This window comes from Galbibacter mesophilus (genome assembly GCF_023721415.1).
GTDB classification, from domain to species: Bacteria; Bacteroidota; Bacteroidia; order Flavobacteriales; family Flavobacteriaceae; genus Galbibacter; species Galbibacter mesophilus.
Window position 1 is genome coordinate 288,356 of sequence record NZ_JAMQVC010000002.1, and the last position, 57,671, is coordinate 346,026.

General features: G+C 37.0%; 47 protein-coding genes and 1 other RNA gene (2 of these 48 running past the window's edge). 21 read left to right on the forward strand and 27 right to left on the reverse strand.

Annotated features, from left to right (window positions below; genetic code table 11):
- The 3 genes from NDQ75_RS08235 to NDQ75_RS08245 form a co-directional block, all read right to left on the reverse strand.
- Positions 1-263, reverse strand: partial view of a transglycosylase domain-containing protein gene (locus NDQ75_RS08235; protein WP_202026998.1) — the 5' end (the start) only. It extends 1,999 nt beyond the left edge of the window; the window shows 263 of its 2,262 coding nt (coding positions 1-263); it begins with the start codon at positions 261-263; the stop codon falls past the left edge of the window.
- A 117-nt stretch (positions 264-380) separates the two neighbouring features.
- Positions 381-1,244, reverse strand: a complete 864-nt coding sequence (locus NDQ75_RS08240) for a sigma-70 family RNA polymerase sigma factor (RefSeq protein ID WP_202026999.1) — start codon at positions 1,242-1,244, stop codon at positions 381-383.
- 219 nt (positions 1,245-1,463) lie between these two features.
- Positions 1,464-1,892, reverse strand: a complete 429-nt coding sequence (locus tag NDQ75_RS08245) for an FKBP-type peptidyl-prolyl cis-trans isomerase (protein WP_202027000.1) — start codon at positions 1,890-1,892, stop codon at positions 1,464-1,466.
- A 292-nt stretch (positions 1,893-2,184) separates the two neighbouring features.
- On the opposite strand from NDQ75_RS08245, the gene NDQ75_RS08250 reads away from it, so the two are divergent.
- Complete coding sequence (locus NDQ75_RS08250) at positions 2,185-3,690, forward strand: DEAD/DEAH box helicase (protein WP_202027001.1); 1,506 nt, start codon at positions 2,185-2,187, stop codon at positions 3,688-3,690.
- Positions 3,691-3,744: 54 nt separating this feature from the next.
- On the opposite strand, the gene NDQ75_RS08255 is transcribed toward NDQ75_RS08250, so the two are convergent.
- From NDQ75_RS08255 to NDQ75_RS08310, 12 genes are all read right to left on the reverse strand, one after another.
- A complete protein-coding gene (locus NDQ75_RS08255; protein ID WP_202027002.1) occupies positions 3,745-4,800 on the reverse strand; it encodes a VWA domain-containing protein in 1,056 nt (351 codons plus the stop codon).
- 227 nt (positions 4,801-5,027) lie between these two features.
- Entirely contained in the window at positions 5,028-6,188 is a 1,161-nt protein-coding gene (locus tag NDQ75_RS08260) for a glycoside hydrolase family 130 protein (protein ID WP_242513606.1), read from the reverse strand.
- A gap of 369 nt (positions 6,189-6,557) precedes the next feature.
- Positions 6,558-7,217, reverse strand: a complete 660-nt coding sequence (locus NDQ75_RS08265; RefSeq protein ID WP_202027003.1) for an alpha/beta hydrolase — start codon at positions 7,215-7,217, stop codon at positions 6,558-6,560.
- A gap of 132 nt (positions 7,218-7,349) precedes the next feature.
- The gene (locus NDQ75_RS08270; RefSeq protein ID WP_202027004.1) at positions 7,350-7,679 is read right to left on the reverse strand and encodes a hypothetical protein; all 330 of its coding nucleotides are present in this window, start codon (positions 7,677-7,679) and stop codon (positions 7,350-7,352) included.
- Positions 7,679-8,935 (reverse strand): dihydroorotase, encoded by a 1,257-nt coding sequence (locus NDQ75_RS08275; RefSeq protein WP_202027005.1) that lies wholly within the window; start codon positions 8,933-8,935, stop codon positions 7,679-7,681. The genes NDQ75_RS08270 and NDQ75_RS08275 overlap by 1 nt, the downstream gene beginning before the upstream one ends.
- The gene (locus tag NDQ75_RS08280) at positions 8,932-10,848 is read right to left on the reverse strand and encodes a BatA domain-containing protein (protein WP_202027006.1); all 1,917 of its coding nucleotides are present in this window, start codon (positions 10,846-10,848) and stop codon (positions 8,932-8,934) included. Before NDQ75_RS08280 ends, NDQ75_RS08275 begins: the two co-directional genes overlap by 4 nt.
- A 125-nt stretch (positions 10,849-10,973) precedes the next feature.
- A complete protein-coding gene (locus tag NDQ75_RS08285) occupies positions 10,974-12,023 on the reverse strand; it encodes a nuclease-related domain-containing protein (RefSeq protein WP_202027007.1) in 1,050 nt (349 codons plus the stop codon).
- 104 nt (positions 12,024-12,127) lie between these two features.
- Complete coding sequence (locus tag NDQ75_RS08290; protein WP_202027008.1) at positions 12,128-13,612, reverse strand: S10 family peptidase; 1,485 nt, start codon at positions 13,610-13,612, stop codon at positions 12,128-12,130.
- A 70-nt stretch (positions 13,613-13,682) separates the two neighbouring features.
- Positions 13,683-15,485 carry a cytochrome c peroxidase gene (locus tag NDQ75_RS08295; RefSeq protein ID WP_202027009.1) on the reverse strand — a complete coding sequence of 601 codons (1,803 nt, stop codon included), beginning with the start codon at positions 15,483-15,485 and terminating at the stop codon, positions 13,683-13,685.
- Between the two features lie 93 nt (positions 15,486-15,578).
- Positions 15,579-17,045 carry a PhoX family protein gene (locus NDQ75_RS08300; protein ID WP_202027010.1) on the reverse strand — a complete coding sequence of 489 codons (1,467 nt, stop codon included), beginning with the start codon at positions 17,043-17,045 and terminating at the stop codon, positions 15,579-15,581.
- Positions 17,046-17,257: 212 nt separating this feature from the next.
- Entirely contained in the window at positions 17,258-18,022 is a 765-nt protein-coding gene (locus tag NDQ75_RS08305; RefSeq protein ID WP_202027011.1) for a TIGR02757 family protein, read from the reverse strand.
- Positions 18,023-18,051: 29 nt separating this feature from the next.
- Complete coding sequence (locus NDQ75_RS08310; RefSeq protein ID WP_202027012.1) at positions 18,052-18,714, reverse strand: ABC transporter ATP-binding protein; 663 nt, start codon at positions 18,712-18,714, stop codon at positions 18,052-18,054.
- A gap of 415 nt (positions 18,715-19,129) precedes the next feature.
- Between NDQ75_RS08310 and NDQ75_RS08315 the strand changes: the two genes are divergently transcribed.
- From NDQ75_RS08315 to NDQ75_RS08355, 9 genes are all read left to right on the forward strand, one after another.
- Positions 19,130-20,770, forward strand: a complete 1,641-nt coding sequence (locus tag NDQ75_RS08315) for a TldD/PmbA family protein (protein ID WP_202027013.1) — start codon at positions 19,130-19,132, stop codon at positions 20,768-20,770.
- Between the two features lie 33 nt (positions 20,771-20,803).
- Positions 20,804-22,117: a TldD/PmbA family protein gene (locus NDQ75_RS08320; protein WP_202027014.1), complete on the forward strand. Its 1,314-nt coding sequence runs from the start codon at positions 20,804-20,806 to the stop codon at positions 22,115-22,117.
- A gap of 168 nt (positions 22,118-22,285) precedes the next feature.
- Entirely contained in the window at positions 22,286-22,912 is a 627-nt protein-coding gene (locus NDQ75_RS08325) for a DUF4159 domain-containing protein (RefSeq protein ID WP_202027716.1), read from the forward strand.
- 19 nt (positions 22,913-22,931) lie between these two features.
- Positions 22,932-23,936 carry an AAA family ATPase gene (locus tag NDQ75_RS08330; protein WP_202027015.1) on the forward strand — a complete coding sequence of 335 codons (1,005 nt, stop codon included), beginning with the start codon at positions 22,932-22,934 and terminating at the stop codon, positions 23,934-23,936.
- An 8-nt stretch (positions 23,937-23,944) separates the two neighbouring features.
- Positions 23,945-24,841, forward strand: coding sequence for a DUF58 domain-containing protein (locus NDQ75_RS08335; RefSeq protein WP_202027016.1), 897 nt, complete (start codon positions 23,945-23,947; stop codon positions 24,839-24,841).
- Positions 24,842-26,125 carry a BatA domain-containing protein gene (locus NDQ75_RS08340; RefSeq protein WP_202027017.1) on the forward strand — a complete coding sequence of 428 codons (1,284 nt, stop codon included), beginning with the start codon at positions 24,842-24,844 and terminating at the stop codon, positions 26,123-26,125.
- On the forward strand, positions 26,126-28,381 hold the full coding sequence (locus NDQ75_RS08345) for a tryptophan-rich sensory protein (protein WP_202027018.1): 2,256 nt from the start codon (positions 26,126-26,128) through the stop codon (positions 28,379-28,381). It begins immediately after the preceding gene.
- The gene (locus NDQ75_RS08350) at positions 28,381-30,120 is read left to right on the forward strand and encodes a hypothetical protein (protein WP_202027019.1); all 1,740 of its coding nucleotides are present in this window, start codon (positions 28,381-28,383) and stop codon (positions 30,118-30,120) included. Before NDQ75_RS08345 ends, NDQ75_RS08350 begins: the two co-directional genes overlap by 1 nt.
- Positions 30,121-30,355: 235 nt before the next feature.
- The gene (locus NDQ75_RS08355; RefSeq protein ID WP_202027020.1) at positions 30,356-32,188 is read left to right on the forward strand and encodes an Ig-like domain-containing protein; all 1,833 of its coding nucleotides are present in this window, start codon (positions 30,356-30,358) and stop codon (positions 32,186-32,188) included.
- 59 nt (positions 32,189-32,247) lie between these two features.
- Here NDQ75_RS08355 and NDQ75_RS08360 read toward each other — a convergent pair whose 3' ends face one another.
- The 4 genes from NDQ75_RS08360 to NDQ75_RS08375 all read right to left on the reverse strand — a co-directional run bounded on the left by NDQ75_RS08360 (position 32,248) and on the right by NDQ75_RS08375 (position 35,926).
- Positions 32,248-33,672, reverse strand: a complete 1,425-nt coding sequence (locus tag NDQ75_RS08360) for an L-serine ammonia-lyase (protein WP_202027021.1) — start codon at positions 33,670-33,672, stop codon at positions 32,248-32,250.
- A gap of 113 nt (positions 33,673-33,785) precedes the next feature.
- Positions 33,786-34,481 carry an SDR family NAD(P)-dependent oxidoreductase gene (locus NDQ75_RS08365; protein WP_202027022.1) on the reverse strand — a complete coding sequence of 232 codons (696 nt, stop codon included), beginning with the start codon at positions 34,479-34,481 and terminating at the stop codon, positions 33,786-33,788.
- Positions 34,482-34,933: 452 nt separating this feature from the next.
- Positions 34,934-35,548, reverse strand: coding sequence for an alpha-ketoglutarate-dependent dioxygenase AlkB family protein (locus NDQ75_RS08370; protein ID WP_202027023.1), 615 nt, complete (start codon positions 35,546-35,548; stop codon positions 34,934-34,936).
- Positions 35,549-35,629: 81 nt separating this feature from the next.
- Positions 35,630-35,926, reverse strand: a complete 297-nt coding sequence (locus NDQ75_RS08375) for a cupin domain-containing protein (RefSeq protein ID WP_202027024.1) — start codon at positions 35,924-35,926, stop codon at positions 35,630-35,632.
- A 241-nt stretch (positions 35,927-36,167) separates the two neighbouring features.
- On the opposite strand from NDQ75_RS08375, the gene NDQ75_RS08380 reads away from it, so the two are divergent.
- The 5 genes from NDQ75_RS08380 to NDQ75_RS08400 all read left to right on the forward strand — a co-directional run bounded on the left by NDQ75_RS08380 (position 36,168) and on the right by NDQ75_RS08400 (position 41,873).
- Positions 36,168-37,820 carry a sodium/sugar symporter gene (locus tag NDQ75_RS08380; RefSeq protein WP_202027025.1) on the forward strand — a complete coding sequence of 551 codons (1,653 nt, stop codon included), beginning with the start codon at positions 36,168-36,170 and terminating at the stop codon, positions 37,818-37,820.
- Positions 37,821-37,930: 110 nt separating this feature from the next.
- Positions 37,931-39,466 carry a YifB family Mg chelatase-like AAA ATPase gene (locus NDQ75_RS08385; RefSeq protein WP_202027026.1) on the forward strand — a complete coding sequence of 512 codons (1,536 nt, stop codon included), beginning with the start codon at positions 37,931-37,933 and terminating at the stop codon, positions 39,464-39,466.
- Positions 39,467-39,591: 125 nt separating this feature from the next.
- Positions 39,592-40,320, forward strand: coding sequence for a 5-oxoprolinase subunit PxpA (gene pxpA / locus NDQ75_RS08390; RefSeq protein ID WP_202027027.1), 729 nt, complete (start codon positions 39,592-39,594; stop codon positions 40,318-40,320).
- A complete protein-coding gene (pxpB, locus tag NDQ75_RS08395) occupies positions 40,313-41,047 on the forward strand; it encodes a 5-oxoprolinase subunit PxpB (RefSeq protein WP_202027028.1) in 735 nt (244 codons plus the stop codon). Before pxpA ends, pxpB begins: the two co-directional genes overlap by 8 nt.
- Positions 41,031-41,873: a 5-oxoprolinase subunit C family protein gene (locus tag NDQ75_RS08400; protein ID WP_202027029.1), complete on the forward strand. Its 843-nt coding sequence runs from the start codon at positions 41,031-41,033 to the stop codon at positions 41,871-41,873. The genes pxpB and NDQ75_RS08400 overlap by 17 nt, the downstream gene beginning before the upstream one ends.
- A 22-nt stretch (positions 41,874-41,895) precedes the next feature.
- Here NDQ75_RS08400 and NDQ75_RS08405 read toward each other — a convergent pair whose 3' ends face one another.
- Together NDQ75_RS08405 and NDQ75_RS08410 are read right to left on the reverse strand one after the other, a co-directional pair.
- Positions 41,896-42,456, reverse strand: coding sequence for a hypothetical protein (locus NDQ75_RS08405; RefSeq protein WP_202027030.1), 561 nt, complete (start codon positions 42,454-42,456; stop codon positions 41,896-41,898).
- Positions 42,457-42,628: 172 nt separating this feature from the next.
- Complete coding sequence (locus tag NDQ75_RS08410; RefSeq protein ID WP_202027031.1) at positions 42,629-43,459, reverse strand: N-acetylmuramidase domain-containing protein; 831 nt, start codon at positions 43,457-43,459, stop codon at positions 42,629-42,631.
- 214 nt (positions 43,460-43,673) lie between these two features.
- Between NDQ75_RS08410 and NDQ75_RS08415 the strand changes: the two genes are divergently transcribed.
- Together NDQ75_RS08415 and NDQ75_RS08420 are read left to right on the forward strand one after the other, a co-directional pair.
- On the forward strand, positions 43,674-44,309 hold the full coding sequence (locus NDQ75_RS08415; protein WP_202027032.1) for a hypothetical protein: 636 nt from the start codon (positions 43,674-43,676) through the stop codon (positions 44,307-44,309).
- Between the two features lie 419 nt (positions 44,310-44,728).
- The gene (locus NDQ75_RS08420; protein WP_202027033.1) at positions 44,729-45,040 is read left to right on the forward strand and encodes a hypothetical protein; all 312 of its coding nucleotides are present in this window, start codon (positions 44,729-44,731) and stop codon (positions 45,038-45,040) included.
- Between the two features lie 171 nt (positions 45,041-45,211).
- Here the strand turns inward: NDQ75_RS08420 and NDQ75_RS08425 are convergent, their stop codons facing one another.
- The 6 genes from NDQ75_RS08425 to NDQ75_RS08450 all read right to left on the reverse strand — a co-directional run bounded on the left by NDQ75_RS08425 (position 45,212) and on the right by NDQ75_RS08450 (position 55,400).
- Entirely contained in the window at positions 45,212-46,360 is a 1,149-nt protein-coding gene (locus NDQ75_RS08425) for a hypothetical protein (RefSeq protein ID WP_207190412.1), read from the reverse strand.
- A gap of 524 nt (positions 46,361-46,884) precedes the next feature.
- Complete coding sequence (locus tag NDQ75_RS08430; protein ID WP_202027034.1) at positions 46,885-47,529, reverse strand: peroxiredoxin-like family protein; 645 nt, start codon at positions 47,527-47,529, stop codon at positions 46,885-46,887.
- A 144-nt stretch (positions 47,530-47,673) separates the two neighbouring features.
- Complete coding sequence (gene uvrA / locus NDQ75_RS08435) at positions 47,674-50,451, reverse strand: excinuclease ABC subunit UvrA (RefSeq protein WP_202027035.1); 2,778 nt, start codon at positions 50,449-50,451, stop codon at positions 47,674-47,676.
- Positions 50,452-50,638: 187 nt separating this feature from the next.
- Positions 50,639-51,271, reverse strand: a complete 633-nt coding sequence (locus NDQ75_RS08440) for a hypothetical protein (RefSeq protein WP_202027036.1) — start codon at positions 51,269-51,271, stop codon at positions 50,639-50,641.
- A gap of 3 nt (positions 51,272-51,274) precedes the next feature.
- On the reverse strand, positions 51,275-53,704 hold the full coding sequence (locus NDQ75_RS08445) for a TonB-dependent receptor (protein ID WP_202027037.1): 2,430 nt from the start codon (positions 53,702-53,704) through the stop codon (positions 51,275-51,277).
- Positions 53,705-53,714: 10 nt separating this feature from the next.
- Complete coding sequence (locus tag NDQ75_RS08450) at positions 53,715-55,400, reverse strand: M23 family metallopeptidase (protein WP_202027038.1); 1,686 nt, start codon at positions 55,398-55,400, stop codon at positions 53,715-53,717.
- A 280-nt stretch (positions 55,401-55,680) separates the two neighbouring features.
- Here NDQ75_RS08450 and NDQ75_RS08455 point away from each other — a divergent pair, with 280 nt between their 5' ends.
- The 4 genes from NDQ75_RS08455 to rny form a co-directional block, all read left to right on the forward strand.
- A complete protein-coding gene (locus NDQ75_RS08455; protein ID WP_202027039.1) occupies positions 55,681-55,971 on the forward strand; it encodes a hypothetical protein in 291 nt (96 codons plus the stop codon).
- A 17-nt stretch (positions 55,972-55,988) separates the two neighbouring features.
- Positions 55,989-56,279, forward strand: a complete 291-nt coding sequence (locus NDQ75_RS08460) for a cell division protein ZapA (protein WP_202027040.1) — start codon at positions 55,989-55,991, stop codon at positions 56,277-56,279.
- A 67-nt stretch (positions 56,280-56,346) separates the two neighbouring features.
- A non-coding RNA gene (ssrS, locus tag NDQ75_RS08465) (6S RNA) lies at positions 56,347-56,476 on the forward strand.
- Between the two features lie 51 nt (positions 56,477-56,527).
- Positions 56,528-57,671: the 5' portion of a ribonuclease Y gene (rny, locus tag NDQ75_RS08470; RefSeq protein WP_202027041.1), read on the forward strand. 419 nt of this gene lie beyond the right edge of the window; only the first 1,144 of its 1,563 coding nucleotides appear in the window; the start codon lies at positions 56,528-56,530; its stop codon lies off the right edge, out of view.

Genomic DNA, 57,671 nt, shown 5'->3' on the forward strand with positions numbered 1-57,671 from the left:
AAAGCATGTATTAAATTTTCGGGAATACTGTCAAACGGAATCGGTTGTCTATCGTTTATGTAAAGTTTACCAAGCAATCGGCCGTCATCGGCAAGAATTTCAGTAGCTTGGTCCAAATCTAAATTTTCAAGTTCTTCTTCGGAAGGAATTGGTCCCCATGCACCGAGATAAACGCTGGCAATAAAAATAATAAAAAGCCCAAAAAGGCTTCCCAACAGTATTAAAATGTGTCTTTTATATTTTTTTAAGAAGGTTGTTATCATAGCATACAAACAAACAAAATATTTGATTTGGATAGGGTTAAATAAGTATTAAAGTTCGTTATGGTTTAGGCAAAAAAAATCCTGCTAAATAGCAGGATTGAGTTTTATAAAGCTTGCTTACCCAAGATACATTTTCAAAATCTTGCTTCGGGAGTTATGGCGCAATCTTCTAATTCCTTTTTCGCGGATCTGTCGCACACGCTCTCTTGTCAAATCAAAAACATCGCCTATTTCTTCTAAAGTCATAGGTTGTTGGTCCCCAATTCCATAGTTGAGACGAATTACATCTGCCTCTCTATTGGTTAAAGTTTCCAACGCTCTGTTTATTTCAATATTCAAAGAATCGTGCAACAAGTCTTTATCAGGATTTGGGGATTCCCCAGAACGTACAACGTCATATAAATTAGAAGTTTCACCCTCTTTCAAAGGAGCATCCATGGAAAGATGTCTTCCGGAGTTTCGCATAGATTGCTTTACGTCTTTCACGGTCATGTCCAATTCTTTCGCAATTTCTTCAGCAGAAGGAGCACGCTCGTGTTCTTGCTCTAAGAAGGAATAGGCTTTATTTATTTTGTTTATAGAACCGATTTTGTTGAGAGGCAACCGTACAATTCGGGATTGTTCCGCCAACGCTTGTAGAATAGATTGACGAATCCACCAAACGGCATAGGATATGAATTTAAAACCACGGGTTTCATCAAATCTTTTGGCAGCTTTTACCAAACCTAAATTTCCTTCATTAATTAAATCGGGTAATTTAAGTCCTTGATTTTGATACTGTTTGGCAACTGAAACTACAAAGCGCAAATTAGCTTTCGTTAATTTTTCCAAAGCAATTTGGTCACCTTCCCGTATCCGTTGTGCCAGCTCCACCTCCTCATCGGCGGTAATCATATCGATTTTACTGATGTCTTGTAAATACTTATCTAAAGACTTGGATTCTCGGTTGGTTACCTGCTTTATAATTTTTAGTTGTCTCATATATTTTTTTCTATAATTTAATTGTAACCTCGCATTAATAACCAATTTTTATCACAAAAGCAAGTAAAGTGGCCTTTTAATTGTGTTTTACATGATTATTTAGGAAATAATTAAGAAAAACAACCCAAATTGAAATTTAATTAAGATTTATTTATAAAAAAATGCCCGAGTAAATAATAAGATTTCTCAGGCATTCTTGATGTTATATTCAGCTTGGAATTACTTTATTTCCAACACTTCAATATCAAATGTTAAGTCTTTTCCAGCCAATGGATGATTGGCATCTACCACAATTGATTCATTTTTTACATCGGCTACAACCAATTGAATTTCTCTTCCTTCAGGAGTGCGGGAAACTAGTCCCATTCCTTTTTGAGGTTCAATATTTTCTGGTAATTCGCTTTTTGGAATTTCTTGAAATAACTCTTCCCTTACGTCTCCATAAGCTTCAGAAGATGGAATATTAATAGTCTTTTTTTCGTTCACCGACATATTTAAAATTCCGTTTTCAAATCCAGGAATTAATTGACCTTGGCCAAGAGTAAATTCCAATGGCTCTCTTTCCAAAGAGCTATCAAATACTTGTCCGTCTTCTAATTTTCCTGTGTAATGAACTTTAACTGTGTCGTTTTCCTTTACTTGACTCATACAAAAATTTTAATTGCGTTTGCTACTTTACAAACGATTAATTTTACTTAAAGTGCGAAACTACAGTAAATTAATGGAAAGACCATAGCATTAATGTTAAGTATTCCTAAAAGCCCTTACGCAAAGGTTTTCATAGACATTTAACTTCTCAATATGTATTAAATATATTGCTAAGAAAGAATGAAAAGGGAAGCCTCATTTGTTAATCTTGTGTTTAACACCCTATAAAATTTCATTCTAACCATAAAACTAGCTAAATTTGCACGTTTAACCATTTAGCTAAAGAAGAAGCATGTTTGTGATTGACGAAGAAGAAAAAAAGGAGCTGTACGATTACCAAAAAGGGGCCATAGACCAAATTTTTGACCGTATTCATAACCAGCCTCCTAATTATCATTTACTCTACCAACTGCCTACAGGAGGGGGTAAAACGGTTATTTTTTCTGAAATCGTACGTCGGTATATTCAGCAGTACAATAAAAAGGTGGTCGTTTTAACCCACCGAATTGAGCTGAGTAAGCAAACTTCTAAAATGCTTCGTGGTTTTAATGTAAAGAACAAGGTTATAAATAGTAAGGTTAAAGAGCTTCCCGACCAAAAGGAGTACATGTGTTTTGTGGCCATGGTGGAAACACTTAAAAACCGACTGAATGATAATAAACTAGAAATAGATGATGTTGGTCTGGTTATTATTGATGAGGCGCACTACAATTCCTTTAGAAAGTTACTCTCTTACTTTAAAAACAGTTTTATCCTGGGTGTAACGGCAACGCCGTTGAGTTCGAATATAAAACTCCCTATGAAGGATAATTACAACGAACTTATAATCGGGGAAGCTATAAAAACGCTTATTGAAAAAGGATTTCTGGCGAAAGCCGAAACCTATTCTTATGATGTTGGATTGGGTGCATTAAAAATTGGTATCAATGGCGATTATACCGTAAAATCTTCCGAAGCGTTGTATTCTAATTTGGAGATGCAAGAGAAGCTTTTGTTTGCTTACGAAGAGAAGTCCAAGGGAAAGAAAACGCTTATCTTTAATAATGGTATCAATACTTCCTGGTATGTTTACGAAATGTTTAGGGAGGCGGGTTACCCGGTTCGCCATTTAGATAACACGCATAGCAATAAAGAGCGTAAAGAAATCTTGAAATGGTTTAAAAATACACCGGATGCTATTTTAAGTTCTGTGAGTATTCTAACCACCGGTTTTGATGAACCTTCCGTAGAAACCATTATTCTTAACCGTGCTACGCGTTCCCTCACGCTTTATTTCCAGATGATTGGTCGTGGTTCACGAGTGTTGGAAAACAAAAGTAAATTTACCGTCATTGATTTGGGGAATAATGTTGCCCGTTTTGGTCTTTGGAGCGAGCCTGTAGATTGGCAACATATCTTTAAATATCCTGACTTTTACTTGGAGAATATTAAAGATGATGAAGAGATTGAGAGCAATTTTGTGTATGAAATGCCAGCTCAATTACGTAAAAAGTTTGATAAGACGGATGATGTGTCCTTTGATATTGAAACACTTTACGATGATGTGATTAAAAAAGGACTGCGCTCTAAAATTATTTTGGAAAAGTCTTTAAAGCAACACACGGAAATGTGTGTGGAAAATAGTGAAGATGCCTACGAGGCACGTATGCTTGCCATGGAACTTAAAGAAGATATCGATAGCCGTATTAAACGCTATTCGTATTGTATTAGTAAAAGCACTAAAAATTATAGAGATTGGTTGGCGGAAGATTATTTTAGGAAACTCAGAATGAACATTGTAAAAGAATATCAATCATAAATAAAAAAAAGAGCCGATTTCGGCTCTTTTTTATTTGTATTGTTTAGTATTTAATTATTTGCAACCACCTGTAAAGCCAGTAGCATCAAATGAAGTTTTTACGGAACCTTGCTTTTCTCCTTGTACCGCTTGTATAATTAAATCGTTTACACCGCTTCTTTTCGGACTGCAATATTCGAATAAGTAATAACTTTTTGCTTGTCCAGCTACGTTTTCAGAAATGTCTTCAAAAGTGTCCACCAACTCATCTTTGTTGCTGGCAACAGCCGTTCCTGTTTTTCCAATTCTCTCCAATACCTCGGCATCAATTTCATTTCCTAAACCAATAGTGAAGAAAGAAATATTTTCATCCGCGTTTTCCACTGTACTAATGGCGGTACTTTCACTTACACGAGCAGCTTGGTCGGTACCGTCGGTAAAAATAACAACGGAAGAAGCCGCTAAAATATCCTTTTCTTCGTTTTCCTTTAAAATATCATCTGCAATTTTGGTGGATTGTACCACGGCACCATAAAGGTTGGTAGAGGCATCAGTACTAATGTCTTCCGTAATTCCTTCCACGGCCATTTTTAAAGAATCTTTGTCTGTTGTGAGCGGATTTAATTCGTGCAGCATTTCTTCGCCGTCAAACCAATAAATTGCCATTTTAAACTGTTCGCTTGCCGCAGTAGGCATTACTTCGTCTATAAAACTTATGGAAGCTACTTTCAATTCTTCCAAGCTAGAACTTAAAACACTGTTACTAAGGTCTAAAACCAGAATGGTATTGGTGTTGAAAATCTGTTCGTTTGGTGAAATTCTGCTGAAGGCTTCGGAAGCTGAAATACTTCGCGGGCAATTATCGTTACTTCCTTGTTCAAAAATGTTGAAGTTACTCGCCTGAAGATTAGGCACTGCATTTCCTTCTGTATCATTTACTTTAAAAAATACTGAAACTTTACCGGGCAAAGTGGTAAATTCATCTTGAATAGTCAATTTTAAAGTAGCCTTTTCAAACCCAAGGCAATCTGGAATCCCTCCATCACTATTAAAATCATCATCTGATGACCCACAAGCTATAAGCAGTGAGGTAATTGCCAAGATACTGAATATTGATTTGATTATTTTCATATAAAATTTGCGTTTTTGATGTTGCTATTAAAACGTATCAAAAAGATTAAAATTATGTTACACTGCCAAATGTTTAACTTTTTATAAAGATTTAGCTACTAATTCTGGAATACGTATTTAAGTTGATACGCTTTAATATTTTAATTGTAAATAGTTGATAAAACAGTGTTTTGGTGTGAGAATCTAGTTTTGGATAATTTATTTACTCCCAATATTTTATTACACATCTATAATTCATCAAACGATGCTACCCCAATATTTGAATCTGCCATTCCGTAATAAAGAAACCATTTGTCTTTAAATTTTACCAATCCTTCCAAAAAAGTAACATTTGACATTTGTCCTTTTTGTTCCGAAGACTTTTCAGCATAAAAGAAAGGTTCTTTACATCTTTTAATTAAACATGTTGGGTCATTCTTGTCAAATAGGGCATAGCCACCACTATATGCATTCTCTGGGTATTTTGGATCTCCAGTTTTTGCATTATTTGCTCCGTTGTATATCAACAAAATACCCTCGTCTGTTATAATTGCCGGAGGACCTGGCTCAACAAGCTTGCTGTCAAAATTATGAAGTCTAGGTGTTAATGCGGTGGTTAAAACTGTTTGGGATTTTGGTATACTTACATCGTACTTCCCTTTTGAAATGTGTCGTAGCCTTTTTTCAACTATCTGGGTGTTAGTTACTGGCTCCCAATCTATAAGGTTTTCAGAGGTCGCCAGATATATATCCGATTCGCCCCAATACATCCAATATTTTCCATTTATTTTAGTTGCAACAAGTTCTCCGTCAATCTCTTTTGTAACAATAGCACCGGCCTTAGACCATAAATCACCGAATTCTCCGCTTTCTGCTTTTCCAAATGCCGGGCCGTGCTTTTGCCAGCTCATCAAATCTTTTGAAGTCGCTATGCATAAACGAGCAACATTGCCGTCAAAAGCAGTATAGCACATAATATAAACTCCATTGTTAGACTTTACTATACGCGGGTCTTCACAACCACCTTCCCATTCAAACCTCTTAAATTCATCATTGTCTGGGTAAAAAACAGGTTCTTCCTTTCTTTCAAAATTTATACCATCGTAGCTCCATGCTAGTCCTAAGCGAGAAGTTCCAGCATGAACACCTACAGTATCTTCTGCTCTGTACAGTAGATAAATCTTATTGTCCTTAACAATTGCTGCTGGATTAAAAACGTCTTTTTGTTCCCATAATATTTCTTGTTTCTGTATGGGGCAAAAGAATTTAGTATTCTCCAATGGCCATATAACTGGGTTCGTATTGTTTAATTTAGTAATTCCTTCGAAATATTTATCATTCTGTGCAATTATCCTATTATTAATGGTTAATAGTAGAATTGCAACCATTACATATCGTAGTCTTTCCATGTTTTAGTTTTGAAATATTTAGTTACTTGTATTTAACTACCGTTTTCTTTGTGATATTGAACCGTTACGTTATGTCTTCCGTCCAAATATTGGCTCCTAAAACCTCGAAAAAAATAATAGCGAATACATCGTTGCCAAACGGTTTTTATAATCAAACATAATCAATTTCGTTCGTATGTTCAGTCGATATTTTGTGTAAGTCAATACTTCTGGAAAGGTCGAAAACTATTCCTTTATCAGCATAAATTTGTGTTAGTAATTCAATTCTAGGCATAAATTTCAATCATGTCTGTTTACAAAATTTATATAAAACTTAAATTTAGTAAAGCTCTATGTTCAATTAACAATTTACATTCCTAAAACCTAAAATCAAATCCTTTCTGATAGCCATTTGTGGAAGGCATAAAAGTTTTGCGGTGCAACTCCGTGGCCAACAGGAAACTCTTCATAGACATGTTCCACTTTTAAGGATTCTAGAAAAGGAGGGGTTTTGCGAGCCCAATCAACTGGAATTACTTGGTCTACAGAGCCGTGCGAACAATAAAATTTCAGATTCGATAAATCCCTATTTTGGTAACCGTCTTTTATTATGGCAGTATTAATATAACCGCTAAGCGCAATTACATTGTTTACTTTTTCAGGATAGGAAAGTGCAACGGCGTAGCTTAAAATAGAACCTTGGCTAAAACCAAGAAGCGTAACGTTGTTTTTGTTAAGTTGATACGTTTCTACCGCTTCATCAATAAAAGTGGCGATAGCTTCCCTCGACTCAATGGCTTGCTTGTCATCACTCCATTTACCGTCTTCAGCATTAAAATGAATGGCGTACCAAGCATGTCCGTATGGCATTAAATTATAGGGTGCTCGAACGGAGATTATAAATAATTCATCAGGCAACTCTTCAGCAAAGGAAAATAAATCTTCTTCGTTACTTCCATAGCCATGAAATAGGAATAATGCCGGAGGGTTTTCCGTTTGTTTTTTGGGTTCCCTTATTATATGATGTAGTGATAATGTTTTTGTCTGCAAATCGTATTCGTTATTTATTGGCGCCGCCAAAGGGTATAACACCCCGAGGCTTGCCTCGAAATTAAAAACTTGTTTCTATAAAATCCTCATGTGCCTGCCTGAACGGCAAAGGCAGGCCCGCACCGAGGTAGTTTACTTGATAAAAGTAAACCATCGTTGAAAAAACTTTCCAACTAATGGTACTTCAGTGTATTTTTCTTGTAACATGGTTATAAAACCATAAATCCACAAAATGGAAATAAATATATAGAAAGGAAGGGTAATAAACCAAGTGTCAAAATACCCCATAACATAGCCAAGGACGACAAAAAGTAAGTTTAAACCTAATGCTTGGCGAATATGAAAACTGGCAAATGGATTTTGTTTATCCATATTTAAAATGTAAGCTATTAGCGTACCAAAAAAGGTGAAATACGCTATAATAGCATTTGTTTTTCCTTCGCGTTCTGGTTTAATTTCCATTATTCTTTAATGAGTATTTTGTTATTGGCGATAATTCCGTAAGCCATTCCTTTTAATTTCTCGCCCAAAAAAGCACTGTTTTTGGAAGTGGAAATAATATTTTCTTGAGTAAAACTATATTCTTTCGAAGGATTAAACAAACTCAAGTTTGCTTCAGCGCCTATTTTAATTCCTTCGGAAGGAAGGTTAAATCTAGCTTTTCCTGCCGTTAAACATTTTATGGTATTTTCCAGTGGTACAAGTTTGTTAAGAGCTCCAAAAGCACTTTCCAGTCCGATACTTCCGTACATGGCATGGTCGAACTCTACTTTTTTCTGCTCCACATCAATAGGATTATGGTCTGAAGTCACAAAATCGATGATGCCTTCTTCCAGTCCTTTCAACAAAACATCTACGTCTTTTTGTGTACGAAGCGGAGGCAGTAATTTATAGTTAGTGTCAAATTCTTCCAATTTGTCGTCTGTCAATAGCAAGTTGTGAATAGCTACACTACAACTTACATCTAATCCTTTTGCTTTTGCCTCTTTTATCAAGGCTACCGACTTTTCAGTAGAAACAGTAGGAATGTGTAATTTTCCACCCGTATATTCCAAAATAAACAAATCCCTAGCAATTTGAAGTTCTTCCGCCAAAGCGGGAATCCCTTTTAACCCTAACTTTGTGGCATTTGCTTCTTCATTTACAATTCCTTTTCCGGCAATTTTGTTTTCCTGCGGAAAGGAAATCACCAAACCATCAAAATTTTGAGCGTATTGCAGGGCTATTTTCAACAGATTAGGATTACTTATCGGGTGCTGATAGTCGCCAAATGCAACCGCGCCGGCATTTTTCATGTCATAAAGTTCAGCAAGATCTACGCTTTCACTTTTTACGGTAAGCGCCCCAATGGGAAATAAACTAGTGGCTTTGCCCGATGCTTTTGCTTTTAAAAAGCCAATATCTGCATTTGTATCCGCAACAGGATTAGCATTTGGATTAACTGCTACCGCTGTAAAACCACTCAATCCCGCTGTTTTAAGTCCGTTTTCTATGGTTTCCCTTTCTTCAAATCCAGGCTCACCAAAAGAAACACTGCTGTCAAACCATCCTTCGGAAACGTGTAGGTTTTCAAAAGTTACTACCGTGTAATCCTTTTCCTCGGAGATAGAGTCTTCAATTTTGGAAATCACTCCATTTTCAATAAGGATGTCTTTTGTTTTTTGATGATATTCGCTACTGGGAGCTATTATTTTAGCAGACTTTACAAGGATATTCATTTAAAATATTTTAGAATGAGCAGTTCGATGCACAACAGTATCAATGCAAAAATAACAAACCATTTCCAAAGCTCATCGACATTGTTTTCACTTTTTATATTTTTAAAAGTTTCTTCAATGGAAAATGTGGTATTTTCCGTTTCGAGTTGGGAAATATTAAGATAAGCGAGCTCACTTTCTTTCCTTGAGTGATTAAAAGCAACTTTCAATAAAGAATCATTTTCCTTGGCAACGGTATAAACGCCCGCATTGTTGGGTTGATTCTTAGCGGTTATTCTAACTCGGTTGTTAAAAGTTTGCTGTAGGGGTATAAATGAATTTTCTGAATTGGAAATTGTGAGTATTTCATCTGAGTTTAACGTTGCAGGCACATCGAAAATGTTGTCGTTTTCAATAGTGAAATTTAAGGTAGGAATAGAAAGGCTTTCTTTACCAATATTATAAAACGTAGGCACGATGAGCGGTGCATTTTGAAAATTGGTGATATTGGTATTTAAAGGTGAGGTAAAAACATACAAACCGTTGTTTTCAGCTAAAAAAGGGCTTCCATCCGAAAAGGAAATTGGACTTCCGAAATTTCCTGAAATCGAATAACGCAATGTGGTTTTTGGGTATTGAAAGTTGGTTACCCGCTCTTCAAAAACATTTTTGAACAAGGGATGGTCGAAAGCAATAGTGGTAATCTGGTTATCTTTTTGAATATTCTCCTTAAGTTGTAAGCTGCCTATGCTGCTAAAAAAATTATTGTAAGTGGGTAAACTTGATTTTTCAGAAGGGATTACAACCATTTTCATCCCGTTTTGCATGGCAGACGTTAACGCAGTGCCTAACGTGCTCGACAAAACTTTTAATTCGTTAAGGATAATAAGGTTTTGCTGCGGAATTATGTTAAAATCCAAATTGGAAACATTTACCGAACTATACTCGAATTCATCTTCCGTAAAAATACGTTTAAGAAAAGTATCATCTGCCTCGTTGATGGCCAGAACGCGTATTTTAGCCTGTTTATTTATGGTAAAATAAAGTTTATTATCGTATTGAAGTGCATTGTCTTCAATGGTTACGGTGCCTTGAATTTCTTTATTTTCTGCTGGAATGGTAAAATTCGCTATTGCTTTTCCATCTTTAAAATTAGCAGCAGTTTTGGCAATTAATTGCTTTCCGTTATACAACGAAATACCGGTATTTTCAGTGTTGAAATTACTGGACAACATTACGCCGCATTGATAATTGTCTAAATCTTTTTCAACAATATAAATGCTGTCTACGGAAATGTTATCGGTAACAGAAGGTTTTAACTGCACCCAATTTAATTTTATATCATTTAGAGAATCTTGTAAGGACTCCCTTTGTTGGAAATCCGAAATAATCAATAAATTTTTAATCGAATTTTCAGTATTGAAAAACTGTTTGCCTTTTAGCGTAATTTCATCCAAAGAGAGTTGTGAAGCCGAATAAGGGAGCGCTAACAACTCGTTTTTAATATCGTTGATGGTAACATCTTTAAACGTTTCCGTATTCGTAAATAGTGAAAAGGTTTCTTTTTCGGGGATGTTTTCAATCAATTGGGTAACAGCACTCGGCAACAATTCTCCTTTTGGTCCTTTCAATTGCATGCTGAATGAATTATCCAAATAAATAACTTTTTCTTCGGAAGTGGTGACAACATCTCTGTTAGAAAAATAAGGCTGGACGAAAGCCAAAACCAGCGCCGTAATTGCCAGCAAACGCGTGATAAGTACCAACCATTTTTTCAGTTTGGCACTTTTTCGGGTTTGCAAGTTCACTTTTTTCAAAAAAGCAACATTGGTAAAAGCTTCTTTTTGAAACCTTCGGAGTTGAAATAAATGGATAAGAATAGGAATTATGAATAGAAAAAGCGCCCACAGAATTTCCGGATGTTTAAACAGCATTCCTAAGTTTTAAAGATACTTTATCAAATATACAGCAAACCATCGTTGTTTTGCAAAATTTGGAAGGGGAATCGTTTGAAGAGTGGGAGTTGATTTTTGAGAGCAATTTTGAGGTCATATTTTAATTAAATTAATTCTTTTACTATTCTATCCATTTGATATTTTGTTAGAACAGGTTCAAAATATTGAATATAGTCATTCATTTCTTTTAGAAGCTTTATTTTTACGTATTTAAACTTGCCTTTTGGCTTATTGTTTATCATAACAATAAGATTTCGTATGGGAATTTGTTGCTCCCCCCAATGGTGATCATATAAAGTTATGTTTTCAGAGAGATATACATAAAGAGCAAAATTTGCTCTTTCAATTTGTTCTATTGGAGACCTTAAACTCAATGAATTAACTGATGATTTACTCCAATTCTTTGTTTCAATAATAAAAATTCCTGCTTTTGAAATCAAAAGATGGTCAATTTGTATAGAGTAAATCCTTTGATTGTATTTTTTGTAAAAAATCGGTCGAGGAAAATTCAACTTAAAATCATTAATTAAAACAAAATCGTCTGAAAGTTTTTTAATTTCTTTGACAACTAAGTTTTCTCCTATTGCTCCAGAAATTAGATTCTTTGAGTTTTCTAAAACGTTCCGGATATATTCTAATTTTTCTGTTTTAGGTTTTGTTTTTTGTTCTATTAAGTTCTGCTTTTCAATTTTATATTTCTTTATGAAAAGTCTATCATTCTCAATAGTTACGGATATTTTTTTTACTGAAGAGTTTATCAATCTAGCTCTATTTTTTACCAAACCCATGTATTGGTTTTTAATAAAATAGAGATTAAACTCCAAGACTATTTTTTTAAGAAGGTTTTTTCCTTTATAACTCTTAATTAGATTGATTTTCGTTTTTAAAACAGAAAGTGAATGATATAATTTTTCTTTTTCAAAATTGATTGTTTCATTTTTTATTTTAATGTTTTTTTCGATATTTCTGAGTGTATCAAAATATTCTCTTTCTAAATCTTTCGATGCTTCATTAAGAATTGCTAGCTTTTCAGTATTATAATTAGATAAAAAAGTTTTAATATCCCTTATAGAACTAAATATAAAAATTCCCCTATCCTCTAATTCGCATTTCAAGGATTTCAGTGATTCTATTTTTCCATAAACTCTAGCCATTTATCAAACTTTCAAATTATAACTAACAGTACTGTTTTCCCAAACCCATAAGCGTAGCAGTCTTGAATATTTTCTCAAACAACAGCTAAATGACAAACCTTAATTTAGTACTTCGCCGGTTTCCCTTGACTGGCAGTCGATTTTATAAACGTTCGAATATCTTCGTTTGCAGACTGTAAATCTTCTTTTCGTAAATACATCATGTGTCCGCTTCTATAGCCCTTAAAATGCAAGCGTTCCTTCATTTTCCCTGATGGATCCAATTGCCACATACTGTATTTGGTGTTAAAATAGGTGGTAGCACCGTCGTAATACCCAGCTTGGTAAAGCACTTGTAAATAAGGATTTTCCGCCAGTGCCTTGCGCAGATCTTCCCGCGTGTTGTCATCATCAAAATCCCATGGATGTACATCGCCAAACATTTGGTAGGGAGCATCTGTTTTAAACTTCAATTCCTCCTGAAGGTAATAATTGATAGCTGGCGTAAACGAATGCAGCCAAGAGGTTAGCTCGGCATTATAATCTGGGCGGGTTCCAGCGTCCATTTTGTCGATTCCCAAATAACGCGAGTCGAGTCTACCTACTGTATACCCGCGATCGCGCAGCAATTCTTTCCAAAAGAAAGATGTCGGCACATCTAGGTTGTGTTGCAGAATAGACTGTTTTGAAAGTCCGGAATAAGCAGCCATTTGGTTGGCTACCTCTGACTTTTCAGTATCCGATAGCATACTTCCCTTGGCCAGTGCTGGCAGTAGTGAGTTTATGGTATAATTTTCAACTTCAGGAAGAATTTCCAAAAGATCTTTTTGCTGTAAATTAGCTCCTAAAGCTTTTTGATGCCAAGCGGCAGCGGCATAATAGGGTAGGTTTAAAGCGGAAGAAACCGGCCCGCCAATTCGAATCACTTTATAATCTGCTGGAGAAACCATTATAACGCCGTTTAAATACATCCATTCTTGTTCTTGGAGTGCTAGGGCAAGTCCGGCAACTCTTGTTCCACCGTAACTTTCTCCAATTAAATACTTTGGTGATCGCCAACGGTTGTTGCGTGTAACAAAAGTGGTTATCCAATCAGCTAAATATTTTATATCGGCATTTACGCCAAAAAACTTTTTTCCTTCGGGGTATTTTCCTTCTTTATCCGCAACCATCGCAGAATATCCCGTATTAACTGGATTTACATACACAATATCTGCTACATCCAAAATTGAGTTTGGATTGTCTTTCACGCCGTAAGGCTGAATTGGGTAGCCTTCTTCATCAATATTAAGAATTTTCGGTCCCGTATAGGCCAAATGCATCCAAACCGAAGCAGAACCCGGACCCCCATTGAATGAAATAACTAAAGGTCTGGTGGTATTGTCATCAACATCCGTTCTATAATAATAAGTGTGGAAAAGCGTAGCGATTACATTCCCTTTTTCATCCCAAACGGGTAAAGTACCTGTACTGGCTTTATAAGGGACTTTTTCCCCCTGAATGGTCACTTGATGGGAAGTGGTAATTATTGTATCGGTGGGTATTTTTCGGTCTTGGGCTTTACTGAAAGAGACAAGTAAAATGAATATTGAGAGGGTGTATTTTAACATTTAAATTAGGCTTTAAAATATTGATTTCAAAGCCTAAAATTAGTTATAATTGATTATAGAAACCTATTATTTATTCAATTTCTTCTGGAATATCATCATTTAAAGTATGTAAAAATTCTATTAAATCTTTTTGTTCGATTTCTGTTAATTCCAAAGAATCAGGCGGAAGCGTTTGGTTGTCAAGGGAAATTCCTATCCCAGCACCACCGCCTCGGTTGTAAAAATCTATTACCTCTTTTAAATTCTTAAATACTCCATTATGCATATACGGAGCAGTCAGGGCGACATTTCGTACAGTAGGAGTTTTAAAAGCGAATCTCTTAAGTTCTCCACCGTGATTATTGTATTCGCCTAAATCCTCGTCGACCAAAGCATTTATAGTGTCATTTTTAATGGGAACGCCCAAAACTTCGCTTTCAGTTTCCAAGTAAAGGGGTGGGACGCTTCCATTGAATAGGGGGAAGAAGTGGCAAGTGGCACATTTACCTTTGCCCATAAAAATATTAAATCCATTGATTTCAGATGGAGTAAGTGTGACTTCATCCCTTAAATATTTATCAAACTTTGAGTTTATATGAGAGAGCGACCGAACAAAACTACCAATAGCCTTTAGCACATTTAATTCTGTTATGCTACTGTCTTTATTAAAAGCATTTGAAAAAGTTTTTTGATATTTTTCTGAGGTTTTTAATTTATTCATCGCACCGTCAAAACTACCATGCATTTCTTCTTTGTTATTAATGACCATTTTGGCCTGATCTTCTAAATATGCCAATCGGCCATCTAAAAAAATGGTATTTTGGTAAGCGGAATTTAAAAGAGTGGGGGTGTTTCTAGCCACGGCTCCATCTCCAGAAATAGCTGTTGTTTTATGATCTGCATATCCCTGAGAAGGGATATGGCAGGTGGCACAGGAAACTTTATCATTACCACTTAAAATAGGGTCGAAAAAAAGTTGTTTTCCCAATTCTATTTGCGCTTTGTTTGCATTCTTGTTGTAGGAAGGCGCGAAGTAGTTTTGATTGTAGGAATTTTTTTGAAAAAAATCTGATACTTCTAAATTTACAGCCGTAGTAAGTTGATTGTTTGGTATACCATTCCTTTGCTGAATTCGAAACAGTGTTTCGCAAATGGGAATACAATGATTTTTAATGAATTCCGCTCTGTTGAAAGTATTGAAATCGGTATTTTCTGAAAGATAATCAATGGCTTCAACGAAGGTTTTTTGCTCTTCTGAAGAAAGCTCCGTAAAAATTCCAACATAATCTCTAATGGCATTTAAACTAGCCTTAGTTTCCGGTAAGGAATAAAACGCTACGGGAGAATCGAAACCTGTAATGCCCTGGCTCATAAGTCGGAGCATATGCAACCGTAAAGCTTCAAAAATATTGGTTTCGTTTAATCCAAGGGTTTTTATTTCCGGTAGAAGAGCTTTTATATAGCCATTAAGCGTAGCAATTTCCTTAGTGATTTCGGTGGTGTCTATTTTTTCTGAAAACAATAATTCTTCCACAACCTGAAATCCTGTTGCATATAAAATTTTTCGGTTCGTATCGTCGAGATCGTTTTTGTCAATGGCCGCTCCATTTATTTTTTTTGAGTATTGGGGGTAGTAAAAGGCGAAAATCGGTTCTACTTTTTTATATTCCAGTCGGGCCCTATTAAATTGCTTCTGAAGTTCTTTTACTTCAAAACTACTTCGGGCAACACTGTCCATAATTTCGGTTGCAGTTATAAGACTAGCGTAATGATTATTAAGTGCCAATCTTGTTTTTTCAACCGGAGTTTGAAAAATGGCAACGGTATTTTCTTTGTGTTTTTTACAACTTGAAAATATGAAGATGCCAATTAAAAGGTGAATTAATAGCTTCATAAATAGGATATTATAGAAACGTCAAAATGAGCCTGAAGAATTATTATCAACAGGCTCAGAATGATGTTAAATTATTGAAAGTATTTTGAATAGTTATCTCGCCAAACCTTTAAGCAGCACAACTTCGCTTCCTTGGTTTTCGTTCGGACGAATGCTTCCGCCATCTACACCTTTGAATTCATCTTTTCTCCAAGTGTGTGTTTGAATACATAGCATGAAAGTATCGTCTATTCCTAAAGTTTCTGATACATCGATAAGCGCCCCATATTCCCAAGCACCAAAACGTGCGTCACGACCTCCGTAAATATCATCTCCGGCTCCGTTTCTATCGTGATCCAATTCAAAAACTACTTTCAGTCCACCAGTTTTAATATCGTATTGATAAAGGTAAGAGTCGTGTGTTTCGTCTCCATATCCGTTAGGATCTTCTTGAACATACACATAGTTTTTAGTAACACAAATATTATCTGGATTTTGAAATTCTTTTGCAATGCCATTTCTATCATCACCATCCAATACCAATGTAAGTTTTCCTTTAAGAGGATTGTTTTTATCCATCTTCAGTTTGTATACACGTCCGTACTTAGATCGCGAATAATCAGCATTTGCTCCGGAATTGTTCTGCCCTGTAACGTTAAAATATACTTCGCGTTCATTTCCATCTCCTTTGCGGTAATCGAGATCTTCAACACGTCCAAAGGCAATAGACATTAATTCTTCAGAATACATGTTGTTTTGTTCACCTGTGTTTGTAGAAGCATTAGGTACTTCAACAAATTCAACGTCATAAGTGTTGCCTGTGATCATATCCATTTCCCTAGTATTTTTATCTTTTCTTCTTAGCACAAACACTTTTCCGTTTTCCAAGTCGCCAGTTTGACTTACGTACATAGCTACTTGTCCGCCGTACGTGCCAGAGTCATCATCACCAATAATTATTACGGTAGCTCCTGGATATGCCTCTTTTGGCATTGGCATTGCATTTTCCGCGTTCCACCTACCTAATCCAGTAAGTGGTCTTGGCAAAGATGCATTTGTAAGATCATCACTTGGGAGTACTCCTTTAGATTGCGATTCTGGACCACTTTCTCCAGCTGAAATAAAAATAGGACCAAAACCGTGCACTTCTGGAGTAGCTAAAGTCGCGGAGCACACTCGAGTTCCGGATCCATCTGAATTTAAAACATAGGCTCCTTCAACAGGCTTAAAAGTTTTGTCGAACGTTATTCTGGATATAGCGTAATTGTCTTCGTTGTTTACGAAATAGGTGAAGTTTTCCCCTTCTTTTAGAAGTCCGGCTCCATCCGCAGAACCACCAAAAATATAATCAGGAGTACCTTCAAAAGTATCGGCACTACTAAAAAGAGAATACGTTTCAATATCCGAGAATCCGTCTTTTTTTAGTAGCAACGCTGGGGTTACTGAGTGGTTCTTCAAAACAATTTCGTCATTGTTTCCTCCGTCTCCACCTCCATCTCCTGGATTAAAATCATCAATATATTTACAAGATGATAGCGAAACCAAGGCTATTGCCAAGGTGCATTTTGCAAGATTTTTCATGTGCTGTTGGTTTTAGATGTTATTTATTATAAAAGTATAACATGCAGACAGCTAATTGATTACTGAAGTATTTTGTTTAGTTGAATAAAATGTGAATTAAATGTTATCACTTAAAGAGAACATTAATAATTAGAATGGTTCTCGATTACTTGAGAATTTCAACCCTCCAGCTTCGGACATCAAGCTAAAAATCAAAAACCCTCAATGAGGGATCAAAACTTCTCAAAAACGCCCAATCCAAAAAGGGCAAAATCGTATTTGACGGGGTCGTTGGAGTCCAGTTTCCTTAGATTGGTGTCCAATTCTGCTAAAGCTTTGGCATCGTTTTGTTTCCGTTTTAACAAGGAAAGCTTCCTGGCTACATTTCCGGAATGCACATCGAGCGGACAAGAAAGTTGGGAAGGAGCTATTTTATTCCAAATACCAAAATCTACGCCTTTGTTGTCTTTTCTTACCATCCAACGTAAAAACATGTTGATTCTCTTGGCAGAAGAACCTTTAAGCGGATTAGAAACATGTTTTTGGGTTCTTTGTAAATGCTCAATTTCAAAAAAGAGCGTTTTAAATTGGGCTATAGCTGGTTGTAACGAATTTTTGTTGGCATGTTTTGCAAATACAGCTTCCAAACCATTATGCTGCGTATAGATATGTTGAAGACTCTTTATAAATTGAATGAAATCATAACCATTAAAAGTGCGGTGCACAAAGGGAAGCAGCTTTTCAAGGTCGTTTTCGTTATGATGCATCACAAAAGCGTGCGGGCTATTGCCCATATAATCCATCATTTTTTTGGCATTGGTAATAATACTCTTTCGGTTTCCCCAAGCAATGGTAGCCGCTAAAAATCCTGCGATTTCAATGTCTTCTTTTTTTGAGAATTGATGTGGAATTTGAATCGGGTCTGTAGTTATGAAATCGGGATTGTTATAAAAATCAGCCTTTTCGTCTAAGAATTCCTTTAATTCTGAAGTTTTCAAATCTATAAAATGCTTTTGCTGGAGTTTAACTAAACTACAATATTTCCATCAACCATGGTGAGTTTTCGGTCGGCCATATCCGCCAGTTCTTCGTTGTGGGTTACAATTACAAATGTTTGTCCGAATTTATCCCTTAATTCAAAAAATAGATTGTGTAGTTTGTCGGCACTTTCAGAATCTAAATTTCCGCTAGGTTCATCAGCAAAAACAATAGAAGGGTTATTAATGAGTGCCCTAGCCACAGCTACACGTTGCTGTTCCCCACCCGAAAGCTCGTTTGGTTTATGATTTATTCTGTGTGCAAGACCTAAAAAATCCAGTAGTTCTTTTGCCCTTTTTTCTGCTTCAGGTTTGGGCGTTTTCTTAATAAATGCAGGGATGCAAACATTTTCAAGAGCCGTAAATTCTGGTAACAATTGATGAAACTGAAAAATAAAGCCAATATGTTCATTTCTAAACTTTGCCAATTCTTTGTCCTTAAGTTTGCTAACTTCAGCATTGTTTATCAAAAGTTGTAAGTCCGCTAACTTGTCTGGTTTATCCAACGTACCTAAAATCTGTAGTAAAGTTGTTTTTCCTGCACCCGAGGCACCAACAATAGAAATAACTTCCCCTTTGTTTATAGTAACATTTACTCCTTTTAGAACTTCTAAAGCGCCAAATGTTTTGTGGATATTTTTAGCTTCAATCATAAAAACATTGTGTAAAGCTGCTAAGTTATCGATTCGCTATTTAAAACAAAAGTTTATATGGGCTATTTGTAATATGTTCGGTTATAAATTATGGAATTATCATTTTTTAAGATTTATTCTCTTAAAGCGCTAGTTTTAAAACAAATTATTAGTCTATTGTGAAAAAAGTTATATTTTTAGGACCGTAATAGAATTTCTAGTGATTAATCTATAAAAACATCTGTTTTTTTCTTTTGAAGTTAGAGCGTTTAATATGCTTTAAAACTTAATCGATTTAGACCTCTGAATAGTGGATAGTCAGATTTAAGAAAATACGGACATTAATCATAGTTAAGAAGTTAGGAAAATTAATACAAATGGTTTTCTGTTTTTTACTGAAGACCGTGCACTTATCAAATTTCAAAAACACAACTGAATGAAAAGAAGAGATTTTGTACAACTTACCGGTTTAGGGGCAGGAGCATTAATGATGCCCATGGCTATGATGGGCAAGATTATTCCTGCGGAAGCGCTTTTAGACCCAGGAATGGATGTAGCACTTAAAAAGAAAATGGCCGATGTTGCCTTAAACACAGCCAAATCATTAGGCGCAAGTTATGCCGATGCACGTATTGGGAGGTATCTTAATCAATACGTCTTTACAAGGGAAAATAAGGTGCAAAACGTAGTTAATACCGAGTCATTTGGTATTGGTATTCGCGTTATCGCAAATGGAACTTGGGGCTTTGCATCTACAAATACAGTTACTGAGGAAGGTATTAAAAAAGCGACACAGCAGGCCATTGCAATTGCAAAAGCAAATGCCACGATTCAGAAGGAACCTGTAAAGCTAGCACCTGTTCAGGCGCATGGAGAGGTTTCGTGGAAAACACCCATAAAGAAAAATTTTAAAGACGTTCCTGTTTCCGAAAAGGTAGATTTACTATTATCTGCTAATGCTGCAGCGATGGACAATGGAGCTGATTATGCCAGCTCTGCTTTGTTTATGGTGAATGAACAAAAGTATTTTGCATCTACAGACGGTTCGTACATCGATCAAGACATTCATAGAATTTGGCCAACTTTCGATATAACTGCTATTGATAAAAACGCTGGCAAATTTAAAACTAGGGATGCTTTGAGCGCACCTATGGGAATGGGGTACGAATATTTAGACGGACTCGATTCTGAAAAACTGAAAGGCCCTGATGGACTAATTCTTTACCGTAATAGTTACGATATGGTGGAGGATGCAAAATTTGCAGCGCAACAAGCAAGGCAAAAGCTCAGTGCAAAATCGGTTGATCCTGGGAAATACGATTTGGTTTTAGAGCCGAACCATTTAGGCTTGACCATTCACGAATCGGTTGGTCACCCATTGGAATTAGATCGCGTGTTGGGTTACGAAGCGAATTATGCAGGTACAAGTTTCGCTACATTGGATAAGTGGAAATCGGGTGATTTTAAATATGGAAGTGATATTGTGAATCTTGTAGCTGATAAAACACAACCAAACTCTTTGGGTGCTGTTGGCTACGATGATGAAGGTGTTAAAACCAAGAAATGGGATTTGGTAAGAAACGGAGTCTTAACCAATTATCAAGCGATCAGAGATCAAGTACATATGATTGATCAAAATGAATCGCATGGATGCTGTTATGCGCAAAGCTGGAACGATGTACAATTTCAGCGTATGCCAAATGTTTCTTTAGAACCTGGTAAAGAGAAATATTCAATTGAAGAAATGATAAAGGATGTTGAGAAAGGTATTTACATTGCCGGTCGTGGGTCTTATTCCATCGATCAGCAACGTTACAATTTCCAGTTTGGAGGTACCGTTTTTTACGAAATTAAAGATGGTAAAATTGTGGGAATGTTAGAAGATGTGGCTTACCAATCCAATACGCAGGAATTTTGGAATTCTTGTGTGAAAATTTGTGATGAGAGCGACTACCGTATGTTCGGTTCTTTCTTTGATGGTAAAGGACAGCCTTCCCAGATTAGTGCCGTTTCCCACGGAAGTTCTACAACTAGGTTTAACAACGTAAACGTTATTAATACTGGAAGAAACATTTAATTTCATTTCTCACATTTTAATTTAGAGCATATTATGGCAATATATACAAAAGAAGAAGCAAGAAAGATAATGGAAAAAGCCTTGAGCTTTTCTTCCGCAGATGCTTGCGAAATTAATATGAGCGGCAGCGAAAGTGGTAACATTCGGTATGCTAGAAATACCGTTTCTACATCGGGTCACCGTTCCAACCAAACTTTGGTAGTACAATCTAGTTTTGGAAAAAAATCGGGTACTGCTACGATAGATGAATTCGATGATGCTTCCTTGGAAAAAGTAGTAAAAAGAGCCGAGGAATTGGCAAAACTCTCTCCGGAAAATCCAGAGTTTATGGAGCCACTGGGGCCGCAAACGTATGACGAATCGATTACGTATGTAGATAAAACGGCCAACATTTCTCCAGAATACAGAGCAAGTGTAGCTAAAAAAAGTATAGAACCGGCAAATGCCAAGGATGTAACGGCTGCTGGATTTTTTAACGATCGCCACGGATTCAGCGCTATGCTTAATTCCAAAGGACTCTTTGCCTACAATCAAGCTACCAACATGGATTTTACCGTTACCATGCGTACCAATGATGGTACTGGATCAGGTTGGGTAACACGGGATTTTAACGATGTTAGCAAGTTCGATGCTTCTGAAGCTTCAAAAGTCGCTATCGATAAAGCGGTAATGTCTAAACAGGCTAAGGCTATTGAACCCGGAAAATACACTGTAATTCTTGAGCCCGCAGCTTCCATAGATCTTTTAAGCAATATGGCATATTCTTTTGATGCACGTAGGGCCGACGAAGGACGAAGTTTTATGTCTAAGGATGGAGGTACCAAACTTGGTGAAAAAATCGTTGATGAAAGGGTGAATATTTATTCTGATCCATTGCATCACGATGTTCCGAGTGCAACTTGGAACGGCGAGGGACAACCTATCAAAAAGATGAAATGGATAGAAAATGGGGTGGTTAAGAACTTAGCTTACAGCAGGTATTGGGCAAAAGAAAAAGGAGTGGAGCCTGTTCCATTTCCGTCCAATTTTATCATGGAAGGTGGAAGCGCTTCGCTGGAAGATCTTATTAAGAATACCAAAAAGGGAATTTTGGTGACACGCCTGTGGTATATTAGAAGTGTAGATCCACAAACCTTATTATACACGGGACTTACCCGTGACGGAACATTTTATATTGAAAACGGAAAACTTAAGCATCCGGTTAAGAACTTTAGGTTCAACGAGAGTCCGATTATTATGTTGAATAATTTGGAAACGCTCGGACAACAAGTTCGAATCGACGGGAATTTAGTTCCGTATATGAAAGTGAGGGACTTTACTTTCACAAGTTTGTCCGACGCCGTTTAAGTCTTTTTAAAGAAACAACTGGTTGTACAGATTTTGTTCTTGCAACCAGTTTTTAATTTCAGGAATCATTTCCAATGAGACTGAACAAATGAAAATGGATTGAAAAAGAAGAAGAGCGATTTAAAGGATACCTCTATTGATGAAAAGCAAAGTTTAGGTACCCAAACCATGCGTAAGGCAGATGAATTCTTTTTTACCAGATTACAGTACGAATCTGGAGATTGGGATGTAGATCAGCGTATGCCTTCCAATGTTTTAAATTCGTTGGTGGAATACACCACGCTTCCAGTTGATACCAAAGAAAACATTATTTCACTAAGCAGCGACGACATCTACAATTGTCCGTTTTGCTATATATCCGGACATAAATTGGTGCAATTCACCGCCAAAGAGCAAGAAAACTTTAAAAATTATGTCAATAATGGCGGTTTCGTATTTGCCGATGATTGCAATCATGATATTGATGGTCTTTTCGCCAAATCTTTTGAACGGCAAATGGCAGAAATCTTTGGAGCCGATGCATTGAAAAAAATTCCTAACGATCACGAAATTTACAATGCTTTTTTCTCTTTTGAAGACGGCCCGCCAACAACTTCTCAGGAATTAAATGGTTGGGGAGATGATTTGGTACATGATTACCTGAAAGCCATCGAAATTAACGGAAGAATCGGTGTCCTGTATAGCAATAAAGACTATGGATGCGAATGGGATTACGACTTCAGGAATAAAAGATGGTACAAAAAAGACAACACCAAATTTGCCGTAAATATTGTAATGTACGCGCTTACATCGTAAAGTGATTAAAAAGAACTAAATGAGCAAAGAATTAGTAGCCTTAGAAAAAGAAATAAACACGCTTACCGCAAAGCTTGAAAGCTTAAAGAAAGAAATTGGGAAAATTATTGTAGGTCAGGAAGAAACCGTAGAGTTATTGCTTACCGCACTGCTAGCGGGTGGACATGCACTATTGGAAGGGGTTCCTGGACTAGCAAAAACATTAATGATAAGAACTTTATCCCAAGCGATTGATTTAAAATTTAAGCGTATTCAATTCACACCCGATCTAATGCCATCGGATATTATTGGGACAGAGATATTGGAGGAAGACCATACAACAGGCAGAAAGTTTTTCGAATTTAATAAAGGCCCCATTTTCGCTAACATCATATTGGCGGATGAAATAAACAGGACTCCGCCCAAAACGCAAGCAGCGCTTCTAGAGGCGATGCAAGAGTTTGAAGTTACATATTCGGGTAAAACGTATGAGCTGGAAAGGCCATTTTTCATTCTGGCAACCCAGAATCCCATCGAGCAATCGGGAACGTTTCCTTTGCCGGAGGCGCAACAGGACCGGTTTTTATTGTATTTAAAAATTGGATACCCTTCACCTTCCGAAGAAATAGATATTTTAAAATTCACCACAGGGAAAAAATCAGTTTCTATTCAGCCTATTCTTACGGGGGCAGAATTAACTCGACTCCAAACACTTGTTCGTGAAGTTCCCATTAGCGACGATTTAATTGAATATGTAAGTAAAATAGTTAGGGCTACACGTCCAGAAACCACTACCAGCGATTATATAAAAAAATGGGTTTCTTGGGGGGCTGGACCTAGAGCCGGGCAAGCCATGATTTTAACGGCCAAAGCACGCGCTTTGCAGCAAGGTAGATTGGCAGTAACTGTATCTGATTTGGAGAACGTGGCATTTGCAGTATTAAGACATCGGGTTATTGTAAATTTCAGGGCGGAAGCTGAAGGAATTACCAGTGACGATGTTACTAGAACTTTATTGAAGGAAATACAAGTAGTATCCAAATAGATTACGCATTGAAAAAGGATTATCGCGATTTACTAAAACCTGAAATTATTAATAGCCTTTCTGGCCTTTCCCTTATTTCGCGAATGATTGTAGACGGACAAGTTTCTGGACTCAATAAAAGCAAAAGAGTGGGGGGCGGACTCGAATTTAGTCAATATCGGGGCTATGAAGCTGGGGATGACATTCGTTTGCTGGATTGGAAAATGCTCGCTCGATCTGGACGTTATTATATCAAGCAGACAGAAATTGATACGCATGTTTCGGTTAAATTTATTCTAGATGCGAGTAAATCCATGCTTCATGAAGAAAATGGAGTGTCAAAAATTGATTTTGTTAAAGTATTGGTGGCTTCTATTGGATATTTAGCTTGGCAACAGGAAGACTCCATAAGTCTTTTCGCTTTGAACAATCTTAAAATAGAAAGTTTATACGCAAGTTTAAAAAAGCATCATTTCAATAGATTTTTGTCCACTTTAATTGATATAAATGCTGAAGGAAATTGGCCCAAAGACGACAACAAGTTGCAACATATTCATGATAAAGCCCATAAAGAACTCATCTTTTTTATTACCGATTTGTATGAAAATAAAGAGGAATTAACCCAGAGCATCAACCAACTTAAAACAGCTAGGAATGAAGTGATTGTGCTTCACATAATGGGAGCTAATGAGTTGAATTTCGATTTTGAAGGAGCAGTTGTCTTTGAAGACTTAGAGACAGGAGAAAGAATTAAAGTAAATGCGAAAGAGGCAAAAGAACATTATTTACAGGCACTGAATAATAGTATGACAACATTTAAAAATACTTTTCTTACCAATGCCATTGGTTATGAGCTTTTTAGTACAGAAGATGAAGTGAGTGAAGCGATTAAATTGTTTCTTAACCGAAGAATGCAACTGATTTAAATGAATTTTCTGAATCCTATATATTTCTGGACTTTTTTGGGACTTTTGGTTCCGTTGGCAATTCACTTATGGAGCAAACAGCGCGTGAAAGTCATAAAAGTAGGAAGTATTCAATTTTTAGAAAAAAAGGAATCGAAGAAAGCAAGGAGTCTGAGGCTTAACGAACTGTTTCTTTTAATACTTCGTTTGTTATTGCTGAGCTTGCTAACCTTGATACTGGCTGAGCCAATACTACAGATTTCAGAAACCAACAGTGAGGTGGTCTATTTTGTGGAGCCAGAATTATTTGAGGACGACAATTTTCAATCGGTTCTTGACACACTTACTGAAGATGAGGTGCGTTTGCTAGCACAAGGATTTCCTATGTGGAATAAAGATGCGTCGAACGAAGAATTTGAAACATCCAATTATTGGCATTTGACCGATAAGTTAGAAAACTACCCCGCCGACAGTATTGTTATTTTTAGTAAAGGCTATCAAAAAAAAATAAAAGGAAAGCGACCAACAATTACTAAAAATTTAAATTGGGTATTGGTCGGGGACGACAAAGGCACTTCAAAGATTTTGCAGGCTTATAAAGTTGATGATTCCATTCAGCTAAAAGAGATTAGAAGCACCTCCGATTATTTAAATTTTTCAGTTAAAAAAATAGCTTCTTCCAGTGAGCAATCAGATTTCAACTTGGCAAAAGACAGCATAAAAGTCGATGATGAAAACTGGTTGGCTATTAAAAAATTAGATACGATACCCGTAACTATTTTTTCCGACGATGATTTTAAAGGAGAATTGTTATACATAAAAGCTTCGCTTAAGGCAATTACAAATTATTTGGAAATCCCAATTGCTATAAATGAATTCCAGATTAACGACTCGCTGAAAATTGAAGGTAGTGCGAATATAATTTGGTTGAGTGAGGAAATTCCACCTTCTCTACAAGCGAGAATACTTGTTTATAAACCCAATCCGTTTGTTAATAAATTAATTGAGGAAGATTTGGATGTAAATCAATCCAATCTCACAAAGCGACTTACTCCAGAAAACATTGTTTCAGACAACTTGTCGGAGGCATTAGTAAACTGGCTACCTTTAGAAAAACCTTCCGAAGATAGTATTGCCAAATACGACATACGGACGGTTGAATTGGCTGCAATACAGCCTAATCTAAAAGAAGTTTCTGCAAAAAAGAGTAAGAATAAACATATTTCTTTGACGAAATGGATTTGGTTGGCGTTTATATTGACGTTAATTTTAGAACGTATCGTTTCAAAACTTCGCAAACAATAGATGGAGGCAGGTGAAAAAATAATAAAACAAATTGTCCAACGGTGGCAATATCTTTCGTGGTTGGAAGTGTTTCTATACGCCTTCGGAACCGCTTTTATTACCTTCACTATTTTTAAAAATTTTCTACTTGCTGTTTCCTTGTTCTTGGGTATGGTACTCCTAATTTCCCTACTAAAAAAGCCTTGGAAAATTACGGCTTTCAGTTTGAGTGAACATCTAGACAATACTTGGGAGTATTATCAAAATAGCAGTTCGTTATTGCTGAAGCCTTCCGATGAATTATCTAATGTGGCTACGCTTCAACAAGCTAGGGTGGCAAAAACGTTGCAGCAGCATCAGAAGGAGATAAAATATAAGGGAAATCTTACATTTCCGTTTGCTTTTTGTATTGTTTTAATAGGTTTGGGAATTGTGGTTTACCCCTCAAATTTTCTTCGGAATAAAAACAATCTACCCCAACAGGAAATTGACAATACCATTAATTTCACGCCTTTAGATTCCGCACAATCAAACACGGATATTGCAAAAATAGTTTCCCAGAAAGTGGTGGTTTCATTTCCAAAATACACCAAAGTGAATCCCTATACCGCTCAAAATATGAATGTTAAAGTTCTAAAGGGCGCCTTGTTATCTTGGGAATTAAAGTTTTCATCAGCTGTGGAAGAAGTTTCAATGGAAATGAACGGTCAAAATGAAAATATGGAATCGTTAGGCGATGCGTATGTTAAAAGGGCTACTGTAAAGGAATCTGGTTTTTACAGTTTTTCTTTTAAAGACACTTTAGGGAGAGGCTATACTTCAAAGCTATTTTCAGTTGAAGTGTTTGAAGATGAAAAACCAACTATAAAAATGGAAGGTTTAAAGCAGTTTTCAACTTTTTCTTACGAGGAACCCAAAAAAATAGGGTTTACAGCATCCATTAAAGATGATTACGGGTTACAAACACCGCACATTATAGCCACCGTGAGCAAGGGAAGTGGAGAGTCTGTAAAGTTTAGGGAAGAAAAAATTCCTTTTGAAAGTAAATCTGCTTTGGGAGCCAAAAGTTTAGAATTGAGTAAAATCTTGGATTTAGATGAACTAAAGATGGATCCTGGCGATGAACTCTATTTTTATGTTGAAGTAGCGGATGAAAAAACACCAAATTCCAACGTTACGAGAAGTGAAACTTATTTTGCCGTTATAAAAGATACAACCACCAACAGTTTTTCGGTTGAAGGTACGATGGGGGTAGATTTAATGCCAGACTACTTTAGAAGTCAGCGACAACTTATTATCGACACCGAAGCATTGATAAAAAGGAAGTCAGAATTATCCTCCAATCAATTTAAATCGGAAAGCAATACGCTGGGGTATGAACAAAAAATGCTCCGTTTAAAATACGGACAATTTATGGGGGATGAAAATGAAGGACAAATGCATTCCGATTTAGAGACTTCTTCCCATTCTGAAGAAGGTGATCCCACCGACGGGTACCGACACGACCATGATTCCAGTAATGAAATGAATTTAGTCGAGGAAGATCATGATCATGAACACGATCACGATCATGGGAGTGAACATGAGCATGATCACGGCCATGAAGAGGGGAGTCCGGAAAGCAAAGAAGATCCTCTGGAGGAATATTTGCATAATCATGACAATCCAGAAGAATCTACGCTGTTTACGCAATCCTTAAAAAGTAAGCTTCGACAAGCTATCAACCAAATGTGGGATGCAGAACTCCATTTGCGAATGGGAGAACCTCATAAATCGCTGCCATATCAATACAATGCCTTGAAATTGATTCAGGATATTAAAAACAGTGCAAGAATTTATGTGCATCGCATTGGGTTTGACCCGCCGCCAATTAAAGAGGACAAAAGATTGAGTGGCGATTTGGATGAGGTAAGTAGTTATAGCGAAAAGGATGAATTTGAAGATCCTGAAACTTATGTAAATATGCGAATGTCCGTTGCTGTTTTGGAGCGGTGGATTAAAGATGATCAAAAACCTTCCACGGCAGAAATGGAAATATTGGAAAAGGCAGGGGGAGAATTGGCAGAGAGCGCGATTAAAAATCCGAGTAAGTATTTGAAAGCCTTGGAGAATTTAAAGGCTTTAACTAACAATAAATTATTAAGTAAAAAGGAATTAGTAACTACCCAAAGTGGACTTTTACAAGCGATACCAGAGCCTTTAGTACGTCCATCAAAGAATAAAACCAAGGAAAATAGCCTTACCAACTTAATGCTAAAAGAACTGTCAAACCAGTAATGAACGATATAAGTTTTACAAATACAACCTATCTCTGGCCCATTTTGCTCGGTGCTTTCTTGTTGTGGATTGTTTTTCTGTGGAAAGAATGGAAGGGAACTTTTAAAGTTCAATTTTTCTTCAGCGCCGTAGTTAGTTTTTTAGCAATCGCTTGTTTGGTTGTAATGGTGTTACAACCTACAAAGCCTCAATCCTCATCTAATAAAACAGCTATCGTTTTAACAGAGGGTTTTTCAAAATCGGTGTATGATAGTCTGAAAAAAAAGAATCGGAAAGCGCTTATTGTGGATTATCGCAAAGAGCAGCAACTTAAAGAAAAACTATCCAAAGTTTCCCGAGTTTTTGTTTTGGGAAATGGATTGGAAACCTACGACCTGTGGCAACTGAAGACGATTCCATCAACGTTTATTTCTGGAAAAGAACCGAAAGGAATTGGCAAACTTACATACAAAAACAAATTAACCCTTGGAGATTCCATTCATATCGCTGGTAATTACCATGCACCAACGGAGGGAAATCAATTATTTTTAGTAGACCCGAGTGGTCAGGAGTTGGATTCCATTAAACTTAATAACGAGCAAAAACAGTTGTTTAAACTTACTTCGGTGAGCAAAGCACTTGGTGATTTTGCTTATAGTTTGGTTCAGAAAAATTCTGAAGGAGAAACCATCGAACAGCATACTTTACCACTACAAATTCTTCCGAAGGAAGCATTGAAAGTTTTAATTCTGAATGGATCCCCAAGTTTTGAAACCAAATACTTAAAGAATTATTTGGCGGAAATGGGGAATGAAGTTTTAGTGAGAACCCAAATATCTCGTGGAAGATACAAAACTGAATATCTAAATTCCGAAACCATACAATTTAACGGAATTTCATCATCAGTTTTGCAGGAATTCGATTTGTTGATTCTTGATGAAACTCTTTGGAATACTCTTTCTGCGGCACAACGAAATATTGTAAAAAACGCAATAGTCAGTGATGGGTTAGGACTTTTTATGCAAGCTTCTGAAAATGTACCACTTTCTTTTAAAGATTTTAGCGGGATTCGTTTTAAACAAACCAATCGTACGGAAATAAGGATCCATCCTTTTGAAAAAGTTGCTGCATACACATACGCAAATCGCTTTGTTGAAAGTATGAATTTAGTGGGAATACATTTTTCTGAAGGGGAAACGATAACCGGTTACAACCGCTTAGGAAAAGGAAGAATTGGAACTACCGTTTTAAAAAGCACTTACAATTTACTGTTGAAGGGAAATTCAGATAGCTACCGTTTTCTTTGGGCTCCCGTAATTGAAAAGTTGAGCAAACAGGAAGAAAAGGCTCTGCATTGGGAAATGGATTCTTTTCTGGCTTTCAAGGATGAACCTGTTACGTTTTCATTAGATACGGAGGAAGAGATTCCAAAAGTAACTTATGAAGGTTCTCAAATTCCTATGCGAGGTGATATTTTTATTAAAAATCGTTGGGATGGGATAGTATATCCCAAAAAGACGGGATGGAACTCATTGAAATCGGCAAACGATACCAGCATTACAAAACAATTTTTTGTGTTTGAATCGGGCCAATGGAATACTTTAAAAAGCATTCAAACGCAGGGGGCCAATAAAAAGTATTTGTCTGATAAAACTCGAGTTGTTCAAGAGCAAGTGAAAGAACCCATGAGCCTTTTTTGGTTCTATATCATTTTTATTGCTTGCTTGGGGTATTTATGGATTCTCCCTAAAATGAAATAATTTTTTCTTAAAGTTGTCACATACCAATACTTCAACGCAACTTTCAAAGCATATTCACCCAAAACTGGATGGCAAATCAGTTTAAAATCAAATTGTTATTATCGATAAAAGGTAAATTTTGTCGTTTATATGCAGTTTTTAGTTGTTGATACGGCAAATATTGTTACATAGATAAAATTTTTATTTAAAACACTGATTATCATTAATTTGAAGGTGTAAACCAAATTTTATAAATATGAAACATGTTAAAAGTATTACGCTATTGCTATGGAGCTTTCTCTTCATTATTGCTTGTTCAAAAGATGAGTTTTCCACGGAAAATGTAGTTGAGGAAGCGGATTTGAATGCTCAATATGCAACTTCTGGTATCGACAAACCCATTGTTTTGGGGTATTTTCCCTCGTGGTCTGAAAGTTGGGCCGCGCCAGGACAAGGATCAAAGTTAAGGGACGTCCCACAACACATCACACACATTTTTCTGGCCTTTGCAAAACCTAACTTAAGGTATCAAAAAGGTTCATTCGATCTTCAAGGAACTGGAATTCAAACGCCTTACGACGGACAAACACTTAAGGAAACGGTAGCTATTTTAAAAGACAAAGGCATAAAAGTAATTTTATCTATCGGTGGAGAAACCTATTGGGGTACCAGCGCCGCTTACGATATTAATTATCAACAGATAAAAGACCTTGTGGACGATATGGGTTTTGAAGGTATCGACTGGGATTACGAGCCAAACGGGGGCTTTCAAACCATTGGGGAACCACAGAACATTCAGCATTTTATAGATTTCTTCAACAATTCCAGGGCGATTATGCCAGAAGGGGATTATTTATTGGCTTGTGCTCCGTCTGGTGTTGGCGCTTTGGGCGGATTGAACAACGATGATCCAGATTCGCCTTTCAAATATGCGAATAGAAACAGTCTATCAGGGGAGTCAGACGATAATCTTTACAACGCCACATCACCCAATAAAGCGATAAGCCTGTTTGGGTTTGGAGCCACAGGACACATGATTCCCGTTATGAAAGCCGTTGGAGATAAAATAGACCTAATCGCCATTCAAAATTATAATATTGGCGCTGCTACCAACCGAACGATTTTATACGATTCGTATCGATACTACGCAGATCAATATGGGTTTTCAATAGCTGCTGGAACACATTACCCAAATGAGCCTTGGGGTCCTTACTATACTTATACGTATGAAACAATGGCCAGCATTAGTTCCCATATTTCAGCAAAGAATAATCTCGATGGTATCATGATTTGGCAATTGCTTTTAGGAAATGGAACTTCTTCGGCGTATGGGTATACCTATGTGGCCAGTCAAGTTTTAAATGGTGTGTCTGAGGCGACCGCCATTCAGAATGCTGAAAACTATCCAACTTCACCGTATGAAGGAGGCGGCGGAAGCGATCCTGGTTCGGGAAGCGGTTGTGATAATGCTCCACAATGGAATAGTGGTAGCGTGTACACGCAAGGTATGCAAGCCATTTACCAAGGAAAATTGTATAGCGCTAAGTGGTGGACTCAAGGAGATACACCTTCCGTAGGAGGACCATGGGAATTTATTTCAAATTGCGATGGAAGCGGAGGCAACGATGGAGCCGCACCTCAAGTAAATTTGACTTCTCCTCAAAACAATGCTTCCTTTACGGAAGGAGAAACTATTACTTTAACCGCATCTGCAACGGATAGTGACGGAAATGTGGTGAGTGTTTCATTTTACGACGGAAGCACGTTATTAACGCAAGATACTTCAGCACCTTATGAATATTCCTATACAAATGCTTCTGAAAACAATTATCAATTTATAGCAGTTGCTACCGATAATGAAGGTAACAGCACCACATCAAACACGGTGAATGTTACCGTAACAGGAGATGGTGGAAGTTCTGGAGGGGATTGTAATGGTGTTGCTGCTTGGCAACCGTATCCAAAAGTGTACAACGCAGGTGATAGAACAGTTTATAACGGTACCATTTACGAAGCACAAACGGGGCCTATTTGGGTAGAACCAGGTAGTGGCGAGCACTGGTGGAAAACCATTGGAACTTGCGAATAAAGATATTTTGAATTTAGCTTAAAAGCTGTCTCATAACTGGGGCAGCTTTTTTATTTTAATTAGCAGTCACTCAAATGCACACCAACTGCAAGTCCACCTTCAGAAGTTTCTTTGTATTTGGAATTCATGTCTTTGGCCGTTTCCCACATGGTATTCACCACTTTGTCCAATGGCACTTTCGCATTTTTTGGATCTGAATCTATAGCCAGTTCGGCGGCATTGATTGCTTTAATAGCTCCCATAGAATTCCTTTCAATACAAGGCACCTGTACGAGTCCGCCAATAGGGTCGCAAGTAAGCCCCAAGTGATGTTCCATGGCAATTTCCGCAGCCATTAAAACTTGTTCTGGCGTGCCGCCCAAGAGTTCAGTAAGTGCTCCCGCTGCCATCGCAGAGGAAACACCGATTTCGGCCTGGCAACCGCCCATAGCGGCAGAAATGGTGGCTCCTTTCTTGAAAATGCTGCCAATTTCACCGGCTACAAGTAAAAATTGTTTAATTTCTTTAAATCCGGCGTTGTGATTATCAATCACCAAATAATACATTAGTACGGCGGGAATTACTCCTGCGCTTCCATTGGTTGGGGCGGTAACTACTCTCCCCAAAGATGCATTTACTTCGTTTACCGCAATAGCAAAACAACCCACCCATTTAAGGATTTGGCGGAATTTAACTTCGGTTTTTCTAATTACTTCCAACCATTCCTGCGGGGTTTCGTAAGGTAAATCGCCAATAAGTTTTTTATGCGTATCAAAAGCTCTTCTGCGTACGTTTAATCCTCCGGGAAGATTTCCTTCTGTATGACATCCTGTAAACATGCATTCCAGCATAGTATCCCAAACCTTTTGGAGTCCTTCATCTATTTCTTCATCCGTTCGCAGTGAACGTTCATTTTCCATTACTATTTCAGAAATAGATTTCCCTTCTTGTTGGCAATACTGTAATAATTCGGTTCCTTTTTGCGTTGGGAACGGGAATGTTTTTAAGGTTTGTAGGTTTTCTTTGGCATGAATAAGTTCTTCCTTTACTACAAATCCGCCACCAATAGAGTAATACGTTTCTTCTTTCTTTTCTCCTGAAGTCAATGTCGCTTCAAAAGTCATTCCGTTGGCGTGAAATGGAAGAAAGTCGCGATGGAAGATTATATGGTCTTTAAAACTAAAATTCAGTTCTTTTTCTCCGTTAAAGTTCAGGATATGATCATTTTTAACTTTCTGAACGATTCCATCAATTTCTTGAATAGGAAAAAGTACGGGATCGGCTCCAGATAAACCCATAACGATGGCAATATCGGTGGCGTGTCCTTTTCCGGTAAGGGAAAGAGAACCATACACATGAGCTTTAACTGATGCCACATCATTATAAAAACCGTTTTCCTTTAATTCGGAAATCCATCTTTCTGCAGCTCGCCAAGGCCCAAGGGTATGGGAACTGGAAGGGCCCACACCAATTTTTAACATGTCGAAAACACTAATACACTCCATAACGCAATCGTTTTAGCGGTCGCAAATATACATTTTGTTATGAATGTTTATGTTAAGGATTGTAAAAGTTATTTTCTAATAATAACCTTTTTCAAAATTCAAATTTTAGATGGCTATAATTTCACTGTAGACATGCCACCATCAATTTTGAAAATCTGCCCGGTCACCCATTTCGACTTTGGTGTAAGCAAATACACGGCAGCTTCAGCGATATCTTCGGGTTGTCCTAAGGCTTTTAACGGACTCATTTCTGAATTGGCCTTTATTTTTTGTTCAGAATTTAAAAGCCTTTCCGCCAAGGGTGTTTGTGTTAAGGCTGGCGCAATAGCGTTTACCCGAATATTCGGCGCAAACTCGGCAGATAAGGCTTTTGTAAGTCCTTCAAGAGCACCTTTAGACATAGCGACTTGCGAATGAAAATTGAAACCTTGTTGCACCGCCACGGTGGAGAAAAATACAATGGAGCTTTTTTCCACTGCTTTTAATTTTGGAAGTATTTCCTGAATGATTTTCGTAGCACCCAACACCTGAAGTTTATAATCTTCCAAGAAATCCTTTTCTTTAAATCTGTTAAAAGGTTTAAGGTTGATACTTCCGGGACAGTAAGCAATTCCATTTATCTCTTCCGGAAGGAAATCAAGGTCTAACTCATCTGCTAAAACGTCTAATTTATGGTACGAAACCTGTTCGCTATCCTCCATTTCCGTAGCATTATACGTTGCGTACACTTTGTGTCCTTCATTAGCTAAAAGGTTCACAATAGCCTTCCCAATACCAGAGGACCCCCCGATAACCAAATAATTTTCCATACAATTTTTTCTTTTTAGCTTAAAGATAAGAAATCGATAAGAGATAGAATAATGATCTTAGGAATTGCCGAACCAATAGAATTTTATCCGAGGAAAAAGCAGGAGGTAAACACGGTAAGTTTTAGGTGTTAGACCTAAAATTTCAGCTCCAAGACCTAAATGTTTAGGTCTTTTAACCAATTGTTGAGGTTAATTACTGAAGTGTTGAGGTTGATTAACGAAGTTTTTAGGTTAAGTAACCGAAATTTCTATAAAAAAAGGTCAAAATTTAGGTTACTTAACCTAAATCTTTGGCTTAAAGACCCAAAAACTTCGGTCTTTAAGCTAAAAATTGGAGTTGGTAAAGCTAAAAATATCATTAAATAACCGTAAAGCATAGTATTAGTAGATTAATGGATAATGAAAAAGCCCGAATAGAAGGTGATGCAACCTAAACACCGGGTTATTCTTACTTAATTGTTCGGTACAATAGTTCTAAAAGTGAGATTAATTCGAGGATTAGCTACTTTTTTGGTAGGGGGTAATCGGTGCAGCCAATGCTTTTGCGTAGTTCCTTTCATTACTAAAAGACTTCCGTTTTCCAATACAACATCAACTTTTTCCTTGGTGGCTTTGTGCTTAAAAGCAAATTTTCTAGTGGCGCCAAAACTTAACGATGCAATGGCCCCGTTGTCTTTAAGGTCTTTTTCCGCATCACTATGCCATGCCATGCCTTCGCTTCCGTCGTGATATAAATTCAACAAACAAGAATTATAGGTCTCTTTGGTGGCTTTTTCGGTTGCTTTTTTTAGCTGAAGTAACTCGGGTGTCCAAGGCAAAGCAGCTTTTGTAGTATTGGAATAGGTGTACTTAAACGAATGGTCGCCATACCAAGCCACTTTACGTTTGGTAACCATTCTTTTTCCGAAGATAATCGCCTCATCATTTTGCCATTGAATAGAGGAAAGCAGTGCTTCAAAATAAGCATCGGCTTCATTTTTACTGAATAAAAATCCGTGATAATATACTTCTCCATCTTTAGGAAGAAGGTTTTGCTCGTTAACCGGAAGAGTATTAAAAAGATCCATTAAACTTTTTGAGGAATTTTATTGGCACCGCCAAAGGGTATAATACCCCAAGGCTTGTACCGAGGTAATTTACTATTGAAACTATCCTTGTGTGAGCAAGCATAAACTGTCTTCAATTGCTTCTACGGAATGCAATACATCCACAGGAATATCAACGACCTCATATCTTTCCAAAGTAATATTTTTATCTCCTTCTTTATACACCACCGAACCTTCCAAAACCGTAAGCTTGGAAGTGATATTGGCTTTGTGTTCTTTTAAAACCATCCCTTTTTTAAAGCCTATGCCCAATACTTTAAAATTTGTTCCTTGGTGGATGGATTTGGCGACAGGATGTTTCGCCTCATCTAATTTCGATTTAATTTCTTGAAGTACCATAACTGTAAAATAGTGTTCTACTAAAATACGAAATAGAATATATTGTAGAAAGCACCTATCGATTTCATTTAGAGAAACTTCTTTTAATGTTGAAAAATATAAATGTGAATTTAGAATGTTTATTTGCAACAAAATGTTACCATTTTGATTGGAAATGCCACATTTTAATTGCGGAAATCATAATTAAGTTTCTTCAAATACTTTATATTCGCAATTAATTTAAATTTTAACTTGAAAACGTATGACATCAACTTTTAGTTTCTGGGATTACATGGTATTTGTTTGTTATGCCATTTTAATCTTAGGTGTAGGTTTATGGATGTCCAGATCTAAAGACGGACATGAAAGAAATGAAGAAGATTATTTCCTAGCTAGTAAATCGTTACCGTGGTGGGCTATTGGTGCTTCTTTAATTGCGGCCAATATTTCTGCTGAACAATTTATTGGGATGTCTGGTTCTGGATTTGCTTCGGGATTGGCAATCGCCTCTTATGAATGGATGGCGGCTTTAACACTACTAATTGTTGGAAAGTTTTTCCTCCCTATTTTTATTGAAAAGGGATTGTATACCATTCCGGAGTTCGTTGAAAAAAGATATTCTACCAACTTAAAAACCATTTTGGCAGTATTCTGGATTGCACTTTATGTATTTGTTAACCTGGCTTCTGTACTTTATTTAGGGTCGTTGGCGTTGGAGACCATAATGGGAATACCCATGATTTACGGAGTTATAGGATTGGCACTTTTTGCAGCTGCCTACTCGTTGTATGGCGGGCTCTCAGCGGTGGCATGGACAGATGTTATTCAAGTAGTGTTCTTGGTTTTAGGTGGTTTGGTAACTACTTATTTGGCGTTAGATACTGTTTCTGGAGGAAACGGGGTAATTGCTGGTTTGGAAACGGTGTATGACCGCGTTCCAGAGCGTTTCGCTATGATTCTTGATAAATCTAACCCAGAATATGTAAACCTGCCGGGTATTAGTGTACTTGTAGGGGGAATGTGGGTTGCCAATTTATATTACTGGGGTTTTAACCAGTACATTATCCAGCGAACTTTGGCGGCAAAATCGCTTAAGGAAGCTCAAAAAGGTATTTTATTGGCAGCTTGTTTAAAATTGGTTATTCCATTAATAGTGGTAATTCCAGGTATTGCAGCTTACGTAATTATAAACGATCCAGAGATTATGGCTAATTTGGGAGCGGTTGCCAACAACAACTTGCCTTCTCTTGATCAAGCAGATAAAGCCTATCCTTGGTTGTTACAATTTTTACCTGTAGGATTAAAAGGAGTCGCCTTTGCAGCATTGGCAGCAGCTATTGTTTCATCATTGGCTTCGATGCTTAATTCTACATCTACCATCTTTACGATGGATATTTACAAACAATACATTAATAAAACTGCGAGCTCGTCTAGCTTAGTAAACGTTGGAAGGATTTCTGCCGGGGTAGCACTTTTAGTAGGTTGTATCATGGCGCCTCTTCTAGGAGGAATAGACCAGGCATTCCAGTTCATTCAGGAATATACAGGTGTTGTGAGTCCGGGTATTTTGGCAGTGTTTATTTTAGGACTTTTCTGGAAGAAAACTACCAACAAGGCTGCAATTATTGGAGCATTGGTTTCCATTCCAATCGCCATGTATTTCAAGGTTGCTCCTAAAGGATGGTCAGACAGTGCGATTTTCGTAGATATTCCATTTATGAATCAGATGGGCTTTACTTTCCTGTTAACAGCGCTAGTAATGATTGTTGTAAGCTTGCTTCAGAACAAAGGAGCAGAAGATCCACATGGAATTCAGTTAAGCAAAAAAGTATTTAAAACAGGACCTATTTTCAATGTAGGTGCTTTTGCGGTAATGATTGTTTTAGTAGTACTATATTCAATGTTCTGGAGTTAAATTTCCCTTTGGCATTTAAGTAATTCAATAATAAATTTAGATATGAACCCTGGTTATTGCTGGGGTTTTCTTTTTTATAGTATATTTATATAAAACGTAATAAATATTCTATGTTAAGAAAAGTATATGGTAGTTCCGTTTTTGGAATCGAAGCAACTACAATTACGGTAGAGGTGAATATCGGACAGGGAATTGGGTATCATTTAGTGGGCTTGCCAGACAATGCTATCAAAGAAAGTAATTATAGAATTGCCGCCGCCCTGCAGTATAATGGTTATAAAATTCCAGGAAAGAAAATAACCATTAACATGGCTCCAGCGGACATGCGTAAGGAAGGCTCGGCTTATGACCTTACATTGGCCATCGGTATTTTGACTGCTTCTGAACAAATTAAAGCCGACGGACTGGAAGATTATTTGATTTTAGGTGAACTTTCCCTCGATGGAACTTTGCAGCCTATAACTAGCGCATTGCCAATTGCCATAAATGCCAAGGAAGAAGGATTTAAAGGTTTTATTCTTCCTGCGGAAAACGCCAAAGAAGCCGCTATTGTTGATGGATTGAAAGTGTATGGTGTGGAGGACATTCGGGAAGTAATCGATTTTTTTGATAAAGGTGAACCTTTGGAGCAAACCATTGTAAATATTGAAGAAGAATTTTACAAAGCCCTCAACTTTCCCGAATTTGATTTTGCTGATGTAAAAGGACAAGAGAGTATTAAAAGAAGCATGGAAATTGCGGCTGCTGGAGGCCATAATATCATACTTATCGGTCCGCCCGGTTCGGGAAAGACCATGCTTGCCAAGCGATTGCCTTCCATTTTACCACCAATGACGATGAGTGAAGCTTTGGAGACCACTAAAATACATTCCGTTACCGGAAGAACCATAAACACAGGTATAATGAACCAGCGCCCGTTTCGTAGTCCGCACCACACAATTAGCGATGTCGCATTGGTCGGTGGCGGTGCTTACCCTCAGCCAGGAGAAATTTCCATGGCGCATAATGGGGTTTTGTTTTTAGACGAACTGCCAGAATTTAAACGAAGCGTTTTGGAAGTAATGAGGCAACCATTGGAAGACCGCGAAGTAACCATTTCGAGAGCAAAGTTTACGGTTACTTATCCTTCCAGTTTTATGTTGGTAGCCAGTATGAACCCGAGTCCGGGTGGTTATTTTAATGATCCTGATGCTCCTGTGACTTCTTCCCCAGCAGAAATGCAACGGTATTTGGGAAAGATTTCTGGACCGCTTTTAGATAGAATCGATATACATATTGAGGTAACACCGGTTCCTTTTGAGAAACTTTCCGAAGATAGAAAAGGGGAGGGTAGTGTAGAAATAAGAAAACGGGTAACGGCAGCAAGAGAACTGCAAACAAAAAGGTTTAAGGATTTACCCACCATTCATTACAATGCACAGATGAATACCAAACAAATTCGGGAGTTTTGTAAACTGGATAATCTCTCCATGGAATTGCTTAAAAACGCTATGGAAAGGCTCAATTTATCGGCTAGGGCATACGATAGGATTTTAAAGGTTGCAAGAACTATAGCCGATTTGAATCATGAAGAAAGCATTACCGGCAACCACATCGCCGAAGCCATTCAATATCGAAGTTTAGACAGGGACGGCTGGTTGGGGTGATTCTTAAGTTAAATGTTGAAAGTGCAAAGCTAAAAGTTTGTTCAGTGCACTTTTAAGCGGTAATATTTAGACAATCACTAAAGTTATCCTATCTTTAATGTTAAAAATTGACTAGTCTGCTGGAAATGAGGTCGAAAATCATCATAAATTGCGATTTAGGAGAGGGGATTGATAATGAGTCTTCGTTGATGCCGTTTATTCAAGCGTGTAATATTGCTTGTGGCGGGCACGCTGGGGACAAAGCTTCTATGAGATACGTAATCAATTTAGCGAAAAATCATGACGTTGCTATTGGTGCGCATCCGTCGTATCCAGATAAAGAAAACTTCGGAAGGAAATCGTTGCCCCTTTCCGAAGAAGAATTAATTCAATCCATAAAAAGTCAATTAACGGATTTTCAACTAGCCATTAATGAAGAAAAAGCGACTTGGCAACATATTAAACCGCACGGCGCACTTTATAACGATATTGCAAAAGATGCACATCTAGCGGCGGTTTTTTTAAAAGCCATCGAGGATTTTAAAAACAAAGAGCTGTATGTCCCCTATGGAAGTGTAATTGCCGAAAAAGCAACTCAAAATGGTTTTAAAATTATATATGAAGCTTTTGCAGATCGTGCTTACAATAACGATTTGTCTTTGGTAAGCCGAAAGCTTCCTAATGCTGTGCTCACGAGTAAAAAAGCTATTTTGAAGCAGGTTAAAAATATAGCGTACCGAAACTCGGTTGAAACCATTCAAAACGAAACGGTTTATATTGAAGGGGAAACCTTTTGTGTCCATTCCGATACCGACAATGCTTCAGAAATAGTTGAATTTCTTTATAATCACCTAGAAACTGTACACGTTGAATAAATTTAAACTTGAATATAGAGCGTTTGGACCACGGGCATTGCTCATTGAATGGCCACGTATGGTCAATGAAGAGGTGTTGAACGACATCATAAAATTTAAAAAAATGGTGGAAGAAGCGTTGGAGGGATACGAGCTTATTCCTGCCTATAATTCGTTGACAATCATTTCCGCCAAGGAAATTAATCATGAATCGTTGACTTCCCAATTAAAAGATATTTACCGCAGCACGTACACTTCTGCAAAAGTTCAACGTAAATTATGGCATATTCCCGTATGCTACGATGAAGGCTTTGGAATTGATTTGGAAGCATTTTCCATGGAAAAAAAGTTACCTTTCGAACGCATTGTAGAACTGCATACCGAGCCACTTTATACGATTTATTGTATTGGTTTCTTGCCTGGCTTTATGTATTTGGGCGGACTGAAAAAAACATTGCATCACCCAAGAAGGAGTACTCCCCGATTGAAAATACCGCAAGGTTCTGTGGGGATTGGCGGTGAGCAAACAGGAGTTTACCCGCAGGAATCTCCAGGCGGCTGGAATATTATTGGAAATTCCCCCGTTAAAGTGTTTAACACCGAACACGAAAATCCGTGTGGGGTAAGTGTTGGGGATAAAATTAAGTTTTACCCGATTGACCGTGACGAACATAAATTGATAACCATACAAGTGGACGCCAATATTTTTCATTTAAAAACATACGAACTCGATGATACAGGTAAATAAAACCGGTTTATATTCCACTATTCAAGATTTAGGCAGGTTTCATTATCGTGATAAAGGAGTGCCAGTTAGCGGTGTTATGGATGCTGTTTCCGCCAAGTTTGCCAATAAGTTATTGGGAAATGATGAGAACGATGCCGTTATGGAAATAACGATGACGGGACCAGAATTAGAATTTCAGGTGGAAACACTTATTGCTTTAAGCGGGGCTATGATTTCCCCCACCCTAAATGGAAAAGAAATTTATAATGATGAGGTTCACCGTGTGAAAAGGGGAGATGTACTGGAATTTGGAAAGCTAACAAGTGGAATTCGATGTTATTTGGCGGTTAAGGGTGGTTTTATGACAGAAGAAGTGTTGGGAAGCCGATCTTGGTATGTTTCTCTTACAGAATTTTCGCACTTGGAAGTCGGGAAAACGCTAGACATAAAAGAATTTAAAGAGATTGTAGATCTGGAGCATTTGCCGGGAGCCGACCATAACTTTAAGGAGAAGGAGATTACTGTTTTTAAAGGTCCGGAATTTCATTTGTTAACTGAAGACCAAAGAAAACAAGTGTTAAGCGGTATTTTTAACGTAGCTAAAGAAAATAACCGAATGGCATGTCAGTTGAAACAACAATTGTTTCCGCATAAATATTCTATTCTAACATCCGCCACCTTGCCTGGGACGGTGCAATTTACACCTTCGGGAAAGTTGATAATCTTAATGAAAGATGCCCAAACCACGGGAGGATATCCTAGAATATTGCAACTTTCTGAAGAAGGAATCGCCTTGCTGGCGCAGAAAAGAACCAACGATGAGATTCTGTTTTCTTTGCAAGAGTAGTAGCGTTTAACCATACTCCTGTTTATTTTTCTTGGGTTTGAATGGCTTCCGTTAATAGATAATGAATATCAGTTGTATGAAGTGTATTTGAAACGAATAGCGCTCTTTCTTTAAAATTATCGTGCTGAAGGAATATTTCCCAGAGATTTTCAATAAAAGCTGAAAATTCTTCTGTTTTCTTTTGTTGAATCATATTGCTATCAAATGCTTTAACAGCCAAAGCGGTAATTTCCTTTTTGGCAAGATCAATTTTATCTTTTATCGGCTGTAAGACACCTTCTAAGGTTTGTGAAATGTTGGGCAACAACTCCGACGCCTTTTGCAGTTGAAATTTCTTTTGAGGAACACGCTGATCGAAAGCCACGCGAGAGGACCAGAAATTGGTTCGGTAGGTGGCAATATCAGTAAAGGCAGCCATATTATTTCTTCGTAACAAGTCCTCTATTTCATTTAAAAAAGAGTACAATTCGTCCGAAGCTGTGATATCATCATTTTCTAAAAGGAATTTAATTCGTTTTAAGGAGGTGTTTGTTTTGGTATTAATTCGGTTGTAAACGTCTAAAAAAGGGCTGTTTTTTTCCATCTTGCTTATTTTTGTTTCAAGATGCAGTAAATAAATAATATGTAAAAGGGGAAAATTCCTTATTAACGTATTTTTTGGTTCGTTTTTTATCGATGAAATAGATATTAACAAATTTGAATTAGAATACGATTTTTAAAGAAAATGACTTATCTCGTTATTGAATAATAATTGTTTAACTAAATCCCAAATATTTAAAATAAGTAAGCTTCAACTTTTTATCGTATTCATTTCGTTTATAAGAAGGGCCGTTGTAACCTCGGGAAAAAACATCCCAGTCCTTTTTCCGCAATGGGATTAAAAGATTGTTGGCTTGTAAAAACTTTCCAAATGCTCTTAAATGCTCCCTTTCATGGGTTTGCATGGCAGCTACAAAACGTTGCATACTTTCGTAACCTAGCGACGAATAGTGATAGCCCATAATTTGAAACGATCCCCATGAGGCAGCTGCATGAGCGGCTTCGTAAAAAATGGAATTTTCTTCCAGGGAAGCTGCCAATTCTAACCGTAAATATTCGCCTTCGCCGCCCACATAAAATTTTTTGGTCCATTTAGGATATAAGATATGATCTGTTTTTTCAGACACATATTTTTCAGGATTTATCCCTCTTTTTCTAAGTTCCCGCCAAAAAACGTGACCTTCAAATAGAATCTTGGCTCTGCCCGAAATCAAAAAACCTTTGCCGTGACTTTCAATTTCGTTAATAGCTTTTACCAAAGCTAGTTCCAAGTCAAATTTTTCAGCAAAATTTATTAAATCTTTTTCTGAAAGTAATTTATTGGTATGTTCAAAAAGCCCTTTTTCCATCGCCAATAGCTTACTCCATGTTTTTACCCCCACAATACCATCTATAACTAAGTCATTCTTCTGTTGAAAATCCCGCACCGCACGGTCTGTATCCTTTCCAAAGTAATTGGAAACCACAATGTCGTATCCCATTTTGGATAGGATTTGTTCTAATAAATAAACCGATGGATCGTAAGATTTGTATCGAAGGACTTTCATAAACTTAGACGTATTGTTGATTATGTTCGATTAAATTAGAGGTTTTTTCCCCTTTTTGCAAACTTGGATATCAGCAAATAGCTGTTTTTCAGTATTTTAATTTTTGCTGTAGCTATAAGTTACTGATAATTAATAGGATTAGCGAAAAAAAATGTTTTATATTAGTGAAGGTTTAGCAAAGGCTAAACTACAACAACCAAAAAAAACTAACATAATGAAAACCAACTATTTAAAATTGCTAGTTATTGCACTAGTTACAATTTGTTTGCACTCATGTAAGTTTGCTGAAGAGAAAGAAGGCAATTACTTAAAATTTGAACCTGTAGATCTTAAAGAACATTTACTTCCAGTAAAAGAAGCTAAAATTGCCAGTGAACTTTTTAAGGATGATATGGACTCTTTATATAGGAGGATTGACGAACTAGAGCGAATGTTGGAAGAAAAGGACCAGGATCCAGATCAATCTAGTTCCAACTCTAAAGTAAACCAAAATGACAATGGTGAAAAGTCTTATAAATTTAAAGTGGCACTTTCAAATTGGTACTCCACAGATGAACTTCTTACATATATATACAATTCTAAAAAGACTGTTGAAAGTAAAGGAGGAAAAGTAGATGGTTTTAGAATTTATGTAGCCGTTTTACCGGAAACTGACCAAATAAAACCCAATACCTTAACTACGTTTATAACTCCAACGGGTACTCCAAGTAGAAAAGGGAAAGAGGAAGCAAACATATTACCAAATTTTGATGCGCCTCTACCTTATCCTCCAGGTTCACAGGATTTACAAGAGGTAGAGCCACTTGATTATGGTGGACATAGGGACCCACCAGCTCCTTATGGGGAATAGCCTTATAATTTTGATTTATGGGGGATAATTTTGTTCTATTTAGAGTTCCTATTTATATTATTGAAATTTTAGCTCTATTGATTGGAAGCTTGAAGTTCAAGTATTATAAAAATACGGCTTCAGAATTAATTTTGTACTTCTTGTACTTCACAGTGGCTCAAGAGATATTAACTTTTGCTGTGACATTAAACTATAGGTATGAAGAGCCGATATTGCAAGCCTTATTAGAATTCCTTCCGGAAAAACTTAAAAATACCACGATATGGATAGGTGCGATTTATTCAATAATCTCATTTTACGTTTATCTTTTTTATTACAAAAAGTTACTTAAACAGCATGGATTTGTAAAAATTATTAATTTTTTTATTCTTGTTTACACTGTCTTTGTAATTATTTCTTTGATAGACTATCAAAATCTTATGAAATCGTGGCTAGGTCCTCATATGTATGCAGGTGTTCTGCTCACTTTGGGAGCCATATTTGCATATCTGTACACCATTTTAAAGAGTGATGAGATACTTACATTTTATAAAACCCTGCCTTTTTGGATAACGGTCGGCATCCTGTTCTTCAATTTGGTTACCATGCCCATATTTATTTTTGCCAGGCAGCTAAAATTTTCCGCAATAGTATATGAATTTATATTGCTGATTTCCAATTACGTCATGTATGGCTGTTTTATTACGGGGTTTGTAATAAATGCGAGGGAGAAGGAGAGGTTAAAAAGCTAAGGTGAAATTGTTATTTCTTTATAATTATTAAGCAGTTAACAGCAAGAGATCCGCAAACATAAGTCTGCGGATCTCTTTTTGAACTCATCTTGACAAATTTCAATCATTTTTTAGGAAATGGAAAAAGTCAAGATGAGTTCATTATTAACGAACTAAACAACTAACTGTGTTTTACAAATTTCTGCTACTACTTCTGCCTGAAGATCGGGTAGCTGAAGAAGACCTTGATGATGTAGATCTGGAAGTTCTTGCAGCACTGCTCGAGCTTTTTGTCCTACCGGAAGACACACGGTTGCTCGAAGGACTACGACTGCTCGATCTAGCGGTGTTTCTGCTATTCTGACTAGAAACGGCACTTCTCGAATTGTTTGTCGAAGCGCTACTTCTTCTAGCTGTTGACGTTTTGTTGGTAGAAACATTTGGTGTTCTACTGTAACCACTACTGCGGGAAACGTTATTTCTTGAATCATTTTTAGTGCTATATCTCGCTGAGCTTCTTTGAGGGGAATTACTCTCCCTTGAGGCGGTATAGCTGTTTCTAATTGCGTTACTAGAACTTCTGCTGGTACTACTTCTGTTGTTCTCATAGTCCAAACTTCTACTTCTAACAGAACGCTGGGTTTTATAATCGTTTCTTGCTGAAACTCGTCTGTCGTTATTATAAACGGCTCTTCTGGAATTACGCTCTTTATAGTGATACGTTCTTCCTAAAGAAGCATACGACCTTCTGTAATTATTTCGATAGGGTCTGTAATACGTATAGCGTACCGGTCTGTAATACCTTCTATATGGTTGATAATATACCATGCAAAACGCCGGTCTCGGTCTTACAAAATAATGATGATACGGTCTGTACACATATACTCGGTTGTAAACATTTATATAGCCTGTACAATGCGAGTAAACGCCGCTATTGTTATAATAAATATTCAATCCGCCAATTCGGTTTACATAATTACCACGATAGAATATGTTTACATTTCCAATCTGACTTACCCTTCCGTAGAAATCATAGTAAATGGGGGTGTTTTCTACTTGAATAACCGCTCCATAATCATCATATTGAACATAAGGTCCGTATTGGTATCCCGAATTAAAAGTGATGCTAACATTGCCTGTATGCACACTAGCACCAACACTAGCTCGGTTATCGATATAAAAATCGAATTCTCCATCAGGGTATACGGAAAACGTAATGTTATTTTCGTTAAAAATGAAGGAGTTGCTATTGTTGTTATACGGATTATGGATGTTGGATTTTCCAAACCCAGTTCCTGCTACAAGGAGGAAAAGAATAGTTATGTACGATGTGTTTCTCATGATTTCTATTTTTTAAGTCCTTTGAAAGTGAGTTTTAATATGAAGAGCTTATTTAGCCTTTTATCCTAAAAAAATCACTTTTTATCGGTTGTTGTTAAAAAGAAATCAAAGTGCGTGCCAAAAATTGAAGAAAAGATATGTTTGACTGTATTTTATTGATAATCAGTAAGTATTTATTAAGTTATTTTGAAAAAAATTATGCTAAACAAGTTTTGAGATTTCGATATGGCTCTATTAGTTTTGATAAATGAGAGCAAAATAAAGTTCCATGATGGGCTTCGACATACTGAAGCAATGTTCAGCACGAGAGCTCAGCCTGACCGCAAGCTCTTTAACAACAAATAAGGACTAATTAACCTAACGATCAATAAAATAGTTTATCCATAATAAAGAAAACTCCGCTGTTTGGGTTTCAAACGTGACGGAGTTTTCTCAACTAACCAACCAAAAAAAATCAACTATGAAATTTGATTAACTAAAATCAAACAACGTGCCAAAGACTTTTTGGGTGAGATTTTAACGAATTATTGGGTTTTAATTGCTTTTAAAATCTCCTCTGTATCAGCTCTTTTTGTATAATCTTCATTTACAAATTGATAAATTACCTTTCCATTTTCATCCAACACAAAGGTTGCGGGCATTGGTAATTCATAATCATCATTCTCATTGTGCTTTTTAACATCAATTCCAAACTGGTCGTAAATAGCTTTTAAATCTTCGGGAAGCCCAAAAACGAGTCCGAGTTCTTTAGCGAAAACATTGTTCACATCGCTTAGAACTTCAAAATCGAGTTCATTTTTTTCTGAAGTAGATAGGGAGTTATCGGGAGTTTCTGGAGAAATAGCTACCAATTCGGCACCATTGGCTTTAAATTCTTCCAAAGAATTCTGTAATGCTTTTAATTCCAGATTACAATAAGGGCACCAACCGCCACGGTAAAATGAAATAATCAATTTTTTATCAGAGTTAAGTTCTTTCAAACTAACTTTTTCACCTTTCGCATTTGGCAAAGTAGTGTTAGGAAATGTGTCACCTTTTTGTATGGTTTTTTCGGCTAAATGCTTTTGTTTTAAATCATTTGTAGCCTTATCCATAACCTCCAAAACTTCATTTGGAATCTTCTCTCTATTATTTTGATTTAATTGTTGTAAGTCTGTTGTTAGTGACATTGATATAAATTTTAAAGTTTTATATCAATTGAGACGATTATCTTCGCGAACGCTTACAGATAAGGCGTTAAGCTTGTGTTAATGTTCCCTGAATCAGTGATAAACTTTTCAAAATCAGACGATTTAATTACTTGTAAAAACGTTTTAAATCTTTTCCTTAAGATATTTGCCTGTGAAACTTGCTTTAACCTTACTGATTTCTTCGGGCGTACCGGATGCCAATAAATTCCCGCCTTTTTCTCCACCAAGCGGACCTAAATCAACTATATAATCGGCGCACTTTATTAAATCGATATTGTGCTCTACCACGATGATGGAATGACCAATCTCCAGCAGCGCATCAAACGATTTTAAAAGCTTTTTTATATCATGAAAATGGAGTCCAGTAGTAGGTTCATCAAAAATAAAGAGGGTTTTGTTCTTCGTTTGTCCCTTCACCAAAAAAGAAGCCAGTTTAATACGTTGCGCTTCCCCACCTGATAGCGTAGAGGAAGATTGCCCCAAAGTAACATACCCAAGACCAACATCCTGCAACGGCTGTAATTTGGAAGCGATTTTAGTTTCCTTATGTTCACTAAAAAAAGCTACCGCATCATCAATCGTCATTGTTAAAATATCGTCGATGTTTTTGTCTTGGAATTTTACTTCCAGCACTTCCTTTTTAAAGCGTTTCCCACCACAGGTTTCACATTCCAAATGAACATCGGCCATAAACTGCATCTCTATGGTCACTTCGCCTTCCCCTTTACAGGTTTCGCAACGCCCACCATCTACATTGAAAGAGAAGTGTTTAGGTTGATAACCACGAAGCTTGGAAAGCTTTTGTTTGGCAAATAATGCTCTAATGTCGTCGTAGGCTTTGATGTAGGTTACCGGATTGGATCGGGAAGAACGGCCAATCGGATTTTGATCCACAAATTCAACGGAAGTAAGCGAACTGTATTTCCCTTCAATTCCCGTAAATTCTCCTATTTTTTCACCAAATCCGCCAGTTTCCTTTAAAATAGCAGGATAAAGGATTCGTTTTACCAAAGTACTTTTACCACTTCCCGAAACACCTGTTACCACGGTTAGGGTGTTTAATGGGAATGTAACGTCGATGTTTTTTAGGTTGTTTTCCCGAGCGCCATTAATTTTAATGAAGTTTTTGCTCACTCTCCGTTTATTGGGAACGGCAATTTCATCCGCGCCGCTTAAATAGTTGGCGGTTAATGTATTATTCTGAAGGATTTCGTTAAATGTGCCTGTAGCCACAACATTTCCACCTAAAGTACCCGCTTCCGGACCAATATCGATAATTTCATCAGCTGCTTTCATGATGTCTTCGTCATGCTCTACCACAATCACCGTATTTCCCAAATCCCGTAACGATTGAAGCACGGAAATTAGTTTTTCTGTGTCTTTTGGGTGCAAACCAATACTTGGTTCATCTAAAATATACATGGAGCCAACCAAACTACTTCCTAAAGAAGTGGCAAGATTAATTCGCTGGGATTCCCCTCCGGAAAGGCTGTTGGATTTTCTGTTCAGCGTTAAATAATCCAGTCCTACATTACTCAAAAATTCGAGTCGGCTATTGATTTCCTTTAATAATCGGTTGGAAATAGCTTCATCATTTTTAGAAAGCTCAAGTTCTTTAAAATGCTGCTGTAATTTATGAAGTGGCATTTCTACCAAATCGGTAATAGTTTTATCGCCAACTTTTACATAATTCGCTTCAACCCGTAACCGTTTTCCCTTACAAAGAGAACATTTAGTTTTTCCACGGTATCGAGAAAGCATCACCCGATTTTGAATCTTGTAACTTTTCTCTTCCAATTCAGCAAAAAAATCAGTCAGCCCCGTAAAATATTTATTACCACTCCAAACCAATTCCCTTTGCTCTTCAGTAAGTTCATACCAAGGTTTATGGATGGGAAAGTCAAATTTATAGGCATTGTTTACCAACTGATCGCGGTACCAGCTCATGCTATCGCCCCGCCAAGCAAAAATGGCATTGTCGTAAATAGACAGACTGGTGTTGGGAACAATCAGTTCTTCGTCCAAACCAATTACATCGCCGTAACCTTCGCAGCGCGGGCAAGCTCCGTACGGATTATTAAAACTGAACAAATGCACGTTGGGTTCCAAGAACTGCATTCCATCCAGTTCAAATTTATTGCTGAAATGCATCTGTTCCCCAGTACTTACATTTTCAATTATGCAAGTGCCTTTGCCTTCAAAAAAAGCGGTATCCACAGCATCTGCCAATCGGTTGTAGAAATCCTCATCATCTTTAACCACAATTCGATCAACCACCAAAAAGAAATCATGATCAATTTCCTTTTCAATCTCGTCAATCCTTAGAACCTCCTCTTTGTATTTTATTCGGGCAAATCCTTGTTGCGAGAGAATCTCCAAAGTTTTTATAACACTTCTATCTTCTGGAATATGAACGGGCGCCAACAACAAAAGTTTTGTGCGTTCTTCATACGATTTTACATGATTTACAACATCAGTAACCGTATTTTTCTTGACTTCATTTCCAGAAATAGGGGAGTAAGTGCGGCCCACGCGAGCATACAATAACTTTAAATAATCGTAAATTTCGGTAGTCGTTCCCACGGTAGAACGTGGATTAGTAGAATTTACCTTCTGTTCTATGGCAATTGCCGGTGCAATGCCTTTTATATAATCTACTTTTGGTTTGTTTAGACGCCCCAAAAACTGTCTGGCATAAGACGAAAGACTTTCCACATAACGTCGTTGGCCTTCCGCATAAAGCGTATCGAAAGCAAGGGAAGATTTTCCACTACCTGATAAACCGGTAATAACCACCAATTTATTTCGGGGAATAACAACGTTTATGTTTTTAAGATTGTGGAGCTTAGCCCCTTTTATAATTATGTTTTCTTTCGGGTTAACTTTGTTGATGTCTGTCATAGCAATTTTAACAAAAAACAAAGATAAGAATCTCCAGTTATGTTTAGAAGGGAATGTTTGGGAGAAGTTTTTGGAATTGGAATGCTAAGGATATAATTTTAGTAATTTGACTTCCATCCTCTGGAATTAATTTTTTCTTGCAGCTGTTATTTGCAGCTTTTAGGTTTTTCAACTTGGCTTTAGCCGATTACTTATCGTACGGAAATTTACGTGTAGATTTGCGCATCATTGCTTCGATAATGTCGTAAGTGTTCTTCCCTGATTTTCTGGTAATCACTTTTTCGTACTTCCAAAGTAATTTACCTGTATCTCCATCACTTAATTTAATAGCGATTCTTCCATAATCGGAAGTTCCGGAGATAAAGGAAATAAAGTCAAAATCCGTAGAAACCCCTTTAGAAATAAGGGCATTCAAGGCAAGGTCACCGGAAATTATGGCGTCCACATTCAGTATTTTACATAAATCCTGGGTGGTGTAAATATCCAAATTCATTAAGTTAATACCTTCTTTGGCAAGCAGGGCATTGGTGTTTTTAATGTCTTGGAACTCGATACGGTAATCTTTCCGTTTATGCATTTTTAGGAAATAGGTTTCCAAGGCATTTTGAACTTCATAACCTTCCTTCTCCTGTAATTCTTTAAGCTTTGCTTCACTTAAGTCTTTGTTTTTTAGTTCCAATCGTGCATCAAAAGGAAGAATGGCTACCATTTTATGGTCTTTGCTCATCTCTTCAAAAGCGTCACTTTGGTAAATTGTTTTCTGTCCGAATGCCGTAAACTGTATCAGTACAATTAAAACGTAAAAAATGTTTTTCTTCATTATCTAAAACCTCAATCCTGCTTTAATATTAAATATTCTTCCGGTCATGTAGTTGGGTATAGCGTATTGTCGGTTAGTGTAATAATCGTTTACCCACGTATTGGTTATGGTGTTTTGGATGTCAAAAATATTGAAAATCTCAAAGCCTACCTCAATTTCTTTGAATTTGTTGGTCCAATGTCCAGGTTTAACATTCTGCTTACCATCTACAAACACATAATTAACTCCTACATCCAATCGTTTATAGGATGGTAGCCTTGTTTGGTATTCGTATGGATTAGCATAGTTTGGTGACCCTCCGGGTACACCGGTATTGTAAACTCCGTTTAAGTACAATTTTACATTGGGGATGCTTGGGATATAATCTTGAAACAGCACGGCAAACTTCAATCGTTGGTCGGTAGGCCTAGGAATGTAACCGTTATTTTCTATGTTTTCTTCAGTTTTCAGATAGCCTAAACTTACCCAAGATTCGGTACCGGGTACGAATTCACCGTTTAATCTGAGGTCTAATCCGTAAGCATAGGCCACTGCATTGTTGTTGGCAGCGTAGCGGATACGTACGTTTTCCAGAGTATACGGATTTACTTCATCAATATATTTGTAGTAAGCTTCTGAAATTAACTTAAATGGTCGGTCCCATAATTTGAAACTATAGTCGTGTCCCAATACCAAATGATAAGATTTTTGTGCTTTAACATCTGGTTGAACAGTACCTGTGCTATCACGAAGTTCCCTGTAAAATGGAGGTTGTTGGTACACTCCGCCCGCAATTCTAAAGAGCATATCTTTTTCCCAATCGGGTTTTATGGAAAACTGCGCCCTCGGACTCACAATGAAGTGTGATTGCGATGATATACTGTCACCAGAAACATTCCAGTACTGCGCCCTAACTCCAGCATTTAACCACACTTTCGCATCGCCTAGATAGGCAAGCTTGCTCCATTGGGCAAAACCGGATATTCTATTGTTTTCCGTGTTGTTTTGTGCATTTATATTATTAAAAGATGGAATTTCCCAAGCATTTGGGAACGAAATGGAGTCATTAGTAAATCCCGTGGTGTCAATAGCTTCAAATTCATCCAAAAGGTCATCAAATTTTTCGTAGCTGTATTTTACACCCCATTCTACAGTAGTTTCATCTATTTCATAAAACCCTTTATGTTGAAGGTTGAAAATAATTGCATCAAGGTCGTTTCGGGCGTATTCAAATTGCCTGCCGACTTCAATAAAATCTTCCACCAAACCTCCCATTTCAGGATTAATTTCACCTATTCGGTATCTTGAAGCAATGTTGTAATATTCTTTTTCTTCAGTATGAAATAATGAAGCTATAAATTTTAAAGTGGTTTTTTCATTCAATTTATAATTCCCTTTAAGCGCTCCAAAAGCGGTTTTGTAAGAATCCTCTTCCTCGCCGATATAATCCACACGAATAGCAATGGGCCTGTCAAAAGTTCCTGTGGTAGTTTGGCGACTTTGGGGCTGGTAATCGTATTCATTTAAAGATAGATTTCCTAAAAATTGTAGTTGAAACCTGCCTGAAAACCGATACGTTAAAAATGTCTGTGCATCTGCAAAAACCGGATTAAAATTACTTTCCACATCGGTACTGTTAATAAGTAAGCTATTGTTTCGGTAACGAACTCCAGTGAGTGTTGTGAACTTTTGGTCTTTGGAAGCCGTGCCTAAAAATGCACTTCCTCCTAGAAAACTTGCATGAGCACCGCCGGTTAATTGACGAGGGGTTTTGTAAGTAACGTCCAACACAGAAGAAAGCTTGTCGCCATATTTCGATTGAAATCCGCCTGCCGAAAAATCGATATTCTGAATCAAGTCGGTATTTATAAAACTCATACCTTCCTGTTGCCCTGAACGGATGAGAAAAGGCCTGTACACCTCAATTTCGTTTACATACACGAGGTTTTCGTCATAATTGCCACCCCTTACCGCATATTGAGTGCTCAACTCGTTGTTGGAATTAACCCCGGGAAGCGTTTTCAAAATATTTTCTACTCCTGCATTGGCACCGGGTATGGAACGAACTACCTCAGGTTCTATATTTTGTATGCCCTCAACACTTTTCTGATTTCTGGAAGAAACCACCACCTCACCAATTTGCTCAATTTCGGTCTTCATCACGGGGTTAAACTCGAAATATTCCCCGTTTTTTAACTGAATGGTGAGTGATGTTTTTTCGAATGAAACGTGACTAAATGTAACCGTGATTTTTTCTTCTGAAGGCATTATTAGCTGATAAAAACCATTTTCGTTAGTTTTTGTATTTCCATCAGTGGAAGCTACCATTACATCTTCAATAGGGGTAGAGTCCTCACCAAGCACTACTCCAGTTAAGGTTGCTGTTTGGGCAAAACTGGAAGTTACTGCTGAAGCTAGAATTAGAAAAAAAAATAGTTCTTTAGTGAAATTCAATGATGCGGGTTTATTTCATATAAAATTCAGCATTAAATGTAGTACTATTTCCTACATTATCGGTAACAATCACTTCCAAATTATGTGCTTCTACATTAAAATCAACATCACTTAAGTCGAACGTTATGGTATTTTCTTTGTACTCATATTCCATTAACACCCATTCGCCGTTTATAGTTGCCCTGTAAGAATTAATACCACTTAAATCATCGGTAATTTTCAATTTTATGTAACGAAAATTAGATAGCCACTGGCCATCCCGAAAGTTCAAAGGCCTTATTTTGGGAGCTACTGTGTCTTTAGCAATAGTAAACTTACCCAAATCTCTTGTGCGGGTGCTTAGCGTGTTTCCTTTGCGGTAAGTGTGTTCGTAATAATAATTGCCTTCATCGGTTTCATGAGCAATAAAAAGTTTGTCTTTATCCGTTTCCTCTAAATCACTAATATCCATGCTGATGGTATAGTTGCTTTTCACTGGCGTTCTATCGTTGTGAATGATAATACCGTTTTCGTATTCGGACAAATCAATAAACAAATCGTAGTAAAAAGTGTTTGCCGGAAAATAGACCGAAGCCTTTCCGACGGAAAAAATATTGTCTCTTCCAGCAACCAGATATTGTCCGTTATTAGGATTTTTCACAGGCTTTGTAACTTCCTGCTTTTTTCCTTCCACTGGAATAACAATAGTGGTTGTGTTTTGAGCATAATCGGATACTTCCAAAGTGACTTGGTAAGACATTCCTTCATTTATGGAGATGAGACCGCTATTTTCCCGGTTTTTATAAATGCTCAACTTGTTGTAGGGTTCTATATAGCATTTTTGTATTCGGGTTCTGCTATCTATGTAAGTAGAATAATCAATCAAGGTGTTAATATACCTACTTTCATCGAAAGAAAATTTTTCGAAGTTATATTCAAAATTCACCGTTCCGTTTACGGAAGTACAAATTTTATAAGGACCGTTTTTGTTGTAAGCCATATCCAATTGGTCATAAGTTTCAACACCCAATCCAATTGCTCCAAAAGCTTCAACTTTATCAGCAATATAGGTGTTTTCATTTTCTTTGGTAAGCCTTAGTTCTATTCTTTTATTGGAATTGTTTACCGCGGAAGTGTCCCCAACAGCATACGCATAAACACCCATTACACGGGGCGCTTTAGTGTCTTTAATGTTATATCCAAACAGAAGTGGATTCATAGGTCTGGAATTCTCATCCCGGATTTCGTAATGAAGGTGCGGACCGCCACTACCGCCTGTATTTCCGCTTAAAGCAATTAATTCGCCTTTTTTAAGCTGAAATTTATCAGTAGTAGGGAAAAGCTCTATTTCATAGGATTGTTTTTTGTATTGTTGTTCTTTCACATACGCTTCAATTTCAGGTGAAAATTTTTGTAAATGACCATAAACAGTGGTGTAGCCATTCGGGTGCGTAACGTAAACAGCTTTTCCGTAGCCATAAGTCTGTACTTTAATTCTAGACACATAACCGTCTGCGGTAGTATAGATGTCCAATCCCTCCCTTTGTTGCGTTTTAATATCAATTCCAGCATGGAAATGATTGGAACGAAACTCACCAAATGTACCTGCTAATACGATGGGAATATCCACCGGAGAACCGAAATAATCTTGTGGATACTTATTCTGGGAAAAAAGCAACTGGCAACCTAAAACCAGTGTTAAAAACAGATAGCGCATGAAAAAAATGTTATACGGCAAAAATAGATAATAGATAATTAAAGAAGAAAAAACTACGGTTAAAACGCATTTTTCATTATCTTAGTGTTATTAAAGTTTATAGCTTGGTCTAAGCGATATTTTAAAATTCTGAATAGTTTTATTAGCAAAAAATAAGTTTATTTCATTTTTATACGGTTAAAAATTGCTAAATAAAGCTTAAAAAGAAATTTTTATAAAGTATTGTGAAGTATATAAAGGTATATTAACTTTGTAAAGATATGCGTTGAATATTGCATGTATGAGTGAGATTATAGAAATTGTTGATTCTCTGGAAAGTAAGGTTGGTAAGTTGCTTGATAAATTGCAACAAGAACAACAAACCAATAAAAAATTACGACAGGAATTGACAACTTCGAAGCAGGAAAATAATGAATTGGCTAATTCCATTGAAGATTGGAAAGCAAAATATGAATCGCTCAAAATGGCAAATTCAATGCTTGGCAGTAATGAAAATAAAACGGAAGCTAAGCTTAAAATAAATACTTTAATTCGGGAAATAGACTACTGTATTACGCAGTTATCCGAATAAAATGTTCTGAAACGGTAATGAAAGACAAGCTTAAAATTAAAATATCTATTGCAGATAGGGTGTACCCACTAACCGTAAGTCCGTCACAGGAAGAAGGTTTGCGAAAGGCCGCCAAGAAGATAGATACGTTGATTAAGGAGTTTGAAAGAAACTATGCCGTAAGGGATAAGCAAGATGTTTTGGCCATGTGTGCCTTGCAATTTGCCTCTAAAGTGGAACAGGAAGGTATTGAAACACATAAAATTAGTGAAGAGACGGAAGAGCGTTTGAAAAATTTGGACGCTTTGCTATCTCAACATTTGGGCTAAGCCGAAATAAAATGTTCTTTTAAATAAAATAATGTTACTGCCTACATTGGTTGCATTTTTTTGACAAACTCAACAAGTATTAATTAAAAAAGGTGAGTTCGAATTGTAAAAGCAAGCCGCTCCTCTGATTAATTTCAGAACACAGGACTGCGGATCCTTGATCAGTTTGGTAGCCTTAAACCTGTTTTTAGGAGTTTGTACAAAACTTCAAATACCAATGTAGGCTTTTTTTTTAAATATATGTAAAGATGGACAGTACACTATTGATAATAGTTGGAGTAGTGGGGATAGTAGTTGGATTTCTAGTGGCGAAAATATTGGAAAAGCAAAACGCTACTAAAATTATCTCCGGAGCGAAAAAGGAAGCTCAAAAAATATTAAAAGAAGCAAAAACTGAAGGAGAAAGTATAAAGAAGGACAAAATACTTCAGGCAAAAGAAAAGTTTTTAGAATTAAAAGCAGAGCATGAGAAAGTTATTGTTTCTAAAGATAAAAAGATAGCAGAAGCCGAAAAACGTACCAGAGATAAAGAGTCTCAAGTCTCTAACGAATTGGCAAAAAGCAAGAAAATAAATGCTGAAATTGAGGCCAAAAATAAAGATTATGATTACCGCTTAGAGTTTTTAGAGAAAAAACAAAGCGAGATAGATAAACTTCATAAAAATCAAATTGAACAGTTAGAAGTTATTTCCGGTTTATCTGCGGAAGAAGCAAGAGCTCAGTTGGTAGAATCGTTAAAGTCTGATGCTAAAAGCGATGCAATGACGTATATTCAAAATACGTTGGAAGAAGCAAAGCTTACCGCTCAGCAAGAAGCCAAAAAAGTAATTGTAAACACCATTCAACGAATCGGTACCGAGGAAGCTATCGATAACTGTGTTTCTGTATTCAATTTGGAGTCCGATGACGTGAAAGGAAGAATTATTGGTCGCGAAGGAAGAAATATCCGTGCGTTGGAATCGGCTACTGGAGTAGAAATTATAGTAGACGATACACCTGAAGCGATTATTCTTTCCTGTTTTGATTCTGTTCGTCGTGAAATAGCGAGATTGTCCCTACACCGTTTAGTAACCGATGGCCGTATTCACCCAGCGCGTATTGAGGAGGTGGTGAAGAAAACCAAAAAACAGATTGAAGAAGAAATTATTGAGGTAGGTAAAAGAACTGTTATCGATTTAGGGATACACGGTTTACATCCAGAATTGATAAAAGCAGTAGGAAGAATGAAATACCGTTCTTCTTATGGTCAGAACCTGTTGCAACACTCCCGTGAGGTTGCCAAATTATGTAGTGTAATGGCAGCTGAATTAGGTGTAAATGCTAAATTAGCCAAAAGAGCTGGTCTATTACACGATATTGGAAAAGTGCCGGAAACTGAAATTGAAACTCCAC

Coding starts and splice junctions, on each gene's coding strand:
- NDQ75_RS08240 (WP_202026999.1), bottom strand. CDS start 1,244: ATGAGACAACTAAAAATTATAAAGCAGGTAACCAACCGAGAATCCAAG.
- NDQ75_RS08245 (WP_202027000.1), bottom strand. CDS start 1,892: ATGAGTCAAGTAAAGGAAAACGACACAGTTAAAGTTCATTACACAGGA.
- NDQ75_RS08250 (WP_202027001.1), top strand. CDS start 2,185: ATGTTTGTGATTGACGAAGAAGAAAAAAAGGAGCTGTACGATTACCAA.
- NDQ75_RS08255 (WP_202027002.1), bottom strand. CDS start 4,800: ATGAAAATAATCAAATCAATATTCAGTATCTTGGCAATTACCTCACTG.
- NDQ75_RS08260 (WP_242513606.1), bottom strand. CDS start 6,188: ATGGAAAGACTACGATATGTAATGGTTGCAATTCTACTATTAACCATT.
- NDQ75_RS08270 (WP_202027004.1), bottom strand. CDS start 7,679: ATGGAAATTAAACCAGAACGCGAAGGAAAAACAAATGCTATTATAGCG.
- NDQ75_RS08275 (WP_202027005.1), bottom strand. CDS start 8,935: ATGAATATCCTTGTAAAGTCTGCTAAAATAATAGCTCCCAGTAGCGAA.
- NDQ75_RS08280 (WP_202027006.1), bottom strand. CDS start 10,848: ATGCTGTTTAAACATCCGGAAATTCTGTGGGCGCTTTTTCTATTCATA.
- NDQ75_RS08285 (WP_202027007.1), bottom strand. CDS start 12,023: ATGGCTAGAGTTTATGGAAAAATAGAATCACTGAAATCCTTGAAATGC.
- NDQ75_RS08290 (WP_202027008.1), bottom strand. CDS start 13,612: ATGTTAAAATACACCCTCTCAATATTCATTTTACTTGTCTCTTTCAGT.
- NDQ75_RS08295 (WP_202027009.1), bottom strand. CDS start 15,485: ATGAAGCTATTAATTCACCTTTTAATTGGCATCTTCATATTTTCAAGT.
- NDQ75_RS08300 (WP_202027010.1), bottom strand. CDS start 17,045: ATGAAAAATCTTGCAAAATGCACCTTGGCAATAGCCTTGGTTTCGCTA.
- NDQ75_RS08310 (WP_202027012.1), bottom strand. CDS start 18,714: ATGATTGAAGCTAAAAATATCCACAAAACATTTGGCGCTTTAGAAGTT.
- NDQ75_RS08315 (WP_202027013.1), top strand. CDS start 19,130: ATGAAAAGAAGAGATTTTGTACAACTTACCGGTTTAGGGGCAGGAGCA.
- NDQ75_RS08320 (WP_202027014.1), top strand. CDS start 20,804: ATGGCAATATATACAAAAGAAGAAGCAAGAAAGATAATGGAAAAAGCC.
- NDQ75_RS08325 (WP_202027716.1), top strand. CDS start 22,286: ATGCGTAAGGCAGATGAATTCTTTTTTACCAGATTACAGTACGAATCT.
- NDQ75_RS08330 (WP_202027015.1), top strand. CDS start 22,932: ATGAGCAAAGAATTAGTAGCCTTAGAAAAAGAAATAAACACGCTTACC.
- NDQ75_RS08340 (WP_202027017.1), top strand. CDS start 24,842: ATGAATTTTCTGAATCCTATATATTTCTGGACTTTTTTGGGACTTTTG.
- NDQ75_RS08345 (WP_202027018.1), top strand. CDS start 26,126: ATGGAGGCAGGTGAAAAAATAATAAAACAAATTGTCCAACGGTGGCAA.
- NDQ75_RS08350 (WP_202027019.1), top strand. CDS start 28,381: ATGAACGATATAAGTTTTACAAATACAACCTATCTCTGGCCCATTTTG.
- NDQ75_RS08355 (WP_202027020.1), top strand. CDS start 30,356: ATGAAACATGTTAAAAGTATTACGCTATTGCTATGGAGCTTTCTCTTC.
- NDQ75_RS08360 (WP_202027021.1), bottom strand. CDS start 33,672: ATGGAGTGTATTAGTGTTTTCGACATGTTAAAAATTGGTGTGGGCCCT.
- NDQ75_RS08365 (WP_202027022.1), bottom strand. CDS start 34,481: ATGGAAAATTATTTGGTTATCGGGGGGTCCTCTGGTATTGGGAAGGCT.
- NDQ75_RS08370 (WP_202027023.1), bottom strand. CDS start 35,548: ATGGATCTTTTTAATACTCTTCCGGTTAACGAGCAAAACCTTCTTCCT.
- NDQ75_RS08375 (WP_202027024.1), bottom strand. CDS start 35,926: ATGGTACTTCAAGAAATTAAATCGAAATTAGATGAGGCGAAACATCCT.
- NDQ75_RS08380 (WP_202027025.1), top strand. CDS start 36,168: ATGACATCAACTTTTAGTTTCTGGGATTACATGGTATTTGTTTGTTAT.
- NDQ75_RS08385 (WP_202027026.1), top strand. CDS start 37,931: ATGTTAAGAAAAGTATATGGTAGTTCCGTTTTTGGAATCGAAGCAACT.
- pxpA (WP_202027027.1), top strand. CDS start 39,592: ATGAGGTCGAAAATCATCATAAATTGCGATTTAGGAGAGGGGATTGAT.
- NDQ75_RS08400 (WP_202027029.1), top strand. CDS start 41,031: ATGATACAGGTAAATAAAACCGGTTTATATTCCACTATTCAAGATTTA.
- NDQ75_RS08405 (WP_202027030.1), bottom strand. CDS start 42,456: ATGGAAAAAAACAGCCCTTTTTTAGACGTTTACAACCGAATTAATACC.
- NDQ75_RS08410 (WP_202027031.1), bottom strand. CDS start 43,459: ATGAAAGTCCTTCGATACAAATCTTACGATCCATCGGTTTATTTATTA.
- NDQ75_RS08415 (WP_202027032.1), top strand. CDS start 43,674: ATGAAAACCAACTATTTAAAATTGCTAGTTATTGCACTAGTTACAATT.
- NDQ75_RS08420 (WP_202027033.1), top strand. CDS start 44,729: ATGAAATCGTGGCTAGGTCCTCATATGTATGCAGGTGTTCTGCTCACT.
- NDQ75_RS08425 (WP_207190412.1), bottom strand. CDS start 46,360: ATGAGAAACACATCGTACATAACTATTCTTTTCCTCCTTGTAGCAGGA.
- NDQ75_RS08430 (WP_202027034.1), bottom strand. CDS start 47,529: ATGTCACTAACAACAGACTTACAACAATTAAATCAAAATAATAGAGAG.
- uvrA (WP_202027035.1), bottom strand. CDS start 50,451: ATGACAGACATCAACAAAGTTAACCCGAAAGAAAACATAATTATAAAA.
- NDQ75_RS08440 (WP_202027036.1), bottom strand. CDS start 51,271: ATGAAGAAAAACATTTTTTACGTTTTAATTGTACTGATACAGTTTACG.
- NDQ75_RS08450 (WP_202027038.1), bottom strand. CDS start 55,400: ATGCGCTATCTGTTTTTAACACTGGTTTTAGGTTGCCAGTTGCTTTTT.
- NDQ75_RS08455 (WP_202027039.1), top strand. CDS start 55,681: ATGAGTGAGATTATAGAAATTGTTGATTCTCTGGAAAGTAAGGTTGGT.
- NDQ75_RS08460 (WP_202027040.1), top strand. CDS start 55,989: ATGAAAGACAAGCTTAAAATTAAAATATCTATTGCAGATAGGGTGTAC.